Annotated in this window: 33 protein-coding genes (2 of these 33 running past the window's edge); 15 read left to right on the top strand and 18 right to left on the bottom strand. The window is 54.0% G+C overall.

Annotated elements, in window-relative coordinates; all coding sequences use genetic code 11:
* From CLV60_RS02765 to CLV60_RS02755, 3 genes are all read right to left on the bottom strand, one after another.
* Positions 1-570 carry the 5' portion of an alpha/beta fold hydrolase gene (locus CLV60_RS02765; protein ID WP_106593831.1) on the bottom strand. Its footprint begins 273 nt before the window's first position, so only the first 570 of its 843 coding nucleotides appear in the window; it begins with the start codon at positions 568-570; its stop codon lies off the left edge, out of view.
* Positions 571-576: 6 nt separating this feature from the next.
* A complete protein-coding gene (locus CLV60_RS02760) occupies positions 577-1110 on the bottom strand; it encodes a DinB family protein (RefSeq protein WP_106593830.1) in 534 nt (177 codons plus the stop codon).
* Between the two features lie 62 nt (positions 1111-1172).
* Positions 1173-2294: an alkene reductase gene (locus tag CLV60_RS02755; RefSeq protein ID WP_106593829.1), complete on the bottom strand. Its 1122-nt coding sequence runs from the start codon at positions 2292-2294 to the stop codon at positions 1173-1175.
* 86 nt (positions 2295-2380) lie between these two features.
* On the opposite strand from CLV60_RS02755, the gene CLV60_RS02750 reads away from it, so the two are divergent.
* Positions 2381-3247: an AraC family transcriptional regulator gene (locus CLV60_RS02750; protein WP_146151514.1), complete on the top strand. Its 867-nt coding sequence runs from the start codon at positions 2381-2383 to the stop codon at positions 3245-3247.
* Here the strand turns inward: CLV60_RS02750 and CLV60_RS02745 are convergent.
* The gene (locus CLV60_RS02745; RefSeq protein WP_106593827.1) at positions 3244-7221 is read right to left on the bottom strand and encodes a hybrid sensor histidine kinase/response regulator transcription factor; all 3978 of its coding nucleotides are present in this window, start codon (positions 7219-7221) and stop codon (positions 3244-3246) included. The genes CLV60_RS02750 and CLV60_RS02745 overlap by 4 nt on opposite strands.
* A gap of 161 nt (positions 7222-7382) precedes the next feature.
* On the opposite strand from CLV60_RS02745, the gene CLV60_RS02740 reads away from it, so the two are divergent.
* From CLV60_RS02740 to CLV60_RS02700, 9 genes are all read left to right on the top strand, one after another.
* Complete coding sequence (locus tag CLV60_RS02740; RefSeq protein WP_106593826.1) at positions 7383-11045, top strand: right-handed parallel beta-helix repeat-containing protein; 3663 nt, start codon at positions 7383-7385, stop codon at positions 11043-11045.
* A 151-nt stretch (positions 11046-11196) separates the two neighbouring features.
* Positions 11197-11832 (top strand): NUDIX hydrolase, encoded by a 636-nt coding sequence (locus tag CLV60_RS02735; protein ID WP_106593825.1) that lies wholly within the window; start codon positions 11197-11199, stop codon positions 11830-11832.
* Between the two features lie 193 nt (positions 11833-12025).
* Complete coding sequence (locus CLV60_RS02730; RefSeq protein ID WP_211302177.1) at positions 12026-13360, top strand: sugar porter family MFS transporter; 1335 nt, start codon at positions 12026-12028, stop codon at positions 13358-13360.
* A 24-nt stretch (positions 13361-13384) separates the two neighbouring features.
* A complete protein-coding gene (locus tag CLV60_RS02725; protein WP_106593824.1) occupies positions 13385-14299 on the top strand; it encodes a carbohydrate kinase family protein in 915 nt (304 codons plus the stop codon).
* 32 nt (positions 14300-14331) lie between these two features.
* Positions 14332-17493, top strand: coding sequence for a SusC/RagA family TonB-linked outer membrane protein (locus tag CLV60_RS02720; RefSeq protein ID WP_106593823.1), 3162 nt, complete (start codon positions 14332-14334; stop codon positions 17491-17493).
* 21 nt (positions 17494-17514) lie between these two features.
* The gene (locus tag CLV60_RS02715) at positions 17515-19227 is read left to right on the top strand and encodes a RagB/SusD family nutrient uptake outer membrane protein (RefSeq protein ID WP_106593822.1); all 1713 of its coding nucleotides are present in this window, start codon (positions 17515-17517) and stop codon (positions 19225-19227) included.
* Between the two features lie 123 nt (positions 19228-19350).
* Positions 19351-20856, top strand: coding sequence for a glycoside hydrolase family 32 protein (locus CLV60_RS02710; RefSeq protein WP_106593821.1), 1506 nt, complete (start codon positions 19351-19353; stop codon positions 20854-20856).
* Positions 20857-20936: 80 nt separating this feature from the next.
* Positions 20937-23657, top strand: coding sequence for a substrate-binding domain-containing protein (locus CLV60_RS02705; protein ID WP_106593820.1), 2721 nt, complete (start codon positions 20937-20939; stop codon positions 23655-23657).
* A 72-nt stretch (positions 23658-23729) separates the two neighbouring features.
* Positions 23730-24320, top strand: coding sequence for a hypothetical protein (locus CLV60_RS02700; RefSeq protein ID WP_106593819.1), 591 nt, complete (start codon positions 23730-23732; stop codon positions 24318-24320).
* Positions 24321-24390: 70 nt separating this feature from the next.
* On the opposite strand, the gene CLV60_RS02695 is transcribed toward CLV60_RS02700, so the two are convergent.
* On the bottom strand, positions 24391-25269 hold the full coding sequence (locus CLV60_RS02695; protein ID WP_106593818.1) for a helix-turn-helix domain-containing protein: 879 nt from the start codon (positions 25267-25269) through the stop codon (positions 24391-24393).
* 279 nt (positions 25270-25548) lie between these two features.
* Here CLV60_RS02695 and CLV60_RS02690 point away from each other — a divergent pair, with 279 nt between their 5' ends.
* The 5 genes from CLV60_RS02690 to CLV60_RS02670 are packed head-to-tail and all read left to right on the top strand — an operon-like array spanning position 25549 to position 30931.
* Positions 25549-26775, top strand: a complete 1227-nt coding sequence (locus CLV60_RS02690; RefSeq protein ID WP_106593817.1) for an enolase C-terminal domain-like protein — start codon at positions 25549-25551, stop codon at positions 26773-26775.
* Positions 26776-26794: 19 nt separating this feature from the next.
* Positions 26795-27559 (top strand): SDR family NAD(P)-dependent oxidoreductase, encoded by a 765-nt coding sequence (locus tag CLV60_RS02685; RefSeq protein WP_106593816.1) that lies wholly within the window; start codon positions 26795-26797, stop codon positions 27557-27559.
* A 1-nt stretch (position 27560) separates the two neighbouring features.
* Positions 27561-27917 (top strand): L-rhamnose mutarotase, encoded by a 357-nt coding sequence (locus CLV60_RS02680; protein WP_106593815.1) that lies wholly within the window; start codon positions 27561-27563, stop codon positions 27915-27917.
* The gene (fucP, locus tag CLV60_RS02675; RefSeq protein ID WP_106593814.1) at positions 27914-29173 is read left to right on the top strand and encodes an L-fucose:H+ symporter permease; all 1260 of its coding nucleotides are present in this window, start codon (positions 27914-27916) and stop codon (positions 29171-29173) included. Before CLV60_RS02680 ends, fucP begins: the two co-directional genes overlap by 4 nt.
* 24 nt (positions 29174-29197) lie before the next feature.
* Positions 29198-30931 (top strand): alpha-L-fucosidase, encoded by a 1734-nt coding sequence (locus tag CLV60_RS02670; RefSeq protein WP_106593813.1) that lies wholly within the window; start codon positions 29198-29200, stop codon positions 30929-30931.
* Positions 30932-31010: 79 nt separating this feature from the next.
* Here the strand turns inward: CLV60_RS02670 and CLV60_RS02665 are convergent, their stop codons facing one another.
* From CLV60_RS02665 to CLV60_RS02605, 13 genes are all read right to left on the bottom strand, one after another.
* Positions 31011-31952: a sugar phosphate isomerase/epimerase family protein gene (locus tag CLV60_RS02665; RefSeq protein WP_229210784.1), complete on the bottom strand. Its 942-nt coding sequence runs from the start codon at positions 31950-31952 to the stop codon at positions 31011-31013.
* 18 nt (positions 31953-31970) lie between these two features.
* Positions 31971-34859, bottom strand: a complete 2889-nt coding sequence (locus CLV60_RS02660) for a PQQ-dependent sugar dehydrogenase (RefSeq protein ID WP_229210783.1) — start codon at positions 34857-34859, stop codon at positions 31971-31973.
* 106 nt (positions 34860-34965) lie between these two features.
* Complete coding sequence (locus CLV60_RS02655; protein ID WP_106593812.1) at positions 34966-37911, bottom strand: TonB-dependent receptor domain-containing protein; 2946 nt, start codon at positions 37909-37911, stop codon at positions 34966-34968.
* 205 nt (positions 37912-38116) lie between these two features.
* Complete coding sequence (locus CLV60_RS02650; RefSeq protein WP_106593811.1) at positions 38117-39331, bottom strand: FecR family protein; 1215 nt, start codon at positions 39329-39331, stop codon at positions 38117-38119.
* A 175-nt stretch (positions 39332-39506) separates the two neighbouring features.
* Positions 39507-40067 carry an RNA polymerase sigma factor gene (locus tag CLV60_RS02645; RefSeq protein WP_106593810.1) on the bottom strand — a complete coding sequence of 187 codons (561 nt, stop codon included), beginning with the start codon at positions 40065-40067 and terminating at the stop codon, positions 39507-39509.
* Positions 40068-40276: 209 nt separating this feature from the next.
* On the bottom strand, positions 40277-40879 hold the full coding sequence (locus tag CLV60_RS02640) for a DinB family protein (protein WP_106593809.1): 603 nt from the start codon (positions 40877-40879) through the stop codon (positions 40277-40279).
* Positions 40880-41308: 429 nt separating this feature from the next.
* On the bottom strand, positions 41309-42622 hold the full coding sequence (locus CLV60_RS02635; protein WP_106593808.1) for a hypothetical protein: 1314 nt from the start codon (positions 42620-42622) through the stop codon (positions 41309-41311).
* A 53-nt stretch (positions 42623-42675) separates the two neighbouring features.
* Positions 42676-44619 (bottom strand): T9SS type A sorting domain-containing protein, encoded by a 1944-nt coding sequence (locus CLV60_RS02630; protein ID WP_106593807.1) that lies wholly within the window; start codon positions 44617-44619, stop codon positions 42676-42678.
* Between the two features lie 132 nt (positions 44620-44751).
* The gene (locus tag CLV60_RS02625) at positions 44752-46317 is read right to left on the bottom strand and encodes a glycoside hydrolase (RefSeq protein WP_106593806.1); all 1566 of its coding nucleotides are present in this window, start codon (positions 46315-46317) and stop codon (positions 44752-44754) included.
* A 70-nt stretch (positions 46318-46387) separates the two neighbouring features.
* A complete protein-coding gene (locus CLV60_RS02620; protein ID WP_170118701.1) occupies positions 46388-48067 on the bottom strand; it encodes a RagB/SusD family nutrient uptake outer membrane protein in 1680 nt (559 codons plus the stop codon).
* Positions 48068-48084: 17 nt separating this feature from the next.
* Positions 48085-51234, bottom strand: a complete 3150-nt coding sequence (locus tag CLV60_RS02615) for a SusC/RagA family TonB-linked outer membrane protein (RefSeq protein ID WP_229210782.1) — start codon at positions 51232-51234, stop codon at positions 48085-48087.
* Positions 51235-51482: 248 nt separating this feature from the next.
* Entirely contained in the window at positions 51483-55709 is a 4227-nt protein-coding gene (locus CLV60_RS02610) for a two-component regulator propeller domain-containing protein (protein ID WP_229210781.1), read from the bottom strand.
* 102 nt (positions 55710-55811) lie between these two features.
* Positions 55812-57671: the 3' portion of a right-handed parallel beta-helix repeat-containing protein gene (locus CLV60_RS02605; protein ID WP_106593803.1), read on the bottom strand. The gene runs 510 nt beyond the window's last position; the window shows 1860 of its 2370 coding nt (coding positions 511-2370); its start codon lies off the right edge, out of view; its stop codon occupies positions 55812-55814.

Genomic DNA, 57671 nt, shown 5'->3' with positions numbered 1-57671 from the left:
CTTTTTCTGGTTGCGCTTGACTGGGTCAGCAATTTGCTTTGTCAGGTCAGCGTCCCATTCCAGTATCTTTTTATACAGCCACGGGTCCAGCGCGGTAGAATCCGGCCAGAGGTTGGCACCGGTGGCCGCCAGTTTCCGTACCTTTTCGGGATGGCGTAAAGCGAGGAGCAATGCATTGATACCGCCGTCACTCCACCCTACCACATTGCAGGAATCGATTTTGAGCTGTTCCAGCAATGCATGCAGGTCATCGGCCATCATTTCGTACGACAGCGAGTCGCCCTTGTCCTCCGATCTTCCCTGCGCCCGGCTGTCGACGAGGATTACCTTGTAAGATTTCGCAAATGCATGAAGCTGATGTTTGAAATCACGCATGGAGCCCCCATTACCGTGGACGAAAAGGACCGGCTTGCCTGAGCCGTATATTTCGTAGTACAGCTTCACACCCCTCACGTCGGCGAAATGGCCCGCCTTCGGATTGCGTCCCAATAGCGCGGTGTCCGGCTTTATCTGTGCATATGCATTTGTGCATGCCAGCCAGCAGCAGCAGATCAGAAGGTTCAGTTTCATTTCAAATCAGGTTTGAGGCTCGTACTTACCAAATGTACGTTCCAAAAACGACTCTATCCTCCCTTTCTGCCGCAAATGATGCCTGAAATGCATTTCTGAAAACTGGAACCACTCCTCCGCGCATAGGTAATGCAGGCCCGGATGTTTCGCCTTGCCATGGAACAGGCTCTGGGCAATCAACAGGTCGGTTTCGGCGACGATGGTTTTCAGTTGCAGGAGCCGGTCGATGAGCGATTGCTTGCCGGCAGGCTGGCGGACAAATGCATTCGAAGGCGGCCCGTCGAGGATAGCATCGGGAAATGCGTTGTTGCGCAGCATGGTTTTCGCCTCCGAAGTACATTCCTCCATCGCATGGTCGTTCGACGCGAGGCAGACTTTGATCTGACTGAAATAAAATTCCGTCTCGTCCAGAATGTGCATATAAACCTGCCCCAGCGACCACGCGCCAGGGCCAGGCTGGGCCAGCAGCCGGGCAATATCGTAAGGTTCCAGCGATCGAAGCCAGATATCGATGGTGTGGTGATAGTCCTTGACTCTCATTTTTCAAGATGTGCTGATGATCTTACAAACCTAATCCGATCGCCGGTAAAAATGCGCGGGGTTTAACGACAATCAGCGGTGGTATTTGCGACAAATGCGCGGCTATGCACGGGATAATCGACATACCCCTCGTCGCCGCCCTGGTAGTAGGTCCCAGGGTCGCCCGTGGCGAGGGGGATATCCAGGCGGAAACGTTCCGTCAAATCGGGATTGGCAATATAGGGCTTACCGAAGGCAATGAGATCAGCGAGACCGGCATGCAAAGCAGCTTCGGCTGTTTCGGCAGAATAACCTCCCGCCAGGATTACCAGTCCATCGAAGCGCCGCCGCAGGTCACGGATGTACGCTTCCGGGATTCTGCCGTGCCCCACGGGCCCCTGATCGGACAAATGGATGTACAAAATGCCCATTTCCTGCAATGCATCCACCACATGTCGCTGCGTTTCGGCCTCTTCGGCATAATCGGGCAGGTCGTTGAGTTTCACAAAGGGTGAAAGGCGTATTCCGGTGCGCTCCTTCCCGATCGCCGCCACAGTCCCTGCCACGATTTCGAGCAGGAAACGGCTGCGGGCAGCAATGCTTCCGCCATAGGCGTCGGTACGGCGGTTGGTGTGCGGGTGCAGAAATTGCTCCGGCAGAAACCCATGCGCACCATGTATTTCAACCCCATCGAAACCTGCCGCGATCGCATTAACCGCTCCCTGAATATGCTCGTCGATGAGCCTTCGGACGTCCGCTGCGCTGGCCTCTGTCGGCTCGCTATTGGGCAAATGGATTTCCCCCGCCGTGCGTATCAGCCCTTCGGCCGTCACCGCCGACGGCGCGATCAGCGGCATTTGTCCATCATTATTAAGGTAATGCCCGATGCGCCCGGCGTGCACGAGCTGCATGAAAATCCGCCCGCCACGCGCATGCACCGCTTCGGTAACACGTTTCCAGCCTTCGATCTGCGCCTGGTTGTAAATTCCGGGGGTACCCATGTAACCGATGCCGTTCGGCGCCACGGCGGTATTGTCCGTAATGATCAGGCCCGCGCCTGCCCGTTGCCCGAAATACTCGGGCGCGGATGCACCGGGGACGCCGTTCAATGCCCTCCGGCGGTTCATAGGGGCCATTACGACGCGGTTACGCAATGCAAGCGTACCGGTTATAAGTGGTGTCAACAACTTTTGCTCTGTATTCATGATTGCTTTTTTTGAATACAAAACTATCTGCGCCAACAGCGGCCGAACAGTGATGTTGCGTGGTTTTTTCGGTATTTTTACAGGTTATGAAACAAAAGACACTGCATCAGCCCTTCGAAGTGTACGTGGCCGACATGGAATGCTGGAACGAGCGACCGCTGATCTACCACTTCTTCGAAATCGTCAGGATCATCGATGGGACCGGCACCCGCGAAACCAACCGCAACCGGTTTCAGTACCGTCCGGGCAGCATTTTCCTTTTCACCCCGCTGGATTGCCGGGGCTTCGACGTCGAAACGCCCACGCGGTTCTGCTCCATCCGGTTTTCGGAAGTGTTTTTGTCCGAATACAAAACCGAGCAGCACAAAGAGCGTGTAACTGAATGGCTGAAACAGCTGGAAACGATTTTTGCCCACCATAACCGCTTCGAAGAACTGCTGATCCAAAATGAGGGCGACTGCGGGATGATCGCCTCGCTGATCTCCCACCTGGTCACGGAATATGAACAACGGCAGCCGGGCCACGAAGAAAATCTCCGGCATTTGGTAACGCTGATCCTCAACGTAATTACCCGAAACGTCCATGACGGCCGCGCAGCCGACACCACAGGCACGAAGCAAGCGCTGATCAACCGCGTATTGCTGCATATCCAACGGCATATCGCCGATCCCGAAAAGCTGCGCGTCGAACACCTGGCCGGGCAATTCAACCTGTCGCCCAATTACGTGGGCGAATATTTCCGCAAATACACGGGCGAAAGTCTGCAAACCTACGTGGCCTCGTCACGCATGAAGCTCGTAGCACAACGCCTCCTGCAAAGCAACCTGACGATCAGCGAAATCGCGGACGAGCTGGGCTTTACCGACGAAAGCCACCTCAGCCGCCAGTTCCGCAAGCACTACGGCACCAGCCCGACCGCCTTCCGGAAAGGACTTGTCACAGCGGCAGCTTAAAGAATGCCATTCGCGGCAAATTCCCTCGGCGTCATATTGTACAAATCGCGGAAGCATTTCGCGAAATAGGAAAGGTTGTCAAAACCCACCGCATAAGCCGCTTCCGACACGGCAACACCCTCGGAAAGCAATGCGGCCGCCTTTTTCAGCCGGTAGTTACGGATCAACTCCACTGCCGAAAGGTCAGCCAGCGTTTTGAGCTTCCTGTTGAGGCTGCTGTTGCTCATACCAATCTCACGGATCAGCTCGGTTACCCCGAAATCGGGGTCGTCGAGACGGGTGTCGAGGATTTGGTATAACCTGTTCAGGAAAGGGTCTGTATCGCCTTCGGGAGCCGCGGGTAATGCTGCCGGTGCCGCAAAACTCGCCCGCAGGCGCTCGTACAGGCGCGCCTGCCTGTCGAGCAGGTTACGTACGCGCAGGCGCAGCTCGGGCAGGTGAAAAGGTTTGGTAATGTAATCGTCCGCACCGAGTTCGAGCCCTTCTACCCTGCTTTCCAGCGCCGATTTGGCCGTTAGCAACACCACCGGAATATGACTCGTTTCCAGGTTTGATTTAATGTGTTTACAAAAAGTATAGCCATCCATGACCGGCATCATCACATCGCTGATGATCAGGTCCGGCATCATTTCCGCGGCCATAGCCAGCCCTTCCTCACCATTCCGCGCATGGTAAAACCGGTAGTTTTCGGCCAGGCTATCCGACACAAACTCCGCTAACCCTGCATTGTCTTCTACTAACAGGATTTGGGCCAAATGCTCCTCCATATGCGATAACTGCCCGTTTCCGTTAAACATCGGAATCTCCGCCCCGGTCGAATGCTGCGCTTCTCCCTGCCGGTAAGGCATAGCCACAGTAAACACGGTATCAAAACCATCCGCGCCGCTTTTGACCGAAACATCCCCACCCTGCAATGCTACCAGCTCTTTCACAATGGCCAGCCCGATGCCGGTGCCTTCCTGGTAGGTATTTGCCTGATCGGCCTGGTAAAAACGATCGAAAATGCGGCCAAGCTGCGCATCGGGAATGCGGTTACCTGTATTCGCGACGGTTATTTCCACACCTTCCGGACCGGTCGCCTCCAATCCGACGAGTATCCGCCCGTCGGCATTCGCGAACTTCACGGCATTGGAAAGCAGGTTGGTAACAATCCTTTCCAGTTTTTCATGGTCAAACCAGTAAAACCGGCTTGGAAGGCGGTTTTCAAACTTCAAAACCACGTTTTTCGCCTCAGCAGCCATCTGAAAAGTACCTGCAAGCATTTCCATAAAATCCGGCAAATCGCCCCAGGCCGCGTCGATGTGCGTCGTTCCGGCTTCCAGTTTGGAAAGGTCGAGCAGTTGGTTGATGAGCCCCAGCAGTTGCCTTGCATTCCGGTCGATCAGGGAGAGGCGTTTGGTATCTTTTTCTTGACGCGTCTCTTCCAGCATTTGCGCGGCTGGCCCGAGTATCAGCGTCAGCGGTGTCCGGAATTCGTGGGTAATGTTGGAAAAAAACCGTGTCTTCATTCCGTCGAGCTCGCGCAGTTGCTCCGCCTCCCTGGCTTTCAGGTCTATTTCCTTTTGTTTAAAAACAATAGATTGCTGCATTCTCACGCGGTTGACATAAATCCTCAATAACCCATAAATCACTCCCAGAAAGATCGCAACATAGAGTAAATAGGCCCACCACGTTTGCCACCATGGCGGATTGATCCGGATATGCAGCTCCCTCACCTCGGGACTCCACACGCCTACCGTATTGGACGCATTCAACCGCAGCACATAATGCCCCGGCCGGAGGTCGGTGTACTTGGTAACAGGTGTTTCAGTTTCAATCCAATGCTCGTCCACGCCTTCAAGCTGGTACCGGTAACGAATCTTGTCGCTGCGGTTGAACTGCATCGCCGCAAATTCGACGGTGAGGAAATTCTGCCAATGCGCCAGGTCAAGACCTTGCATAGCAGTCACAGGCAGCTCCCCGGCCGACGGCCTCGGCTCCAACGGTGCATTGTTAATGGAAATACCCGTGATGTAAACCGGCGGCCGATAGCGATCCTCATTGAGCTGTTTGGAATCAAAGGCCGTAATTCCCTCCATGCCGCCCAGGAATATGCGGCCGTCGGGCAATGCGAGTGCATGGAAGCGGTTGAACTCGTCGGCCATCAGACCGTCCTCACGGGTGTAGGTACGCGTGCGCAGGGTTTTTCTGTTTAACTGGGCTAGCCCCTGGTTGGTCGCCACCCACACATTCCCCCGTCGGTCGGGGATGGCCGCATATACCACATTGTTAGGCAGGCCATTTTGCTTCGAAAGCCGCTCGCAATGCCCTGTGCGTTTATCGAACCGGCAAAGCCCGCCGCCGAATGTACCCACCCAGAGCAGGTTTTCGTCCAGCGGATCTGCAAAAAGGCAATACAAGTTGTCGCTGCTCAGCGAGCCGGGCCCCTGCCCGTAACGCCTGATTGCGCCCGAAGCCTTGTCGATACGGTATAGCCCCCGCACGGTCGTCGCGACCCAGAGGTACTGCTGGTCGGCCACGATCTGGTAAATACCCGATTCGACCCCTGGTTTTCCCGGCAACGATCGGATGGCATGCGGGAAACGCGTCCAGACGCCATTTTGATAGGAAAACAAAAGACTGTCGTGCATGGCCCACATCCTGCCGTCGGGATCCTTCGCCAGGCTGATTGCCAGCTCCGAACGTTTGATATCCCGGATCTCCACCGGAAACGGAATGCTTCGGACCGAACGGCTGTTCAAATCCAGCTCAAAAAGCGGTGTTCGCCCGGCGCTGAACCACATTTTCTGCGGACTGTCGAATGCATAGCGGAAATTGTAAGAAAAAAGATCGCCGGGCAGTTTCGCCATTTCGGCCTGCGGCACTTTCAGGAAGTCGCGCAGGAGGTCGGAAATAAAATCGGAGGAATAGGTTTTAGTATTGAAATAGCTGGCCCTCAGATTGTACTTCCGGATCCCCTGGCCGTTGGTACCCGCCCAAAGCACATCGGAGCGGTCGACGTAGAGGCTCTTGAATTCGCCCACATCCGCCTGAACGGGAAATTCGGCGATGCTATCGTTCTTACCCAACCGGTATAAATGGTTCATTCTGAAAAAATAGACATTACCCTTACTGTCGGCCACAATAGGGTGCCGGTACTGGGCTTGTGTATCCAGACCAAGCGTGCGGATCTGGCCCTGTCCTGTAATGGGGTCGAGCAGCGCCATTCCGGTTTTATAAAGCAGCAACAGGCGGCCGTCGCCCAGTTCCTTCCATGCATTTATTTTCTGATCAATACCATTGGTTAAAATGGCTGAATGGTATGCGTCAAAGTGATCGGCCCCTTGTTTTTGCACAAAAATACCCTGGTTGGTAAGCGCCCAGATGTTACCGGCCCGGTCTTCGTTCACAAACCGCACGTGAGCTTGTGCAATGGCGGTCGTGTCCCCATCGGCAGCGTAATAACGTCGGATTCTTTGTGTTTTTAAATGCACGCAGGCCAGCCCTCCGCCATCGGACATCAGCCAGAGCCTTTGCTGGCGGTCGGCGTACATATCCCGCAGAAAGCGCTTCCCAAACTGTTTCTGGTAAAAGGTCTGTTTTGAAAAATTGACAAAAGTCTCACGTACGGGGTCGAACAGATCGATCTGCCCCTGATCGGTCGTAATCCAGACTTTGCCGTCGGCGGTGAGCTGCAAGTTTTCAAGTCCTAATGAAGAAAGTGATGCTTCCTGCGTGCCCGACGGTTGAAATACCCTGAAACTACGACCGTCGGAGCGCCGACCGTCGTAACGGCAAAGCCCGTCGCGCGTGGCGAGCCATATGAAACCGCGGGCGTCCTGCACAATACCCGGCACAAAGCCCTGCGGAAGGCCCTGTTTGGCGGTGATGCTTTCGGGAACCGGGAAGCCCGTCGACTGTGCCTGCAATGTTACCGGCAGGCATCCACCGGCCATGAGCCAAGCCAGGAAGGCAACGACAAACAAGCGGAGCATGTAGAATTTCTTCAGTTGGTGTGCTTTGGAGCTAATTTACAATAAAACAGCCTTGTATGACGAAAAATGAACAGTATCTGATTAAAAATTGACAATCCCCGGGCATTCGCGCCGTCCATATTGCAGCCTTAAAATGATCACTCATCATTCCGGACCGCGCTATGAATACACAACTACTACGATCCCTTTTCACACTGTTTTGCGCACTGCTGATTGCAACCGTCGCCCATGCGGCGGTGATTTACAATCATAATTTCAACAACAAGAACTTCTCGGCACCCACCTCGATCAACTCCAACATGACAGCCGTGTGGAGCGGGATCGGCGATACCCCTTACAGCCGCAACGACGGCAGTGACCCGGGAATGGCGTTGAATGCGCATAACCACGTGTATGTCCTCACGATTACGTTGAAGGAGCGTTTCCAGGCGGAAATCACCAGCATTTCGTTCCGGCGCTTTTCGGGGGATAATGCCACGATGCAGATGAAGGTTAATGAAGAAAATTACGGCACGTCATTCTCGGCAACCACCTCCCTGACGCTCATAACCCGTTCCAAAACGGTATCCGAGCTGCGGAATAAAATCGTGATCAAGATCGCCGTCACGAACGGGAGCTATCCCAACTATTACTCGCACATCGACGATTTCACGATCAACGGTACCGTTTCCGGTTACGACCCTGCTGCCGAAGCGACGCCCGATGCCAACGGCATACTGTATGTCGACGGCAGCGTCGACACCCCCGGCGACGGCAGCAGCTGGGACAATGCGCTCCAGAGGATGCATTATGCAACCCGCGCGGCGGCCTTAAATCCCGCCATCAAGCAAGTGTGGGTGTCATCGGGCACCTACGAAAACGCCGCTGCGGATGAGCCCCTAGCCCTCACCGACGGCGTAGCCTATTATGGAGGTTTCTCCGGCAATGGAAGTGAGATCCGGGATCGGAACATTTCCCCCGCCTCAACCGTCCTTAAAGGACTTGGCGGAACCGTCATATCGGTATCGGGGGCCGGTGCATCCACACGGCTCGACGGCTTCATGGTCACTTCCGGCACTGGCTTTGCTGTCAACGGAGAGCGGCGGGGCGGCGCCCTGCACGTAACCAACTCCTCACTGGTGATCGCAAACTGTCTGTTCGCTGAGAATGCTACCGATCCTTCCGCAACCGGGGGCAAGGGCGGTGCGATTTACCTGCTCAATTCCAGCCCTTTGATCCTGCAATGCCTTTTTACGGCCAATTCGGCGAAAGGTACAACTGCCGGAAAAGGCGGGGCTGTTTTTATGGACAATTCATCACCTACCATCCGGAATTGCACTTTTTCGGTCAATGAAGTGGGTAATAATGCCGCGGCGGGCAACGGAGGTGCTTTGTATGCGCTCAGCGGCTCGTCGCCTGTGGTCGAAAACTGCATTATATGGAATAACGCCGATCCCGCGTCGCCCGGAAGCGTGAGCAGTATCGGCGGCTCGGGTACGCCGGTGGTTTCCTACTCGCTCATCCAGGGCGGCTTCCCCGGTGGTACCAATATCCTCGACACCGACCCGCAATTCACCGACGCGGCGCAAAACAATTTCGTTCAGCGCAAGGGAAGCCCCGTAACCAATGCGGGTAACCCCTCGACGGACATTTCGGCCTTCCCTAAAAATTCCGATGATATCTACGCCGCGTTCGACGGAAATCGAAGGCTCACCAGCCAGGCGATCGATCTCGGGATCTATGAAGTAACGCCAAGCGTAATCTGGTACGTGAGCGCGGCCGCCTCTGCACCCGATCCTTCCGGCGATAGCTGGGCCAATGCATTGCATGGCCTGGGTGATGCGCTTAACCTTGCTTCCGAGGGTGACCAGATTTGGGTGGCCCGCGGAGAATACGAAAACAGCGAGCAGCTGAAATTCATCCACGGGGTTAAAATCTACGGCAGTTTTGTAGGAACCGAAACCTCGCTCAGCCAACGACCACTGCCTATTATCCACGGCGATCCGGCCACAGCCACCGTTCTGACGTCGTCCGTAGGGCCGCTGATCGACAACTCCTATAACGACCTGACCCGGGAGGACATCTTCGACGGATTTACGATCACCGGGGTGTTTGGGAGCAATGGCGGGGCCATGCGGAACACCAGCGTTTCGCCTACCATCGCCAATTGTGCATTTTTGAATAACTATGCGTCCGATGGAGCGGGAATCTACAACGAAAACGCTTCACCATTGATCATCAACACGATATTCAGGGATAATGGCGCGAGTTTCGGCAGCGGCGGCGCGATTGCAAACGTGGATGGCTCCAACACGATTTTAATGAACTGCCTGATCACCCGCAACTCCGCCAGCCAATCGGCCGGGGCCATTTATAACAACGACGCCGAGGTGACGCTTCTTAACTGCACGGTGGCTGGCAACACGCAGACTTTCCCCGGCACCATTACCGGATATGGCAGAGCGATAACAGTCCGCAACAGCATCATTTACGGCAATGGCAGCGGCATTGCCAGCCAGGAAAGTACCGTTTCGGTCACGTACAGCCTGGTAGAAGGCATGAATGCGAGCGACACCGACCACAACCTGGCCGGTACCACCAATCCGCAGTTCGCCGGCGAAACCGACTGGACGCTCCTGCCCTGCTCACCCGCCATTAACCGCGGGACCAACGAAGCCCTTCCCGACCTACCCGCCAACCCGACCGACCTCGCCCACAACACCCGCACTTTTAATGTGCAGACCGACATGGGTGCCTACGAACTGCAAGCGATCACAGGCCCGGGCACATTACCCGCGAGCGGCGAGCAGGCTACGCTGCCCGTGTACGCGGGCGCGACCGCCATTACCAACGACTGCAAGACTTTCGGCCTCATCGAACCCGCCGGTACGCCGGGGTCGCTCGGCAATGTGACCGTGAAAGCATTTCTGGCGGCGGGTAACACCGTTTCGGAAGGGGAAAAGGTGTTTGTAAAAAGACACTACGACATTAGCCCCACCGGAGCCGACGGCCCTGCCAAAGTGACCCTGTTCTTTTCCAAACAGGATTTCGACACCTACAACCAGGCTTTCGGCAATGCCAACAACGCGTCGCTTCCTGCAAATCTGAAAGTGGTGCAATACCATGGCACTAGCCCGTACGGCTTCCCGGGCACCTATTCCGGCCCTACGCAGCTGATCACGGACGTAACCGTCACCGAGAGCGCAGACCACACCATGTACCTCGTCTCATTCCAGGTAACCGGATTCAGCGGGTTTTTCATTTCGGGCCAGTCGGAAGCGGCGTTACCCGTTACGCTCGTGTCCTTTCAGGCCAAAAAGCGCGAGCGGGAGGCATACCTGCAATGGCAGACCAGCTCGGAAACCAATAGCGACCGGTTCGAGATCGAACGGAGCACCGACGGCAAGCACTGGCTCCAATTGGGCGAGGTGGCAGCCAAAGGCAGCGAAACAACCATTACCGACTATTCCTATACCGACGCCCTTCCACTAGCCGGTACCAATATGTACCGGCTCAAAATGATTGATCACTCTAACGGTAGTACGGCAATGCGACCGTCCGAGCCATTTTCGTACAGCCGCATTGCCGTGCTGAATTTTGAAGGGGAAAAGATCGCTATTTATCCAAACCCTGCGACCGACGTCCAGGCCGTCCATTTGAAGGGCGTACAACCCGGGAACGTCCGGAACATCAGGCTGTTCGGCAAGGGTGGAACACTTTTATTACAATCGACAACGCAGCAGGGCGGCATCGATATCCGCAGGCTGCTGCCCGGGACCTACACGGTTGAAATCGAAACGACCAGCGGCGACCGGCAAAGCGTCCAATTTGCGGTGACGCGATAATCTGACAAACGGCAATACTCAACGTTCATAAGGCGGGGGCAAGCAGGATTGTATTCAGACAAATGTTTCAGATATTCGCCGGTGACTTATTTCACCGGCCATCTGACGCAGCTGGCACGGATCAATTCACGCTTGTCCCTTTTTCATTCCTATGTCCGCAAATCCCTGGCTGGCCGCTATCAAACGCATTCTGGCATTATCGCAAACCGGCCTGGCCTTTCAACCCGGCGAATACGACCGTGAACGTTACGATGAAATCCGCCAGATCAGCATGGAGCTACTGGCCAATATGAGTGACGCTCCGGTAGCACAAATCATCAGCCTCCTGCCCCGCGAAATCGGCTACGTGACACCGAAAGTCGATATCCGCGCCGTGATTTTCCGGGGAACCGACGAAATCCTGATGGTACAGGAAAAAATAGACAACGACCGCTGGACGTTGCCCGGCGGCTGGGCGGATGTGGGCTACACGCCTTTTGAAGTGGCCGTGAAAGAAGTTTCCGAGGAAACCGGGCTGCACGTGGATCCCGTGCGGTTGCTGGCGGTTTTTGATAAAAGCAAACACGACCACCCGGAAGAACCCTGGTACGTCTACAAATTTTTCATCCTGTGCCATATTACCGGCGGTGAAATACTCGAACAAACCACCGAAACTTCCGGCGTGAGCTGGGTGAAGTTCGATGAACTGCCTAACCTCGACCTGTCGGTCAACCGGGTTACTTATGCACAGATTGTCCAACTACTCCCCTTTGCCGCCGATCCCGGCCTACCTGTTTTATGTGACTGAGCGGTGATGAAACATTTCCTGAAAAGTTTGAAGCAAATTTGAAAACAGGCGCTTATTAAATTAATATAAAAACCTCAAAAACAGACAATTATAACCAAATCCATCCAATGTAAAATTTAAAAACATTTGGTACGGATCCGAAAATAGTTTGCCCGGAGAGCCGGTAGCTTCGTCAGAAATTAATTCAACAATCATGACAAGCAAAAAGGTAATCTTCTGGGCATTCACAGTCGCGCTGGGCGGTTTTTTATTCGGTTTTGATACGGCGGTCATTTCGGGCGCGGAGAAATCGATCCAGCAATTGTGGGGCCTCACCACGGTGCAGCACGGGTTCACAGTTTCCATCGCATTGATCGGCACCGTCCTCGGGTCGCTCACAGGCGCCATCCCCTCCGAGCGTTACGGGCGCAAGTACACGCTCTTCGCCATTGCTGTCCTTTACCTGCTGTCATCAATCGGCTCGGCCCTCGCCTCCGACTGGATTTCCTTCCTCATCTTCCGCTTCCTCGGCGGCATCGGCGTAGGCATTTCGTCGGTTACCGCTCCATTATATATATCCGAAATATCTCCCGCCAATTCCCGCGGCCGGCTGGTGGCCATGTTCCAGTTCAATGTAGTACTGGGCATCCTCATCGCTTACTTGTCCAACTTCCTGCTTGTGGGCGTAGGCGACAACGACTGGCGCTGGATGCTGGGCGTGCAGGCATTCCCGTCGCTGGTTTTCCTGGTAGCGATTCTGTTTGTACCCGAAAGCCCCCGCTGGCTGATCGTGAAGCGCGGCAGAGTGGATGAAGCCCGGCAGATATTATCAGTCGCGAATGGCGGAATGGACGTAAGCGGCATTGTTTCCGACATTCAGAACTCTGCGAATGCGGGCGCCCAGCCTAACAGCAGCGTTTCCATTTTTTCCTCCCAGTACAAGTTACCCCTGGTGCTGGCGCTGCTTTTTGCCTTTTTCAACCAGGTTTCAGGCATTAATGCGATCATTTATTACGCACCGCGCATTTTTGAAATGGCCGGTTTGGGTAAAAGTTCGGCCTTACTGTCCTCGGCCGGTGTGGGGCTGGTGAACTTCTGCTTCACCTTCATCGCCATTAACCTCATCGACCGTTTCGGTCGCCGTACGCTGATGTTCATAGGGTCGTTCGGGCTGATCGCCACGCTGGGATTGGTAGCGCAGGCATTTTACAGCGGCAACCTGGGCGGCTACGCCGTGCCGGTGTACCTGTTCATTTACATTGCCTTTTTCGCCTTGTCGCAGGGCGCGGTAATCTGGGTATTTATTTCAGAAATTTTCCCCAACCAGGTACGCGCCGCGGGGCAGTCGATGGGCAGCTTTATGCACTGGCTGCTCGCGGCAGTGATCGCATTCACATTCCCCTACATCGCCGAAACGCTCGGCGGCGGCAACACCTTCATGATCTTCTGCGGTATGATGGTGCTCCAACTGCTGTTCGTCTGGAAGCTCATGCCCGAAACCAAGGGCACTTCCCTCGAACAAATCGAAAAGACATTGATCCTTCACTAAAATCTCCACTTTAAACGATTACATATGACACCGAAACTGACTGTTTTTGGAGAAGTGCTCTGGGACGTGCTGCCCGACGCACGCCTGGCGGGCGGGGCTACCATGAACGTCGCCGCACACCTGCAGCGCTATGGCATGGATGTGGCCTTCATCAGCCGCGTAGGGCACGACGAGCTGGGCGCGGAGCTGCTCGCATTCATGGCTGAGCAAGGCCTCGATACCCAATGGGTGCAAACCGGCGAAACGCATTTGACCGGCATTGCCAAAGCCAATGTGTCGGACAGCAACGAGGTTACCTACAAGATCCTCCACCCGGTGGCCTGGGACTATATTCAGTTCGACGCCGCTGCCACTCAGCAGGTTGCGGAAAGCGACTTCTTCGTGTATGGCACGCTCGCCGCCCGTGACCGCACCTCGCGCGATACCCTCCTGCGCTACCTTGCGCATGCCCAGACCCGCGTATTCGATGTGAACCTGCGCCCGCCGCATTACTCGCGCGAGCAGGTGCTGGAACTCCTCGGCTTTGCCAGCATTGTCAAAATGAACGAGCATGAGCTCCGCGAGGTGACCGGCTGGCTCACGCCATTCGAGGACGAAAAGCAGGCCATGACCTACCTCACCGACCGCTTCAAACTGAATATGTTCGTGCTTACCTGCGGGGCGGATGGGGCAATGGTACTGACCGGCGCAGGCGAATACTACCGGCATCCCGGCTTTACCGTGGAAGTGGCCGACACCATCGGCAGCGGCGATGCATTCCTCGGCGCATTCCTTTATCAAACCGCCACCGGGCATCCGCTGGCCGAATCCCTCGAATTTGCCTGCGCCGCCGGTGCATTCGTAGCCGGGAAAGCCGGTGCATTGCCCATATTCTCGGAAACAGACATTCAAGATTTCATTCACGCACAACCGCAGCCAATACTACCTGTAATCCACTGATTTTCAATTCACGCTCTTTAATCGAAAACATTATGAGAAAAATTCTACTGCTGGTGGCCCTCGTGGTCGCCTGCGTGATGCAACTGCCCGCCCACGCGCAAAACAGGGCGCAAATCAAGGGCGTCGTCAAGAGTATCGACGGCGAGCCGCTTCCCGGTGTGAACGTCCTCGAAAAAGGGACATCCAATGGTGCCGTTACCGACGTTTCAGGAACTTATGCAATCTCTCCGGCGGCAGGTGCCACGTTGGTATTCTCCTACATTGGCATGCAGACGAAGGAAGTGGTGGCGGGCAACCAGACGACCATCAACGTTACCCTCGATTATGACCAGAAAAGCCTCAATGAAGTGGTGGTCGTGGGTTATACTTCTTCCAAAAAAGAAGACCTTACCGGAGCCATTGCCGTCGTGGACATGGCTCCTTTGAAGAATATCAGCTCCGGTAACCCGATGCAGGCCTTACAGGGACGCGTGCCCGGTTTGTATATTGAAAAAACCGGCTCGCCGAATGGTACCAACTCCCGTATCCTGATCCGCGGTGCCAACACCCTCGGCAATACCGACCCGCTGTACATCATCGACGGCGTTCCTACCAAGCGCCCGGAGGTGTTCCAGGGGCTGAACCCGAACTCGATCGAGTCGATCCAGGTACTGAAAGATGCCTCGGCGTCGTCTATTTACGGGTCGCGGGCTTCCAACGGGGTGATCATCATTACCACCAAAAACGGCGCCAACAGCAACGGCAAGATCAATATCGATTTCAATACGAGCATTTCGACGCAATCTGAAAAATATGCGCGGTTTAAAATGCTGAACGCGGTCGACCGCGGCCGGGCATTGTGGCAGGCTTCGGTGAACGACAAGGTCAATCCAGAGGACGGTTACGGCGCATTGTACCAGTTCGACTGGAATAAGGACTTCACCAATCCCATTTTAAATGGTGTAAAAGTACAACCGCTCGTGGGTGGTAATGCAAACATGCCCGCCGGTGATACCGACTGGCAGAAAGTAATGTACAAAACCGGCATCGTAACCAACAACGAGCTCACGATCTCGGGTGGTAACAGTACTTCTTCACTGCAAATCAACCTCGGTTACTACAAAAACACGGGTATGCTCCGCTACACCGATTATGACAAGTTCAGCGGGCGCATCAACGGGCTTACCAGCGCATTCGATGGCAAACTAAAAATCGGCGCGAACATGCAGCTTGCCTCTTCGAACGAAACACTCGCTTCGACCGATATTGGCGGTGCTGCCACACCCGGCCTGGCCGTTACCCTTGCACCTACCATTCCGGTGTATGCCAAAGACGGCTCCTGGGGAGGTGCCATCGGCTCGGGTTACTCCGACCGCAACAACCCACTGCACATGCAGGAAATCAACAAATGGGACAATGCGCACCGGCTTACGCTGTTCGGGAATGTATTTGTGGAAATTCAGCCACTTAAAAACTTCTTCCTGAAAACCAGCATCGGTGCCGACAATGCAGCCTACCGCTTCAAAAACATCGAACAATCCTTTGAAGAAGGCTCGTTCGGGCGGGCGAATAACAGCCTGACGATCGACAAAAATCGTTACCTGAGCATTACCTGGTCCAACACGGCCCGCTATAACCTCGACCTGGGCAACAACCATTTCAAGTTCCTGGCGGGTATCGAGGCCATTAAAAATGACTCCGATTTTGAAATAGCCCGGAAAGAAGGCTTTGCCGTGCAGACCAAGGAGTATTTCGTGCTCAATGCGGGCACCGGCAATACCAATGTCACCGGCTCCGGCTCTGGCAGCAGGCTGCTTTCCCAGTTCGCTCGCATCGACTACGGATTCTCGGACCGTTACCTGGCTGCGATCACCATCCGTCGTGACGGCTCGTCGCGCTTCGGCTCCGCGAATGCGTACGGTATTTTCCCGGCGGCATCGGTGGGCTGGCGCATCGATAAGGAGCAGTTTTTCAAGGGTGTAACTAAAATAAGCAATCTGAAACTGCGGGCCGGGGTCGGCAGGGTTGGTAACCAGGAGATCGGTGACCTCGCCCGCTTTGGATTGTACGATACGCGGTACGGCGCGCGGCAATCGCAGTTCCCGAATGGCCATAACAGCTTTTTCGACCAGTTCTACAACGTGGGTACGGCGTACGACCTCAATGGTGCCAACACCGGCAACCTCCCTTCCGGCTTCGTGTCGATCCAGGGCGCCAATCCTAATTTGAAGTGGGAAACCACCGATGAGGCCAACTTCGGGCTCGATTTCGGACTGTTCGACGGCATGATCCAGGGCTCGTTCGACTACTTTACCCGCAAAACCAGCGATATCCTGATCACCCCGCCGGTAGCTTCCGCCGTGGGCGAAGGGCAGCTGCGCGTACTGAATGGCGCAGCCAAGTCTAACAGAGGTTTTGAGTTCTCGGCAGGCTACTATGCCCGTCCGAAAGGCGATTTCACCTACAATGTCATGGCCGGTGTGAGCCGTTTCCGCGACAAGATCACCGCGCTCCCCGAAGAAGTGCGTGCGGCGTATCCCGGTAATGCGATCCAGACCATTCTCGGCCATTCCCAATTCGATTTGTTCGGTTATAAAACCAATGGCCTCTTCCAGAACCAGGCCGAAGTGGACGCCGCTCCCACACAAGTGGGCGCAGGCCCGGGCCGCATCCGCTACGTGGACACCAACGGCGACAACCGCATCGACGACCTCGACCGCGTGTTTTTCGGGACTACTTTACCCGCATTTGAATACAACCTGAAAGTGGAGGCATTCTACAAATCTTTCGACTTCTCGATCTTCGGCTCGGGTATTGCGGGACGGAAGGGTTTCGATATTTACACCTTCTATAACAACTTCATCCGCGGCCGCGAGAATGTGGGCCCCGGCGTGTTCGATGCCTGGTCGCCGACCAATACAGGTTCCAAAATCCCTGCATTGTCGCTGTCCGATGCCAACAACGAGACGCGTTCTTCGGATTATTTCAATGTAAATACTTCCTATTTCAAACTGCGCAACATTCAGCTGGGCTATGCGCTGAGTTCGGAGCTGATCCAGAAGATCAAACTGCAACGGGTACGGATGTACCTGATGGCCGAAAACCTGTTCCTGATCAAATCCAAGCAGTTCAGCGGACCCGATCCCGAGCGGACGGACATCAACGCCATCCCGATTCCACGGACTTTCACATTTGGTTTGAACATTTCTTTCTAATCCCTGAAAAAGCGCATTGTTATGAAAAGCAAATACATATTCGGTCTGATCGCCAGCGGCACGCTGCTGATCACCACTTCCTGTAACGATTTTCTCGACTACCAGCCGCAGGGGCTGCTGTCGTCGGAGAATATCAAGTCGGCCTCCGCGGCGGAATCGCTCGTGACGGCAGCCTATGCCGGCATCGGCAACGACGAAATGATCGGCCCCATGACGAGCATGTGGGTGTACGGCAGCGTACGCTCGGACGACGCCTACAAGGGCGGCGGCGGTGTGTCCGATGTGGCGGAAATCGATTTTTACGAACATTACAACCTCACCCGCCCCGACTTCGGCTGGATGCACCCCTACACCTGGGAGAACTTCTACAAAGCCATTTCCCGCGCCAATGCCGCGCTTACGAGCCTCAATGCGCTCACCGACGCGGAGTTCCCGCTCCGTGCCACCCGCATTGCCGAAATGCGTTTCCTCCGCGGCCACTCGCATTTTATGCTCAAAATGCTGTTCAAGAACGTGCCTTACATCGACGAAAAACTGTCGAGCGACGACATTCTGAAAGAATCGAACGTACGGTACAACAATGACGAGCTATGGAACAAAATCGGCGAAGATTTCCAGTTTGCCGTCGACAACCTGCCGCAGAAACAGGCGCAGATAGGCCGGGCCAGCAAGCTGTCGGCCTCCGCTTACCTGGCTAAACTGCGTCTTTTCCAGGCCTACGAGCAGGATGCGAACCACAAGGTGACGGGCATCAACAAAAACCGCTTGCAGGAAGTCGTGACCCTCACGCAACAGGTAATCGCCTCCGGCCAGTACAGCCTGCAACCCGATTTCGCCGAGAACTTCATCGCCGAAACGGAGAATGGCCCCGAGTCTATTTTCGCGATCCAGTATTCGATCAACGACGGTACCGCCGCAGGCCGCCTCAGCTACGTAACCGGCCTCAATTACCCGCACGGTGCGCCGCAATATGGCTGCTGCGGCTTCCACCAGCCGAGCCAGAACCTCGCCAATGCCTACCGCACCGACGCGAACGGCCTGCCTCTTTTTGAAACATTCAATGACAAAAACGTGGATTTCTCCACCGAAACCGTAGATCCGCGTGTGGACCATACCATCGGCATCGACGGCCATCCTTACAAGTACGACGCCACCAAGCCATTCAGCAACAGCTGGGTGCGCGACCCGGGCGTGTACGGCTTCTTCCACACGATGAAAGAGCAGCAGCTTGCTACCAGCCCCTCGTATCACAAGGAAGGGCCGTTTATCGGCAGCTCCAAGAATATCGACATCATCCGTTACGACGACGTGCTGCTCATGCAAGCCGAGGCGTACATCGAGCTCGGACAGCAAGCGCTCGCATTGCCGCTCATTAACCAGATCCGCAAACGTGCCGCCGCAAGCACCGGACGTTTGAAGAAAACCGACGGCAGCTTCGCATCGAAGTATAATGCCAAGGAGTATTCCGCTTCCGGCTGGACGCAGGATTATGCGAGAAAGGCGCTCCGCTGGGAAAGAAGGCTCGAATTCGCGACCGAAAGCCCGCGTTTCTTCGACCTCGTGCGCTGGGGCATCGCAGAGCAGACTTTGAATGCGTATATTGAAAAGGAAAAAGTACGCCGGCCGTTCCTGGCTACCGCGAAATTCACTGCCGGAAGGGATGAGTACCTGCCTATTCCTCAGCGGGAGATCAGCTTTACAAAGGGGCTTTATGTTCAGAATCCGGGGTATTAGTTATAATAATGGATTTATAATAATGCTGTGTGTGTCACGCTGAGCGAAGTCGAAGCGCGGTACAGTACCGCGCTTCGACTTCGCTCAGCGTGACACATTATCATAACAGATAAAAAACTATACATGAAAAAACACATCTCAATACTAGCGGCGCTCTTTTTCGCGCAATTCGCAAACGCCCAGGACGCCCCTGAAAAGTACCGCCCCCAGTTCCATTTCTCCCCGAAGGCGCATTGGATGAACGACCCGAACGGTATGCTGTTTCACAACGGCACCTACCATTTGTTCTACCAGTACTATCCCGAGGCGAAAATCTGGGGCCCGATGCACTGGGGCCACGCCACGAGCAAGGATATGGTGCATTGGAAGGAGCAGCCCATCGCCCTCTATCCCGACAGCCTTGGCTATATTTTCTCCGGAAGCGCCGTGGCCGACGTGAACAATACCTCCGGCTTCGGCAAGGATGGCAAAACACCGCTGGTAGCGATTTTCACGCACCACAACCCCGTTTTGGAAAAGCAGAAAACCGGCCGGCACGAGTACCAGAGCATTGCTTACAGCCTCGACGACGGCGCCACATGGACCAAATACAGCGGTAACCCCGTACTACCCAACCCCGGCATTACCGATTTCCGCGACCCAAAAGTGCGCTGGTATGAACCGCAGAAAAAGTGGATCATGACACTCGCCACCAAAGACCGCATTACCTTCTACTCCTCTCCCGACCTGAAAAGCTGGTCGAAGGAAAGCGAGTTCGGGGCCGACGCGGGCGAACACGGGGGGGTATGGGAATGCCCGGACCTGCTCCCGCTCACGCACGAGGGCAAACAGGTGTGGGTACTGATCGTCAACATTAACCCCGGCGGCCCCAACAAGGGCTCGGCAGGGCAGTACTTCCTCGGGGATTTCGACGGCAAGACATTCACAGCGTATTCCAAAGAAACCAAATGGCTCGACTGGGGTGCCGACAATTATGCCGCCGTCACCTTCTCCAACACGGGTAATCGTTCGCTGCTGATGGGGTGGATGAGCAACTGGCAATATGCCAACCAGGTGCCTACCGACCCGTGGCGCAGCGCCAACACCATTTCCCGCGAACTGGGCCTCCAAGCCGTGGGCAAAGAGCTGTACCTGACTTCCATACCGGCCAAAGAACTGGAAAGCATCCAAGGTGAGGGTTATTCCAAAAAGAACCTGACTGTGAAAGCGCCAGTCGACCTGGCACCCAAGGGCGGCAATGCGTCGGGCCTGTTCCGGCTGGACCTCAAAACGACTTCGACCAGCGATTTCGAGCTCGTACTGTCCAACAAGACCGGCAATGAGCTCCTGATCGGCTACGACAAGGCCAGTAACCAGTACTATATCGACCGCTCGAAATCGGGCAAGATCGATTTTGAAGCAGGTTTCGGGCAGAAACATACGGCTCCGAGGTTATCCAAAGACGGCAAGATTGCCTTGACGCTCGTTGCCGACGTGGCATCCGTGGAGCTTTTCGCAGACGGTGGATTGACCGTGATGACCGATATTTTCTTTGCCGACACACCGCTTTCGGAGTTGACCATCCAATCCGTGAAGGGCATTCAGCTGGAGCAGGTGCAGTACAACGCATTGAAGCCTTCGATCGAATAGCCCCAGGCAGTAAATAGCGCTGCCGTGGTATTACCCCCGGCAGCGCTATTTTGTATTATATTTGAAATACAATTTATCCTATGAGACTCGCGCTGATCGCTTTCCTGTTGCTGACGTTGTTTGCAGGCTGTGCCGAAAAACAGGGAGACGAATATGTCATCGGGTTCTCCCAATGTACCGGCGACGACGAATGGCGGCGTGCCATGCTCGACGGTATGCAGCGCGAGCTCGCATTTCACAACAATGCCAAGCTGCTTTTCAAGGATGCGCATGCGAACAGCGCGGTGCAGGTGAAGCAGATCGAGGAATTGCTCAAAAGCGGCATTCAACTGCTGATCGTGTCGCCCAACGAGTCGGACCCGCTGACGCCGGTAATTGAAAAAGCCTACAAGCAGGGCATTCCCGTGGTGGTGGTCGACAGGCGAACCTCTTCACCCTACTATACGGCTTACGTGGGCGGGGACAACTACCAGGTAGGCAAGACCGTGGGCGAATATGCCAATACGTTGCTGGGCGGCAAAGGCAAGATGATCGAGATCACCGGCCTGCCCCGCTCCTCGCCCGCCTCCGACCGCCACCGCGGCCTCGTGGACGCGCTCGCGAGCCGGCCCGGCATGCAGCGTGTGGCGACATTGAATGGGCAATGGGAGAAGGATATTGCTAAAAAAGAACTGCGCAAAGCCCTCCCGCACTTTCCCGATCTCGACCTCATTTTCGCCCAGAACGAAGTAATGGCCATGGGCGCGCGGGAGGTTTGTAACGAAATCTTCCCCGAACGCAAGATCCGGGTGATCGGCGTCGACGGCTTGCCGGGGCAATTCGGGGATATTCAAATGGTGTTCGACGGCCACATTACGGCCACGGCCCTGTACCCTACCGGCGGCGAGGAAGCGGCCCGGGTAGCGATGAATATCCTTCAAAAACAGCCTTACCAGAAAGAAAACCTGCTGCAAACCGCCATTATCGACTCGTCGAACGTACGGATGATCAAAATGCAAACCGACAAAATGATCTCCCAGCAGAACGATATCGAACGCCAGCAGGCGCGCATCGACGAACAGCTGGAAATTTACCACACCCAGCGCGGCTTGCTCTACGTTATGACCGGCCTCTTCATCGTTTCGATCATCCTCGGGTCGGTCGCATTGTATTCGCTGATCGAAAACAAGAAGATCAACAAAGAGCTGAATTCCAAAAACACCGAAATCCTGATCCAGCGCAACCGCATTCAGGACATCGCCGAAAAAGCACAGGAAGCGACGGAATCCAAATTCCGGTTTTTCACGAATATTTCCCACGAATTCAGGACGCCATTGACGCTCATTCTCGCGCCGGTGGAAGAGCTTTTGAGGCAAAAAAACGAGAGTCCGGCGGTTAAAAAGAACCTTTCGCTGGTACAAAAAAATGCAAAACGGCTGCTGTGGCTGGTGAACCAGCTCATGGATTTCCGCAAGATCGAAAGCGGCAAAATTCGCTTGCAGGTTACCCAAAACGATATCGTCGCATTCATCAGCGAGTTAATGCTGCCCTTTGAACAGGTTGCCAAAAAACGAAGGATTGATTTTCGGCTGATCACCACAATCAACCGGTTGAACGTCTGGTTTGACCGCGATATGATGGATAAAGTGTTATTCAACCTGCTTTCGAATGCATTCAAGTTCACCGCCGACTGGGGGCATATTTACATTCATATCAGTCAGGCGGCCGACGAAGTGAGTTTCAAAGTGCAGGATAACGGCTCGGGGCTCAGCGAAGCCGATATGGCGGGCGCATTTGAAATGTTTTACCAGGGCAAAAACTCCATCAAAGGCACCGGGCTCGGCTTACCGCTATCACGCGAGTTTGTAGAGCTGCACCAGGGTACCATCTCCGCCGACGGCAAAAAAGGCGAAGGGGCAACTTTCACCGTGACCTTACCGCTTGGAAACGCCCATTTCCAACCGGAAGATATTGCCGATCCAGCTGCCCACACCATGGAAAAATCGGTGGTCTGGACGGACACCGGCGCCGGAACGCCCACCCAAACCGACCTTACGGAGCGTAAAGACCTCCCGACTGTGGTTGTGATCGAGGATAATGAAGACTTGCTCGGTTTCATGACGGGACTTCTGCAAAACCAATACGAGATCATTACTGCCACCGACGGTAAAGCCGGGCTGGATCAATGTTTCGACACCGTCCCCGATCTGGTGATCTGCGACGTAATGCTGCCCGGCATGGACGGTTTGCAGATTACCTCCACCCTCAAAGCCGATATGCGCACCTCACACATTCCCGTGATCCTGCTCACCGCTAAAAATACCGCTGAACAGCAGGTCGAGGGCATGCAGGTGCGCGCAGACATGTACGTAACCAAGCCTTTCAGTCCCCAATTCTTACAAGAAAGCATGCGCAGCCTATTGACCAACAGACAGTTGCTCCTGTCCACACAAGTCGGCCGGAATATCGGCGATACCGACACCGGTCTATCCCGCCTTGACAAGAAGTTTGTGAACGAGCTCCGCGCGCTCATCGTCTCGCGCCTCGACGACCCTACTCTCACCGTGGAATCCATCGGCAAGGAAATGGGCTTGTCGCGCGTGCAATTATTCCGCAAAACCAAAGCCCTGCTTGGCGGCGGCACCAACGACCTCATCCTGAACCTCCGCCTCGAAAAAGCCTGCGCATTGCTCCGAAATCCCGATCTGACCGTCGCAGAAATCGCCGATCAGACCGGGTTTACCTCGCAGAGCTATTTCTCGACGGTTTTCAAAACCCGGTTTGGCGTGTCACCGAAAGACTGGCGGCTGGTTAAAAGCTGAACCGTGCGTGGTGGTATCGCAGATAAATACTATTTTGCCGCCCATTTAAACACATCTGTTATTAAAACCACTATGAAACGTTTCCTCTTTTCTCTCGCAGCCACATTATTTCTGTTTGCAGGAGCATCCAATGCCTTTGCACAAGGCCTTTCGGTTGAAAGCCTGCTCGACAAGGCAGTATCATTGACACAAAAAGGGGACAAAGCCGGCACTGCCGATGCGCTTACCCAAGGCGTTTCTGCTTTGGAAAAAGAGGCCAAATCCTCCGACGGCAGCCTGAAAGACAAGCTGCTGGGCAAGGCTGGCGACCTGAAAAGCATGATCCCGCTGGCTTCGTCGGGCAAGCTCTCGGGCGGCGCACTGGGCAAGGTGGTTAACGCCGTAAAAATGCTGATCGGCGCCAATCGTATCAGCGGATTGCTCGGAAAAGGCGAATCGGGCCTATTGGGTAATGCGGCAGGGCTCACCAGCAGCCTCGGGCTGATCAAGGCGGGAAGCTCTATTTTGGGCGGCTCCAACGAGACGAAACTGAACGGATTGCTGGGCGAAGCTACCAAAACCGTATCCGGGCTTGACAAGAAAGGTCCTGCGGCGAAGTTGGCTGCGGCGGCATCGTCGAAGCAACTGGGCAGCATCGTAAGCCTAGTTAGTTCAGCATTGTAAGTTCAACGCCGGAGCAGTCCGCCAATGTTGAATAACGTTTATAGCTACCCGTCAATCCCTGGCGGGTAGCTTAGTTTTTAGCCACACTCGCGCTCCGGTAAACCTTGGGCGACATCTTGTTGATCTTCTTGAAGCAGCGGTTGAAATAGGAAATATTGGTATAACCGCATTCCAGCGCAATTTGCGTCACGGGCAAATCCGATTGCTGCAACAGCTTGCAGGCAAATCCGATACGCACCTCATTGAGAAAGTCGGAGAAGGTGCGGTTGGTAAGCGTTTTGAAAAACCGGCAAAAAGAATGCAGCTGCAAACCGGCTACCGATGCCGCCTGCTGGAGAGTAATATCCTCCTTGAAATTCTGCTGGATGAAATGCATCAATTTAGGCACGCGACCGGACGTCTGGCTCGCGTAGCTGGTAATGGGATCCGGGACATTGAGCCACACCAGTTCCCCGGGGTCGAGCAGCTGATCGAGGATTTGCAGGAACGACGCCAGCATTCCCACATGGCGATGCTGCTGCGCATGCATTTGCTTCAGAATATGGATGATCAGGCCCCTTTTCTCTCCACAAATACGGATCCCCCGCTCCGATTCCCTGAAAAACTGCCGCAACTCCTGGGTATCGGTCAATGCGCTCAAATGCTCGCAAATAATTTCCGGATTAATATAAAGTGCCAGTGAAATGGCCTCGGAAGCCGGCTCGTCCGGTTTCGATTCGCTGTACCAGACGTGAGGCACGTTCGGGCCTACGAACGTGAGATCGCCTTCCTCGAACCGCTCGATCGAATGGCCGATGATGCGGGTACCCGAGCCGGAAAGCACATACACCAGCTGGCATTCCTTATGGAAATGAAAGTCGGTCGAAAAATATGGCCTGGCGATCTTCTTAACGACAAAGGGTTTCTGCGAGGGCGCAAATTCCGGTAGCAGGGTGTAGGTCGCTTTCATGGGGTCAGGGAGTTTCAAAAAGTTACGCAAACATAGTACTACAAGTTATCAATCCGCCATTAACTTACAGGACTTATCACTCATAATTTTGTACAAATTCAGCAACAAACCAAGTATGCAAAAAATTGACATCCAAATTTCCTGAGCCCTTTTTAACATTACATTAAAATATAACACTGATAAGCGCCTATTTTAAACACTATTACCAGCACTTACGATTTCACTCACCCCGACAATCCAGCCAAAATAATACTGGTATCATATTGACATCCCGATAACATGTACATTACCTCCATTGAAATAAGAGACCAGCGCTTCGACCTCCCCGACGGGGTCGGCTCAGACGCTACACACACCACCCCGAAATATGCCTACGCCGTTTGCTGCCTGCGCACCGACTCCCCCGTTACGGGTATTGGCCTGGCATTCACGCTCGGCGCAGGCACCGACCTCGTATGCAAAGCCATTGAATATATTTCGGTTGCATTAAAAGGCAGGGAAATCGAGGAACTGATGGCCGACTTCGGTAATGAGTACCGGCGCATGGCCGATTCCCCCTCCCTTCGCTGGCTGGGGCCGCACAAAGGCGTGATACACCTTGCATTGGCGGCCGTCGTGAATGCCTGTTACGATCTTTGGGCCAAATCGCGGCAGGTACCTTTGTGGCAGCTCCTGCTCGACCTCACGCCTGCACAGCTTGTGAATACGCTCGACCTCAGCTATTTCGAAGAAGTACTGACCCGCGACCAGGCCATTGCATTGCTCGAAAAGCATTTACCGACTCGAGAAGAGCGTACCGGCGTTCTTTCAACGGGTTACAAGGGGTATGATACCTCCGTGGGCTGGTTCAACTATCCCGATGAAAAGATCGTACTGAACACCCGCAAGGCGATGGATAACGGTTTCAATGCCATGAAACTCAAAGTGGGCTCCGACGATCCCGGGCGCGATATTCGCCGCGCGGCGCTGATCCGCCAGACAGCCGGCGACGCAGCCACCATCATGCTTGATGCCAACCAGAAATGGAACCTGCCGCAGGCATTGTATGTCTGCGAAAAACTGGGCGATATCAACCCATTCTGGATCGAAGAACCCACGCACCCCGACGACGTGATCGGCCACCAGGCCATTGCGCGTGCCATAGCGCCCTTCAAAGTGGCTACGGGCGAGCACATCCCTAACAAAGTAATATTCAAAAACTTTTTGCAAGCCAAAGCAATGGATTTCTGCCAGGTAGATGCGGTACGTGTCGGCGGCGTGTCGGAATTCCTCACGATCAGCCTGTTATCGCGCCAAATGGGCGTTCCCGTAGTGCCGCATGTAGGCGATATGGGGCAGATTCACCAGCACCTGGTGCTGTTCAATCACATCGGCATGGGTCACGAGCATCTGTTTTTGGAGCATATTCCGCATTTGCGGCCGTATTTTGTACATCCGGCAGAGATTACCGGTGGCTATTACCAGGTGCCCCAGGTACCGGGCAGCAGCAGCGATTTGAAAGACTGACGCAAACGGGAACAGCATTATGAATCTGACGAACAAAACGATATTCATCACCGGCGGCGCATCGGGCATCGGACGCGAATGCGTAACCGCCTACCTCCGCGCAGGCGCCCGCGTGAGCGTGCTCGACCGCGATGAAAATGCATTGAATGAGCTGCAAATGCAATTTGGCAATGAAGCACTGCTCACATGGCAAGGCGACGTAAGACAGAAGGAGGATATTCAGAACGCGATCGAACAAACAGTAGCGGCATTCGGCAGCCTGCACGTGATCCACAACAATGCAGGCATTGCCAGCCCCTCGAAACCGGTGCACGAAACCTCCGAAGACGAGTGGGACAGCCTTTTCGAAATCAACCTGAAAAGTGTTTACTACACCACGAAATACGGCCTGGAACACCTCAAACAAACCCGCGGCAACATCCTCAATACGAGCAGCATCGTGGGGACGATCGGCCAGGAGAACCATGCGGCCTATGTGGCTACCAAAGGCGGAATGAGCGCTTTGACGAAGGCTATGGCGCTGGATTATGCCCCGTTCGGCATCCGCGTGAATGCGGTATGCCCCGCGGGCGTGTGGACGCCCATGCTGCGTACATGGGCAGGCGAGCAGCCTAATACAAACGAAATTGAACAATACCTGGACGATATCCATCCGCTCGGCGATTGTCCCGAAGGCGACGTGATCGCCGACGTGGCCGTGTTCCTCGTTTCGGATGCGGCGCGGTTTGTAACAGGGTGCATTATGCCGGTGAGCGGCGGAGCGGAATTAGGTTACAGAAGATAATATGGCAACAAAAAGAACCTGCATGGCCCTGGACCTGATCGACAACGCCGAGCTGATCGCGTCGTACGAGCACCATCATGCACCCGGAAACATCTGGCCGGAAATCCCGGCCGGGATCCGCGACGCGGGCATTACCGATATGCAGATTTACCGCATCGGGCGGCATTTGTTCATGATCGTGGAGCACGACGAGGCGACCGATCTCAAAACCGCGTTCGACAAAATGACTACCCTGCCCCGACAAAGCGAATGGGCCGCATGGATGGACAGCTTCCAGCAAAAACTCCCCGAAGCCGTCCGCGGCGAGCACTGGGCCGTGATGAAACCTGTGTTTTTACTCAACGACCATCTGCAATGAAAAACAGCAAAACGGTAGTGGTACCGCTTCTGGTCGTGATGAGCCTGATGTTTATCTGGAACCTCAGCCGGAATATCAACGACGTACTGATCCCGCATTTGAAGCGGGCCTGCCAGCTTACCGACTTCCAATCGTCGCTCGTGCAATCGGCGTTTTTTGGCGGGTATTTCCTGCTGGCATTGCCCGTGGGGCAGTTTATCGGCCGGTTCGGCTACAAGGCGGGCATGGTTACCGGGCTACTCACAGCCGCGGCGGGCGCGTTCCTGTTCTTTCCCGCCGCCGACACCCGCTACTACCCGCTGTTCCTGGGCGCATTGTTCATCATGGCCGCCGGATTTACCTTCCTGGAAGTGACCGCCACACCTTACATTTCCGTCCTTGGCGATCCTGAGCGCGCTTCGAGCCGGCTGAGCCTTGCCTCGGCAGTGGGCTCGGTGGGTGCTACGCTCGGGCCTTTCATCGGCAGCCGCTTCTTGCTCCACGCCACGGAAGTGGCTCCCGAAACCGTCGCCGGGTTCGATGCCGCGCAGCTGAGCACGTACCTGAATGCCGAAGCCCAACTGGTCAAAACGCCCTATCTGAGCCTTGGCGGTTTGTTTCTGGCAATAGGCCTTTTACTATATTTTATTAAACTACCCAAAATAGCAGGCGAAGATGGCCATGCCGGCAGCATCCGCGACGTCCTGAAATTCCGCCATACAGTACTTGGGGCTTTGGGCGTGTTCTGCTACCTCGGCGCGGAAGTGGGCATTGTGAGTTTCCTGATCCGCTACGCAAAGGCATCGGGCATTCCGGGGCTTACCGAGCAACGCGCGGCATTGTTTATCACATTGTACATGGCATTGGTGCTCACCGGGCGACTGGCCGGGGCATATCTGCTCCGCAAGGCCAACCCGCCATTGATCCTGGCATTTTGCTCGGTGGCTGCATTGATATTGGTGGGCGTTTCCATGACGAGTACCGGTTATGTGTCGGTGTATGCATTGGCGCTGGTGGGGTTGTTCACCTCGGTCATGTACCCTATCCTGTTCACACTCAGCATTAAGAATTTGGGGGTTTACACCAAAACCGGCTCTTCGCTGATCATCATGAGCATTGTGGGCGGGGCTGTAATACCGCCCGTCATGGGACTGCTGTCCGATGGTTTTGGGATACAAAAAGCATTCATAATACCCGCATTATGCTACATCTACCTCGTGTATTACGCCCGGGCAGGTCATGTGATAGTACAGCGGGCAAGCACAACGCAGGTTTAAAGCATTGATTTGAATTTTAATATCATGAAAAAAAACATACTGACATTACTCCTGTCGGCGGCACTCACCCTGCCCGGATTCTCGCAAACCGAAATACCCAAAGCACAGCGCCTGAAATGGTGGCAGGATGCAAAAATGGGCCTTTTCATACACTGGGGACCGGTTTCCCGCATTGGGAAGGAAATCAGCTGGTCACGCGAGGGATATGGCAAAGCCCGATACGATTCGCTGTACCGCGATTTCAACCCTACCCGCTTCAATGCCAAAGAATGGGTAGCGCTTGCGCAGGCTTCGGGCATGAAATACATGGTACTCACCGCCAAGCACCACGACGGCTTCTCGCTTTTCGACACCAAAACCAACAATTACAACATCATGCACACGCCCTTCGGCCGCGACGTGTGCAAGGAGCTCGCCCAGGCTGCGCATGAAGCCAATATGCCCATCGGCTGGTATTTTTCCGTAGCCGACTGGAAGGACCCCGATTGCCGTAACCCGCAAACCAACGGCGTTTTCGCCGAGCGCGCGCTCGAACAGGTGCGCGAGCTGCTAACCAATTACGGCAAAATCAGCCTGCTATGGATCGACTATGAAGGCTGGCCGACGCCCGTCGAGCCTAAGAAAGTGTACGACCTCGCACGTAAGCTTCAACCGGAGATCATCATCAACAACCGCCTCGAACCTTTCACTCCGGACGAGTCGCACGCCTACGTGGGCCGGTACGCCGACTATGCAACACCCGAGGGTTTTGTGGCCGGCTACGGTAAAGTACCCTGGGAAACCTGCACCAACATGGGCCATCAATGGGCATGGCGGTTCGGCGACAAGCCCCGCGATTTGAAAGAATCGGTGCATACCCTGCTCCGCTGCGTAGGCGGCAATGGTAACCTGCTCTTCAACATCGGCCCCGACAGTACGGGCGTGTTCCCAGCTGATTTTGCCGCGAGGGCGCGTGAAATGGGCGACTGGATCGCGAAAAACCAAATGGCGATTTACAACACCAAAGGCGGCGTGTTCACCCCGGCGCCCGATTATGTAAGCTCCTATCGCGGCAAGCAGGTATTTGTCCATTTGCTGAATGCCGGAAAAACCACACTCGCATTACCGGCTATTCCAGCCAAAATATTGAGTGCGAAGCTGCTCGACGGCACTCCCGTTCAGTTTAACCAAAACAATAAAAGCATCAGCCTCAGCTACCCTTCCGGCAAAATCGACCCGGTCGCCACCATTGCCGTGCTGACGCTCGACAAAGATGCGTCGACCATCGCGCCGACTGCGCCATTGCCTACGTCCGGCTCCCTCGCTTACGCACACAAGGCCACGGCTTCCAGCGCGGTAGGCCAGTTTTATCACGATGCCTCGGCCGCATTTGACGACAATCCGAAAACAGCATGGAAAATCGGGCGCCGGAAGGATGTAGACTTTTCGAAATATTATGGCAAAAACCTGCATTACCAGTCGCCCGAAATCATGGCGCTGTACGAACCGACCGGCTGGCTGGAAGTGGATCTGGGCAAGCCCGAGACGGTAGGCCGCATCAAGCTCGGCGAGTCGAAATACGGACAATCGGAGATCAAAAAGTTCGAAGTATTGTATTTAAAAGGCAATGAGTGGGTTTCGCTGGCGCAGGACACGAAAATGGGCGATTGGGACAAGGCCGTCGCCCCCGTAAAAGCGCAGAAGTTCCGACTCGCCATCCAGGATTACCACGGCTATTTCGGGGTGAACGAGTTCCAGTTGTTTCCTCCGGCTCCCTGACCGAAACACACGGCCCTAATGCAAAAAAGCACACGCCAGATAAACTGACGTGTGCTTTGAAATCCTGGTCTTGAAACTATCAGGCCAGGATTTTTTGCAAGTTTTGATAGCAAGTCTCCACGGTTTCGATGCCCGGTGCCAGGTCGTACTCTACGAAGAAATGCTTCAACCCGGCGATTTGCGCGGCTTCAAAAATCCGTTTAAACTCCACCACGCCGGTTCCTACCGCGGTAATGGTCGACAAATCGGCCTTGATATCCTTCACGTGCCAAAGCGGGAAGCGGCCCGGATGCTCCTTGAATAATGCAACCGGATCTTTTTTGGCTTTGGTAGCCCAGGCGAGGTCGAGCTCCATTTTCACGAGGTCCTTATCGGTTTGTGATAGTACAAGTTCGTAAGGCGTTTTGCCGCCGTCCACCGGGTCGAACTCGGTAGCGTGGTTATGGTAAGCAAATTGGAGGCCCGCCTTTTTCGCGGCTTCCCCTGTTTTCTGGAAAACTTCAATAGAGCTCTTGATTTCGTCGGTCGTGGCTACGGGCGTGCTCGCGCATACGAGATAGCTCAGGCCTGCCGAGGCCGCATCGTCCACCAGCTCCTGATAGTTATCGCGGAGGTTTTTCATCGGCGGAATGGTGATGGGCTTGCCGTCGGAACCGGTGGGCAGCTTGCGGCCGGGAGGCATTTTAAACGGCGCTCCCAGCGCGTGGTGCGCTCGCCAGGTCATACCGAGGCTTTCCACCAATGCCTTGAACTCCTTCGGCTCGTAGCCATAATATTTCCCCCGCGTGCTGAATGCGGATTCGATTTCCTTGTACCCGATTTTGGCGATCTGCTCCAATGTGCCTTTGGGATCGGTATTCATTTTTTCAAAAACCGTGAAAAGCTGGATACCGGCCGGCTTGTCGGCGAGCATTACACCTGCCTGACGGGCTGCTTCGGCTAGTGAAGGCAGCATCAGCGTACCGGCAGCCATGGCACCCGCACGGGCGAGGAAGTTTCTTCTGTTTATGGTATTACTCATTATTTCCATGTTTTAAGGTTAATTTTTAAACTTGATTTTGGAGAAAGACATCAGCGGCTCGATCGGCTTGGCTTCTGCATTCCGGAATACGAGGTAAATATCCTGTTTACCGGTCGTGGGTTGCAGCGCTATGCGCACCGGAGGCTGGGCGAAACGGTTACGCGGTGCCGGGGCAGGTTTCGGTGCCGTTTGTGCGGGATTAGTCCCCGGCGAGCCCGTCGAAGCGGTGCCCGAACCAGCACCTTCTTTCTTGGCACCATTTTCCAATTCAGCCATCATTTTAGCCACATCCACCGGCTTCGCAACGGCCAGTTTTTGCTGTCCGATCAGTGTGCCTGTCGGCGAGCCGAGGCGGATTTCGATGGTTCCTCCCACACTGCCTTCACGTTGTTGGGCGGCCGCGTTGAGTTCGAGGGAATCAATGCCGGTGAGGTCGATGGACGGGAATGCGATGTAGCTGTTTTCAAATGCGACTACGGCAAAACCTTGTCCGGCCACACCCAATGCCTTGGTTTCGACGCCCTTGGTCACCGGCGCCTCGGCTGCATTGAGTTCTGGACTGCGGAGCACGATCATTTCCTCGGTGGTTTGGGCGGGTACTGCCTTGGTGGTGCCCACAGGACGGTCGGTGTAGGCTGCGCGAATGATGACCGAGCCTTTGCCATTATCGGCTTTCGGGATCTGCGGGGTGTATTGTCCTTCCAGCGGCAAAGTCGAAAGCGTCTTTTCGGTGCTGTTCAGAATATATTTCACAATCACTTCTGCATCTGCGACAGGCAATGCCGGGTGCGCGGCCATCGCCACTTCGCCCCACACGCCCGAGCCGCCTTCCAGTACCTTCTTCACAAGCTTGTCCAATGCGCCGGGATCGGCTTTGTACTTATTGGAAACGTCCGCAAATGAAGGCCCTACCGACTTGGTATTCGGCTGGTGGCACACTTTACAGTCACTTTTACCCATCAGTGTCTGCGCTACCGCAAATTGCGTGGTCGCATCGACGCTGCGCTGGCTCTGGGCGACTTCGGCGTAGTCGAAGCCTTCCGCGGTGTAGTCGATGCTCACAGCCACCTGGTTAGCCTTGATTTTGCCATCGGCGGTGCTGCCGTCTTCCTTATCCGAAATACTCACTGCGTAACCGACCGGCTTGTTCGGGAAGAAAAACGTGCTGTTACCGTCCAGTTTGATAGCTACCTTCGGCGGCTCGTTGCCCGCTATAATGCGCACCGACTGGCTGTTGCTAGCCCCTTTGGAATCAGTAACCGTGAGCGTGGCGGTGTAAACACCCGCCTTATCGAATTTCACCGTCGGGTTTTCGCTGGTAAATACCTTCGGTGCCACGCCGGGGCTGGTCACTTTCCAGCTGTATTTCAATGCATCGTTATCGAAGTCCTTCGTGCCTTTGGACGACAATACCGTCTCAAACGGCACAGTTCCGCCTTTTTTCTCTACCGAAGCTGCCACCACAGGTTTACGGTTGCCGCCGTTGTACTCGATACGCACCAGGCGTGAATTATCGCTTTTCCGGAACCAGTTGCTTCCGTATTCGAGAATATACAAATCACCGTCCGGCCCGAATTTGATATCAATCGGCTGCACCGGGTGATAGCTTGGCAATACGCGTTCCATCGATTCATAATCGCCCTGCGCATTCATGGTAATGGCCATGATCCAGCCGCGGGAGAAGTCGGCGGCGATCCATTTGTTTTCATAATAGGCCGGCCACGGACGTTTCGGCGCCTTGAAATCGGAGCGGTGGTAAACCGGGCCGCCCGTTGCGCTGCGCGAGCCTGAGCCCACGAGCGGGAATTTTTCGGAAACGCCGTAAGGATAGTAAATGAAGCTCGGCGCCGTTGGATACAACTCTTTCAAACCGGTATTGTTCGGCGAAGTGTTCACGAGATTTTTAGGGTCTTTCTTCTCTCCGGGTTTATTATTGGCATAATCGAACACCGGAAATGCCTGGTCATTGCCCACGAACCACGGCCAGCCGAAATTGCCCGGCTTACGCGCCTGGTTCAGCTCGTCATACCCCCTCGGTCCGATCTCGGAATCCTCGTTGGCATCGGGCCCCACTTCTCCCCAGTAAATGTAGCCCGTCTTGCTGTCCACCGAAATGCGCCACGGGTTGCGATGGCCCATCGAATAAATTTCCGGCCGGGTTTTGGCAGTGCCTTTCGGATAAAGGTTACCCTCGGGAATGGTGTAGGTACCGTCCGCCTCCGGGTGAATGCGCAGAATTTTGCCCCGCAAATCGTTGGTATTACCCGCATGTCCCTGGTCGTCCCAGCTTTCGCGGCCGGGGCGTTCGTCGGTTTGTGCGGCGCGGTCGTTGCCGGTATTGTTGCCGACGGTCAGGAAGAGGTTCCCGTCCTTGTCCCAGGTCATACCGCCGCCGGTATGGCAGCATACTTCGCGCTGAGTCGTCACTTCGAGCATCACTTTCTTCGTGCTTTCCACGAGTTGATCATCCACCAGGTCCCAACGGGCGAGAATGTGCTTTTTCTCGGTCGGGTGAGCGTAATAGAGGTAAATCCAATGATTTTTGGCAAAATTCGGATCAAGGGTAATGCCCATCAAACCTTCTTCCGCTTCACGCGAAACACCTTCCTTGCTCACATACTTGGTATTAACCGGAATGGTCGTGATGAGTTCGGTCGTTTTGGTCGACGGATTGTATTTTTTCAAAGTACCCTTCCGCTCGATGATGTAGGAGCTGCCGTCGGGCAACACTTCGAATGCCATCGGTTCATCGAGGTTGTCGGCCAGGACTACCGGCGTGAAACGGCTTTCGTCAGGTTTGGTGACAGTGTCCTGCATTGTGAATGCAGCGAGGGCGGCAACCGTGATCAGTTTGGCTGACCAGCGGACCGATGCGATGAGGCTTTTGCGCGGGATAGGTTTGAGCATAGGTATGTACATCAAAGTGAACCATTTAATATATGACTTTCATTGAATGCGCATCAAAAGCGGAAAGCAGGGGATTGCTCCCCCACCCTCCTTTCATCCATCAGTATTAAAACTCGTAAGACAACGAGAGCCAAAAACTCCTCGGGAGAATTGTGCGTCCCGGCATCATTGTTCCTTTTTCCACGGCGGCAAAGTTGCGGAACTGGTCACCGCGCACATCGCCTTCCGTCAACACCCTTGCATTGAGCAGGTTATCCACCCAGAAACGGGCATTGATCGCCTTGGTAAAGTTGTAACCTGCGCCACCTTTCATGAGCACATAGGCCGGCAGCTTGTAGCTGTCGCTCGGAGACGTAAACCGCGATCCGATGTAGTTTCCTGCCAGGTAAATATTGAATTTTTTGTAATCGTAAGTGGCCGACAATTCAGTATTGAAAACCGGGACACGCTCGGTACGCTTGCCTGTGAAGCTGTAAGTGGTATCGCCCAGGATCGCCATGATAGCCGAGTTGGTGTTCGTGTTCGCGGTATAATCGGTGTATTTCGAATCCTGCAAAGTACCGGTCCAGCGAAGGCTCAAAGCCTTGGTCAGCTTGTAAGAAGCCTCGAACTCAGCGCTGTAAGTGCGGGTTGAGCCGAATGCGACGAGTACCTGGTTACCTGAGGAAATGGTCGGCACGGTGATGGACAACGACACATTCTTGATCGCGGAATAGCTGGCAGAAGCAAACAGTGAAAAGTCGTTTTTTGCATACTTCACCCCCACTTCACCCAGGTACACAGGACGTTTCTTGATCTTCGCGGGATCGTACGCGGTAGCGTTGTAATCCGCGATCGTAGGCGCATTATAGGCACGGGTAGCACGCGCGAAGAGCGCCGCTTCGTTGTTGATTTTGTAGTTCAAACCTGCGGTGGCCGCCCAGTTGGTGATCGTTTCGGAGTAATCGGTATAACCCGCGATCGTCAGACCGGCACCTTTGGTATAATCCGGCGTGCCGTCGGCTTTGAATGCGTAGAACGGACGTTTTCCATCCACATTCTGGTTATCGATGCGCGCACCGAGGTCGAGGCGCCATTTGGGGTTCAAAGTAATCTCATCGGATGCATAGGCAGACAATGTACGCGTATCGCCGATGACCGTAGCCAGGTTGGTAGCCGTGATTTTCGCACCGGTTGGCGAGGTCAGCAGCCTTTTAGGATTTTCTTTAAACTCCTGCTGGTAAGAGAAATTATAGTTCGGGCCGTCGTTGCGGTTGAACTGGTGAATACCCACGCCGAAGCCTACATTATGGTTACTGATCGACTTCTTAAAATCCAGGTAATCCACGATCTGCACATCCTTACCCTGCTGGCCGATGCCGGTCACATTCACAATCCGGTCTCCCGCTTTCAAACCGGCCTCTGAGCCATCCAGGTAATAATAAGGTGTCGATCCGTTGTAGGTTATAATGCTTGCCGGAATACCCGCGGTCACCGTGCGGTTGGTGTGCTGGTAGCGGAAATTGTTATTCACTTCCCAGCCGTTATCGAGCAGGTAGTTGAACTGGAAACCGCCCGCGCCCTGCTTGGTGTGGATGCCGTCGGCGAAATCGTAGTTGCGCGTCACGCCATTGGCGTCGGTATAGCTGAACTTGGTATCCACCGTCGCCAGCGACTGGGTTACCATGTCGAAATTATCGGTTTTGGTAGGCTTGCCCGTTCCGTCGTAAGGATAAAAGCTCGTCAGCATCCATTGTACCTTGTCATTGAGATACTTACCATAAACCCGCACGAAGCCTTTCTGGTTTTTGAAATTGAAAGTCATATTGCCTTTCAACTGACCACCCTGGTTGGCTGTGTAGCCGGGAGGAACAATGCCCTTATCGGTGCGGAAGAAGCCGCCGATGTTGTAGCGGATCTGGTCGCTTACCTTGCCGCCGACGTTACCGTCGAGGCGGTAGAGGCCCTGTGAAAGGCCGGTAGTAGCCTTAAACTTGCCGTAAGTTTTATCCGCACCGGTGTAGCTCAGGTTATTGATCACCGCGCCGGGCGTATTAGCCATCACGATGGATGCATTACCACCGCGCACGGCTTCGATATTCTTAATGGTCAAATCGGTCTTATAATACTGATCGACAGAAGGAATGGAGTTGAAACCCGTCGGCAGTACCGGCAGACCATCTTCCATGATCCCGAGGAAAATATAGCCGCCCTGCTGGGGGAAACCGCGTACCCACACGTTACCGGGCCCGTCGCCTCCAGTACTTTCCACTGTCAGACCTGGGATCGCTTTCAGGAGGTCGGTACTGTTCAACGGCGCGCGGGTTTGAATGTCTTTATTATTGATAGTCGTGATCGCCACGCTGCTTTCGATTTTCTTCTTCGGATTACCACCCGTCACCACGATTTCCTGCAATTGCAGAATGTCGTCCTTCATTTCGATATTCAGCTGCACATCCTGGCCGGCCACCTGTATTTCCTTTTTAATCGCCGTAAAACCAATGCTGGTGACGTTCAGCGTGTAAGTACCATCGGGAATGTCGGAGAAGCTGTACGTTCCGTTAATGTCCGTCACTACGCCGAGATTGTTGTGGCTGAGTATCACCGTTACGCCGCTGAGCGTTTCGCCCGAGACGTCGGTGATCTTCCCCGACACGGTATACCCTGCCTCCCGGCTCCGAATGCTCGTCGCAGGCCCGCCCGCCGATTTGTCCGACCGGCTGATGATGATCAGGTTGTCGGTCACCCGGTAATGCAAGCCGAGCGGTTTCAATGTTTCATCCAGTACTTTATAGAGTGGTTTTTGCGCCGCCTTCACACTCACTTTCCGGTCGCTGCCAATCATTTTGGCGCTGTACACAAACTTTCCATTCACCTGCTTTTCCAGATTTCCCAGCACGTTTTCGATCCCCTGTTCCTGGATATCCACGGTCACTTTTTTGGACAAAAGCGCCTGCGCCTGGCCATCGGTCGCCTTGGCTGTACCAAGCGCCCACAATCCCACAAGTAAAAACTGGCACAGCGATATCCGCATGACTCTGAAAATAAATTGAAACTTAAAAGCTTCTTTCATACATTTGACTGTTTTATTGAGGTTAGATTTTGATAAAACAATCCCCGTTATCCTTCTTTGGACGGATAGTATTTGCGGTCGAAAACAAATATGGGGATTCATGAGGGTCGGGCATGTTGGTAGCATTGTCCGACTCTTTTTTTGTGGTTACTTTCTTCTATATACGCATTGGCATCCGGGGTTAGAATGGGTTGAAAAGGGTTTTCTAGCTTTTACAGCCTTTACTATAAATGACGACTTTGCCGTCGAGCACTTCATACCGCGCCTCGATCACCTCGCAGAGAATACTCAGCTTGCTGAACATCGGCTGTCCGGCCAGCGACGCCGTTACGGGGCATCCCTTCATGACATCACGGTCGAAAATGATGTCGATCTGGTAGGCCTCCTCGATGTCGGTCAGCACGGAGGACGCGGGCGCATTCACAAATTCAAATGTTTTCGGGTTATCGGAAGGCACGATTTCCGGGTTATCGCTGAGCGTGCGGCGCATTTCGCTGCTCGCATGCTCGAAGATCAGCTTCTGGTTCGGCGTGAGCACCATGCCGTTAGGCATTTTGGACTGCACATTCCTGCGCGCCGCAAATTCTTTCTGCTTGAACACCGACACTTTTCCTTCGCGTACTTCAACTAGGGTTTTATCCGAAGCATCACGGGCCCTGACAAAGAAGCTGGTACCGAGCACTTTGGTCACCAGGTCCGTGGTATGCACCAGGAATGGCCTTTTCGGATCTTTGGCGACCTGGAAATACGCATCGCCCGACAGGTACACAGTACGCTGGTCGGCCGGAAATGTTTCAGCGAAGCTCAACCGGGATTGCGGATAGAGCACTACCTGCGTGCCGTCGGTCAGTTTGATGACCTGCTGTTTCTCCGAGGTATTCACCCGCTCCACCAGCTCCTTCCCCGAAACCAGCCCGTTGTAGCCGCAATTGAAACAATAATACTGCCATCCAACCCATCCCAACCCGATCACCAACACCGCGCAAGCCGCCACCTTCACCCAAATACCCGCATGCCACGGCCGGCGAAGCGGCACTACCCGCCCCACTTCCTCAACAACACCTGACTCAATCTCAGACTCAATGACCACACCTGACTCACTGACAATACCTGGCTCCCATCTTCCATCCTCCCTTTCCTCCATTCTCCTTCCCCCCATCTGTCTTTTCTCCGCTCTCACGCGTTCCAGAAGCCCTTGTATTTCGAGGTCTATCTCCGCCTCGTCGATATCGGTGCGGTAATGCCTGTAAACGCGGTCGAGCAATTTGCGGGCGCTTTGAATATCCTCTGCCTGAGCAGGATTCTCATCGAGATATTGCTGCCAGAATACTGCGTCAGCAGCTCCCCGATGCCGCACCCAGCCCTGAAAGCGGGCGTCGAGGACGAAATCTTCAAGCGTGTATTCCTGGTACTGATCCATGTTATAATTGTTTTCTAATTATACATAGGCAGGGGGTGAATTGGAATAATCAAAAAAAATCGATTTTTTTTTAAAGAGCGAAAGAGAGGATAGAGAAATGCTGTCAGGCATGAAACATTGGTCCCATTTAATCTGCTACCAATATTACATCGCTACGCGATTTAGCAAGGTGCGGCTATAACCGGTCTTTTAACTCCTGAATAGTACGGTAAAGCAGGTTGGCAACCGCCGGTCGGGAGATCCCCATCACCTGGGCAATCGCCTCATTATCCATGCTTTCGAAAAAGCGAAGGTAGATTACCTCCTGCTGGCGGCGGGTAAGGAGGTTGATTTGCTGGTTGAGGGTTTTGAGCATCGCCTCGTTGGTTTCGATTTCGATGATATGCTCTTCGATGGACGCGTCGCCGATGGCCTGGGCGGAAAAATCGAGCTCTTCGCCCTCGCTGATCCATTGCTGGCGCTGGCTTTCCCGGTAAATTTTCCGGCGGAGCGATTTGAGGAGGTAAAATTTGACGAATGCCGTGTCCCCGATCGTCTCGCGCTTGGCCCAGAGTTCCATAAAAAGGTCCTGGATACAGTCTTTCACAAACTCACGGTCACGGGAGAACTTGGATCCATAGCTGAAAAGGCTTTTGTAGTAATGTCTGGCTATTTGCCCGAAAGCCTCATCATCCCCCGCACGAAACAACTTCCACAAGTCGGCGTCATCAGCATTGTTTTCGGGATGGGATTGCATTCAGGAGAGGTACGTCTGTTCTATCGGGACTACAATCCTACGCCTTTTTATATAATTAAACAATTTTATTTTTGGGAGAAAGAGAGAACGGAGGATGGAAGAAAGGGAGGAAAGGGAGGATGGAGGAAAGGGAAGAGGCTCCTTCCTCCCCTTCTTCCCTTTCCTCCCTTTCTTCCCCTTCCTCCCTTTCTTCCCCTTCCTCCCCCCACCTACCGCGGATACGACGCGTGGCTCTTCACCTTCGCGATCTGCCGCAAATGTCTGTCGGTGTGGCCCCATTGGTAAATCAGCACCTGGTGCATGTTACGTGGCTCGGGCGTAGCTGTAAATTCGAAAATGGCCCGCATATCGACCTCACTACTGCGTACGAAACCCAGGCTCTGATCCCGTCCGCGGAGGAAGAAAGTCAGGTTGTCCTTTCCTTTGATAAATCCGGTGGGCTTGGCAATTTCTGCTGCTTTGTGCGGATTCGGCTCCATGATAAAATCCTGGTAATAGCTGTCGGGCCGGGAGGTTTTCAATAGTTCCGGCTGCGGTTTGTTGCGGGTACCAATGCTGAGCTCCCTGAACCAGATGATTTCCCAGAGCGCCAAATGCTCCACCACTTGCGCAATGGACCAACGATCGGGCGACTCCCGGAATGCCCATTGTTCCGGCGTGAGGTTTTCGGTCTCCTTCACCACTGCGTCCCGTGTGCGGACCAGCTGGTCGATCGTGTACTGTTTGTCGGCCGCTGTCCAGAGTTTTTCCTGACCAAAGCATTGTACGGCCGCGCAGAGCCAAACCATTGTAAAAAGTGTCCTGATTTTCATAGCCTTTGTTTGGTAAAACCCTAATTCGGGCACAATGCTATTTCTTTTTACAGGGTATGGCAATTTTGATTATCCTACGGAGAGAATTAGGGGGTATTTACGGGGTTTTGATGATTTTACGGTTTGAAAGGGAGAAAGGAGGAAAGGGAGGAATGTCAGTCTGAGCGTACCGGGCCGCCGGGCGGTCGAAGGTTTCTTAACAAATGCCGTCAGGCATGTAATATTGGTAGCAAACGCCGCGCATGTATGGCCACCAAATGCCCTTGGGCATGTAACAACCGAGCATCGCCGCAGCTTTCGCCCGAGATGTTGTTGCATCCCTGACGGGATTTGATGTGGATTCTTGCATATACATTTGCTACCTATCTTGCATCGCTACGCGATTCTGATCCGAATATTTCCGACTCCTCCCTTCCTCCCTTTCCTCCTCTATTCACGACTCAAATAACTCGGCAGAATAGGCCTGATCGTCGGATTATCAAGCAGGCTTCGCAGACGGATCGAATCGGGATAAGGAATTTCGAACTGAGGCTGGACGAGCACCGACGGGTCGCCGGTTTTCAGGTATTTACGTACATTCGATTCCTGTTTCAGGGAATTGCCATACGATTCGTGTACATTTTTCATGTCGTGCTCGAAACGGGAAATGTGCCCCCAGACGAATACCACGAAAAACACCGCCCCGAGCCAGACAATGCGCCGGTTTTTAACCATAGCCTCCATGAAGCGCACCGCAAACCAGGCATTGCCGATCAATCCGATCGTGAACAGCTCGGTATAGCGCGACGATACGCTGCCCATCGACTGCCCCCGCCCGTACGCGATCGCGAGCGTCTGCGCGAGTGACCACATTACGCACCCGGCCATGAACAGGTCTGCACGGGATAGCGCACGCGTACGTAGGAGCCAGGGAACCATGGCCAAGCCGGGTATCCACAAAACAACCGCAGCGGGCCAGCTTTTTAATACCGGCCAGGCCAATATCAACTGCAAGGCATTCCACATGTCCGAAAGATTGCGGGCGCGGTAAATATGGTTCGCTTCAATCTGCGGGATAATGGAATATCCTGCCGCCGCGAGGCCTGCAAGCAAGACAGCCAGCAAGACTTGCTTCCTGTTGATTTGCCGTTTTTGAATGCTCTGTAACACATACACACCCGCCACGGCAATGGGAGTAATAATGCCCGAACCCATCGTCAGCACGCTCAGCCACGACAATACCGCCACACCAGCCATCGCTACCGGGCTATCCGGGTAAGTTGTGGCCAAAATGATGGCCAAAAGTGTGAAAATGATCAGGAAATAGAATTGGCTCTGGAAACCCACCAGCAGGTTTTCATAGGAGAAAGGCAATGAAAACTGGGCGATGATTACGATCAGTATCAGCCAGCGAGGGCCGTGCAATGCCTTTTGGCGCATTAAAAACAGCAGGATCATCGCTGGAATGCAGGAAGCCAAAAGGATATTCACCCGTGCCTCGATGAGGTTGTCCCAAACTCCTGTGAAATTGAAAATCAGGAGCGAAAATAGCCTCGTAGGGAAAATGCGGTGCTCATTGTGCGGCTGCCAAAGCTCCCGAAGTTTCAGCCGGCCTTCGATCCACGGCCTCAGGAGGAAGTCACCTTCGGCATCCCATTGGTCCCAGTAGGGCAATGAGACGCCAAAGGTTCCCACAAAATATAAACGGGCGGCTACGATCAGTAGCAGCGTCGCAAGCAAAGCAAGGATATTTCTTGTAGGCATAAGTTATTCGGGGGACTGCCTGCACTACCGGAAAATCCGTGCCAGCCAGCCGCTTATCTGCTAACGGTTATCTTCCGGGCAACCGATGTTCCGTCGGCATTCCGGATTTGAATAATGTAAGTTCCCGGCGCCAATTTGCCCACTGATATGCCCTCACCGTCGATTTTGACGGTTTCGTGCACGAGCTGGCCGGCAGTATTACGGATTTCAACGGCGGCAATCTGGTTGGAATCGGTTGTTTTGATGAAAATTTTCTCAGTTACCGGGTTAGGGAACGCGACCAGTTCTGCCCCATTCTCCCCCAACAAGTTACGGATGCTGCTGTACGCGAAAGTGCCGTCCTGATCCACCATTTTTAACCGGTAGTAAACATTGCCTGCCGCTAGCTGGCTATCCCAGTGCGTGTAGTGGAGCAGCGCATTGCTTTCCTTCGCCGCCTCACGCGTCCCAATCGCCGTCCAGTCCTTCGCATTCAGGCTTTTCTGTATCTCAAAATGGGAAGTGTTGGTTTCTGCCGAGGTCGTCCATTGCAGGAATGCCTGGTTTTCGACTTTGGAAACTTTAAAGCTGGCGAGGGTTACAGGGAGTGGTGGGTCTTGTTTAAAAACATAAACCGCACCGGGAAAGTCTACCGTAGTATTGTCAGAAGCTTCTTTGGCAGCACCGCTGGCTGAGCCGAACAGGTACCTTCCATTCATAGCCACTTGTCGGCCGAATTGTTCCGATGAAACGCGGTTGGACAACGAAAGTTTATGCAGCTGCCCCCAGTTATCCGCCCCATTCAAATTTCTGTCAAACAAGAAAATAGCTCCCGACTGATACAATGTATTCGCACCGTTGCCGTCCGTGTTATCGAGGCGGCAACCTACACCCGCGAAATCGCCGGAGATTGCCACTACAGCCCCGAATTGACTGCTGCTCAGGCGAAGACTGGCCGTCAACTTTTTCGTTTGTCCCCAGTTATCGGTCCCTCCGGTATTTCTGGAAAAAATATACGCGGCACCCGCGTCCGCGAGATTGTTGAGCTCGTTAGCATCCTCATCCTCCAACATGGCCCCGATGATCACATTGCCCCCTGAAATATCGACCGCACCACCAAAAAAATCGCTTGCAGCCCTGTTCACAGGGGTAATCTTCTTCACAAGTCCCCAGTTATTGACGCCCCCCTGATCTTTACGGAATACATAAGCGGCGCCCGCATGATCCAATTTGTTGAGCTCGGCACCGTCGTATTGCTCGGCATAAGCGCCAATGACAATATGATCACCATCAATGGCTGCCGATGTTCCAAAGTTCTGAGCGGCTCTCCTCACATTGGCGGTAATTTTCTTGACAAGTCCCCAGTTTTCCGTACCGCCAAAATCCTTTTCGTATATGAATGCCGCTCCTGCGTCGTCCAATGAATTATTGTCCTCCGAATCCAGATCGTCCCAACGCGTTGCCACAACGATGAAGTTCCCGCTGATATCCACTTGCGAGCCGAAGTTGTCGACGATATTCCTTACCCTCGCCCGGATTGTTTTCACAAATCCCCAGTTATTGGTACCGCCCTGATCCTTTTTATAAATGTGGACCGAACCTTTGGGGTTTCCATCCAGGCGCTCACCAGGTTCTCCAACCACTATATAGTCACCGCTTATCGAAACAGACAAACCAAACATGGCTGAATTGCTCCGCTGAGGTGCGACTACTTTTTTAACAGGCTTCCATTCGCCGGCATCATTATACAAAATGAATACGCTGCCCGCCCATTGTACAGGGTTCAGACCCGAAGCATCATAATAGTCGGAACTAGCCCCTACGACGGCGTAATTGCCCGAAATACTGACCGAATACCCGTAGTCCATCGAAGCACTCGCCGCTGAGGTTCCGTTACCGTTGCTTGCCAGCAGTTTGGTTACCTGCTTCCAATCCTGGGCTTTGCTCAATATTGGCAGGGCAAAAAAAATCGCGCAGGCGAGCAGGCCTGAGCGTAGAAAACGTAAAAAATCAATCATGTAACAAACTGAATAGAGTTGGATGAGTAGTATCACCAAAATTAGTTTGTAACTATTACATTACAAAAAGCGATATAAAAGAAAGCGGGTTGGCTCAATGAACCAACCCGCCCGTTACGTAATGCTGCTGGATTACATCTTGTTAACCACCGTTACAATGCTGCGGCCTTTTACCAAAAACTTCCCTTCCGAGCCGCTGAACTTCACAGGCTCCAAATCACTCTGCGCGGAAGTTTCATAGGCTTTTGCCGCGCCCGGCTTCAACCCCGACCCGATTGAAAGCTGAACTTCCCGCTCCTCGCTATCGCTGTTTACGATCACCGTTACCAGCTCATTATTGGTATTTTGATAGGAAGAAACCAGTAAGCCGTCGGTACCAAGGCTGCTGGAAGCCTCCACACGCCTCGCGCCGGGGCGTACGAAACGACTGAAATTGCCGAGCGCCCAGAGCATCTTGGACGACTGGAAATTGCCGTCGGTTTTGTTCATATCGATGTAAACCAAACCATCCTTGTAATCATAAGGAGAAACCGAAAGCCACCAATGCCAGGAAGTCGCATTGGCAATCGCGAGGTCGCTATGGATCACCCTTGCAATGAACAGTCCCGATGTGATGCCCAGATCGCGCCCTTCTCCCTTTATCTCGCCCTCATTATCGCCAAGAATGCAATATTCGGTCTGCCAGTATTCAAGTCCTGGTACCGCCGCCACACCATTGGCGAGTTGCTTCCGTTTCTCGACCGCGGTTTTATAGGGGGCATTTGTAAAATAGCTGTGCCCCGAGATCGCCGGGATCACATTAGACAGGTTACCAATGTAGTCGGCACTGTTTTTGTCAAAAAACGCGGAAATCTGGCTCGCGCGCCCCGGACGGTTATGCTCCGAATAGAGGTACTCGATTTGCCCGGCTTCCGCGATATTGATTTGGGTAGACAGGTTTTTCTTCAACAGCGCGGCGCTCAGCGAGCGGGTAATGGCTGCCAACTGGTTGTTGAAATAAGGTGTCCCCTCCTGCCCTCCGTCGCTCCAATCCCACTGCGGCTCGTTCGCCGGGCTTACATACTGGAATGTAATGCCTGTTTTCTTGCGGACGCCGTCGATCACGTCGGCCAGGTAACCCGCGAACTTATCAAATTGCTGCGAAGCGAGATTCGGCTGGCCGTTGGTCGCAAAGCCTTTCCCGTTGGTCGTGAACTGCACCGGCGGCGTATTCGGGAAAAGCAGGAATTCCTTGACGCCCCGTTCTTTGGCTGCGTTCAGAAACCACATTTGCCCGGCTTGTTTGTTCCAGTCATAGCCGCCGTCTGCCGCGAAAAAAGATTCCGCACGCCGCCATTCGTCGCGGATACCGCTGGCATCGCCCTGCTCGGCGGTACCTCCGCCCGCGTTAAACCGCCAGAGCGACAGCCCGATGCCCTTCAAATGCCCATCGGCCAGGGTATCGGTACTGAAAAGCAGATCGGCGATGCCGTTTTTCTTCGCTAATGGCCAATTGCCCGCAAACTGGCAGGCCCAGGCGTCGGAACCGCCGAAATTTCGGATGGTCTGATACTTTTTCGACGGGTCGATGCGGATCGTCACAGTCTGGCCGGTAGCCGGGACGACAGTTTCGGTAACAGGCTCGCCGCCGTTGCAGCCCATGGACGTGGCCATGAGGAGCCCAAGGAACAGTGTTCCCAGGTGTTGAGAGTTTTGCATGAAATGGTCTGTCAGGGAATGGATAGAAAAAGAACTCCCGGCGACTGAGGCACCGGGAGCGAAGAATGCATTAATAACCAGGATTTTGTTCGAGCTGGTTGTTCGAAGCCTGGATCTCGGTACGCGGGATCGGCAGCCAGTATTGCTTATCTGCAAATGCACGGCCGGTAAGCGCTTCCTTACGGGTATAGGTAAACGTGCTGCCGCTCTTGCCTACTTCCACGCCATAGGCAGGTGTATTTTCGACAGTGCCTGCAATTTTCCAGCGGCGCACATCGTAGAAGCGGTGCTCCTCGAATGCCAGCTCGACGCGGCGCTCATTACGGATACGTTCGCGCATCTGCGCCTGTGTGAGGCCCGCAGGCAACGCAGGCATCCCTACGCCCGTGCGCTGGCGGATCGCATTCACAGCCGCATACACGGTCGCGTCCGGGCCGGAAGCTTCGTTTTGTGCCTCGGCGTAGTTCAGCAATATCTCGGCGTAGCGGAAGTAAATCCAGGTTTGAGTACCCGCCACATCCCACGGGTTATCGATCGGCAGGTTATCATTCATGAATTTTTTCAGGTAATAACCGGTCTTGGAGGTATTCCAGTTGGAAGGGCCGTCTTTGCTGTCCTTCCCGCCCGGCGTGAACGTCTCCACGGTGCTGCCGCGGTAGGGCGCCCCATTGTACAAAATGGTAGCATAAAAACGCGGGTCGCGGTTTTTGTATGGATTTTTCGCGTCAAAGCTGGTGTTCGCGTCGCCAATGCGCGTACCGTCCATCATTTCGTAGTCGTCCACGAGGTTCTGCGTCGGCACGTTGCCGCCCCATGCATTGTAGCCGTTCGGGCCATTGGAGATTTCAAGACAAACGTGGCGTGCGCCCACCGCGTACAAGCGACCGAAAATGATCTCCTGGTTGTCGGTAGTCGTGAAAAGATTGCCGTAACCGCCCGTGTAGAGGCTGTATTTGTTCAAATCCATCACCGCTTTCGCTGCTGCGGCTGCCTGTTGCCAGGTACCGGCATTGTAAAGCGGGCTGGCAGCGTAAAGCGCCAGACGTGCCTTCAACGCCAACGCGGCGCCTTTGGTAGCACGGCCCAGCTTCCAGGTATTATTGTCGTTCGATGCAGGCAGCAATGCGGCCGCTTCGTCAAGCTGAGCGATGGCGTAGTCCAGCCCGGCTTTGATCTCCGCCCGCTGGAAAAGCTCGGGGCTTGTGAGGTCGTCGCTTACTTCATAAACTTTATCGCCCAACAGCACCACTTTACCATAGTTACGCAGCAAATCGTGGTAGCGGAACGCGCGGATGAACTGCAGTTCGCCTTTCAACCGGTTGCGTCGACCGGCGCTCATCGGCACGGCCTCGATATTCGCCAGAGCGTAATTGATTTCACGAATGCTCCGGTAGCTGCGGCCCCAGAAAGTACCGGCGATACCGGTATTCTCCGGCGCGATTTGTCCCCGCTGGATCAGCCAGGTATTGTCGTCGTTATTGTAAATGGATTCATCCGTAACCGACGACCACATCGCGTATTCGAACCCGCGGCCAAAGCCGGGCAATGTTCCTTCCGCTTCCTTGTCGGTCAGGCGAACACCCATGTAGCGGTTGGTAACGTACGCTTCAAAAAGCACGGAATCGGAGAGAATGGAGGCATCGGACACACGGTCGGTGGGCACGACGTCCAGGAAATTCTGGTCGCACGCAGACAGCGAAAGCATCATCGCCGCGGCCAGGGCTGGTAATGTGAAGCTCTTTATTTTCATGTTAATCATGATTTCCATTAAAATTTGATGTTGAGGCCCAGGTTCAGGATGCGCTGTTGCGGATAGAACTGGCCGCTTGGGTTGTTACCTTCCGGATCGTAATCTTTCACGCCGGTGATCGTAAACAGGTTGAATGCGCTCGCATAAACACGCAGCGAGGAAATTTTCAGCCTTGTCAAAGCGTCCTTAGGCAGTGTGTAGCCCAGTTCCACGTTTTTCAAGCGGACGAACGACGAATTGTTCAGCCAGAAATTATTGGCATACAAACCACCGTTGATCGATGACGAAGCACGGGTGTCCACGCGCGGGTAGGAGCCGTCAGGATTGCTTGGGCTCCAACGGTTGTCGGCCCAGCTGCTGTAAAAGTTTCCAACCTGGCCCGATTCAGGCAATACATACTGGCTCACCATGCCCTGTCCGGAGAATACCACTGCCAGGTCGAATGCATCGTAACCTGCGTTGAACGTCAAACCGTAGGTCAGCAAAGGCACGTTGCCGTATTTGCTGCGCACCTGGTCGTCGGCGGTGATCTTGCCGTCTTTGTTGTAATCTTCGAGGATCAGGTCGCCCGGCTGCGCACCTTGTACGTGCGGGTACGCATCGAGGTCGGCCTGCGAACGGAAAATCCCGAGGGTATTGTACAGCAGGTTGGTATAAAGCGGCCCGCCCGTCTGACGCTGGTAATCCAATGCGCCCGGCGCTTCGTCGATGAAAATCACCTTGCTTTTAGCATAGGTAATGTTTCCTGAAATGTTGTAGCGGAACTTGCCGTTGTGGTTGTAGCCCAATGTCGCTTCCACCCCGGTGTTGTTCACTTTTCCAAGGTTCTCGTCCGGTACCAGCGGCGTATTGTCGTTGGTTTTGTAAGGGTTTACGATACCCGAAGTATTGGGGATAGAGGCATTTCTCGCCGCGAGGATATCCGATCTTTTCTGATTGAAATAGATCACCTCGATATTGAAGTTTTTCAGGAACACCGCATTCAAACCAATATCCAATTTCTTGGAAGTTTCCCAGGTAATATTCGGGTTGGCGAGCTTGGTAAGATCGATACCCGACGATATCACATTGCTGCCCAGCACATACTGGTTCACGAACGAGTAGTTGTTGTAAAACTGGAACTGGCCCACGTTGTCGTTACCCAATGTTCCGTAGGAAGCACGGAATTTCAGGTCGTCGATGAAATTGACGCTGTTTTTGAACCAATCTTCTTCCGAAATGCGGTAACCGGCCGAAACCGATGGGAAGAAACCATATTGCTTGCCTTTCGGGAAAACCGACGAACCGTCCACACGCGCCTGCACCTCGGCCAGGTATTTCTCATTGTAGTTATATGCCAAACGACCGATGTAGCTGCGGCGGGTGAAGTTGTAGCTGCTACCCGAGTTGTTCTTGTCGGTTGCGGCCGCACCGCCTTGCGACAGTTCAGGTGTGGAAGAAGTCGGGAAATTGATCCGCGTCGCACCGAATTTGGCCTCGTTGCGCTTGTTCTGCTCGTAGGCCACAAATGCATTGATATTGTGTTTACCAAGCGTTTTGAGGTAGTTCAAACGAAGGTTTTGGGTGATGTTGGTGATATTGAGCTGCGACTGGTCAATCGAAGCCGCACCTGCCGAGCCGCCGGTAACAACGCCCGTGTAAGCGCCGGTGGTCTTGTTGTAGTTGTAAAGCGTGTAAGGCGTGCTGAACGACTTCGAGAAGTTGAACGATTTATCCACCGAATAAAAACCATCTACCGAAAGGCCGTCCACAAACGGCAGGTTGTAGCTCGCACGCAGGATACCGTTGAAAATGGAAGTCGGGTTACTCACGGTACCGCCCATATTGGTTCCCAGCACTACGGGGTTCTGGTTCTCAACGCCGGTCGAGTAATAGCCGTTGGGATATTGCGCGATCACCGTCGGATAAGCCCGGTAAATCGAGCGGAAGGTGTTTCCTGCCGAAGAAATCGGGAATGCGCGGTTTTCCTGACGGCCTGAAAGCCCGAGACTTACTTTGAAATCCTTGGTTACGTTGGCGTCGATGTTCGAACGGAAATTGTACTGCTTGTATTTAGTCGCACCATTTTTGTACAAACCATCCTGGTAAATCGTCCCCAGCGACACATAGTACTTCACGTTGTCCGTACCACCGTTGATCGCCAGATTATGCTGGTTCTGCAATGCGAAGTTTTTGAGCGCTTCCTTCTGCCAGTCGGTATTCGGGTAGTTCAAAGGATCGGAACCGTTGCGGAACTTCTCGATTTCATCCGCCGAATAATGCTGGTTCATCCCGCCCGACGGGTTGTTATAGTAATCGATCTCGTTCATGATCGTCGCATACGTAGGCGAATCAGCGAGCTTGGGCAGGCGTGTAGCCGACGAAAAGCCCTGGTTGAAGCTGTAAGAAATGACCGGCTTACCTGTGGTACCGCGTTTGGTCGTAACAAGGATTACCCCGTTAGCCGCGCGGCTTCCGTAAACTGCCGCCGAAGCGTCTTTCAGGATCGAAATGCTCTCGATATCATTGGGATCGAGGCGGTCGAGCCCTCCCACCTGTCCAGGGATACCGTCCACAACAATGAGTACGTCGTTATTACCCGTCGTCGCAAAACCGCGCACGGTGTAACTCGAACCGTCATAACCCGGCTCACCGCCACGGTTGTTGGCTACGAAGCCCGAAAAACGGCCCGCGAGGGAGTTGGAAAGGTTAGGCTGCGGGCTTTTCACAATGTCCGCCCCTTTCACTTCTGATACCGAGCCCGTCAATGTGGCTTTTTTCTGTGTACCATAACCCACCACCACGATCTCGTCCAGGGTTTTATCGTTTGGCGCGAGTTTCACGTCCAGCTGGGAACGGCTACCTACCACGATTTCCTGGTTCAGATAACCGATGTACGTAAACACCAGCGTACCGTTGCCGTCCGGCAGATTGAGCGAATACTTGCCGTCCACGTCGGTAGTAGTACCGGTGGAAGTGCCTTTCAGGATCACGCTCGCACCGGGCAGGCCTTCGCCCGTTTCGGAAGTGACCGTGCCTTTCACGTTAAAAGTGCCCTGCGCAAACGCTGAAAGGGAGGTTAAGGCGAAGAGCAGCAAAAAACACGTCACCTGGAAGGCGGCGCGGATGTCTACACGTGGGGCCATTCGAAACGCTGGCCCGTCACCTCTGTAAAAAGTTTTTTTCATACAGCTGTAAAAGTTGAATAATTGGAGCCGATCAATTCACAGAAGCAGCAGGGGCGCTCATCTTGATTTAGTCATAAACCGGAGCTGCCGCTCGCCGCTTTTATAAATTGATCAATCAAAAGTAGGACTATTTCAACCCGGCCATAGGGGGACATTTTCGCATTAAAGAGGGGGTGAATTCACAAAAAATGCCCGATTCTGTTGGAATCAGGCATGAAAAGCTGGGGATACTCCAATAAACCGGCCGCTTACACGGACTTTTTCCGGAAAAGGTCCTTATCAATCGTGCTGCGCTCGTGGAACGGCTTTCTGAATTTTTTCACATAATCCGAAGGCTTCATGCCGAACAGTTTCTGGAAATGCTCCCGGAAATACCGGATATCGTTGATGCCGACGCTGAATGCCGTTTCGCTGATCGTAATGTCGGTGGTGATGAGCAGCTGAGCCGCCTTGCGCAGGCGTATGAACCGCACAAAACTCGTCGCCGACTGGCCGGAAATCGATTTAATGCGGTTGTAGAGCGTAGAATGGCTCATTCCGATCTCCGCAGCGAGTACCTTCACATTAAAACCAGGATCGGTAATGTGGTTTTCTACAATGCGGATACACTCGGTCAGGAACTCCTTGTACTCGACTGAAATCTTGAAATCACTGGTTTGCAGGGTGATTTCATTGTAAAAATACCTTTGCAAATCGTTGCGGTTACGGAGAATCGACGCAACCCTTGCTACGAGAATGTCCTTATCGAACGGCTTGCTGATGTAATCGTCGGCCCCGCCCTCGATGCCTTTCAGGCGCACATCCTGCGAGGTGCTGGCCGTCAGCAGGATTACCGGGATGTGGCTTAACGCCATATCGAGCTTCATCTGGCGGCATAATTCAATGCCGGAAGTGCCGCCCATCATCACATCGCTGATCACAATATCGGGTAAATGCTTCCGAACGAGTTCCAGCCCCTCCTCCCCGCTTCCAGCATCAAACATTTTGTACTTTCCCGAGAAAATGGAACCGAGGTACAGCCTGATTTCCGGGTCGTCGTCGACCACCAGCATCGTATGGCTCTCGGTCGAAGGCTCCTTCATATCGAGCAGCTCGCTTTGCCAGTCGGGAAATGCAGGCGCTTTCACCGGCATTACCCCTTCGGAAAGCTCTTCGAGCAACACCGATCCCCGCGTTTCGCTTCCGCGGGCGTAAGAAACGAGCTCAGGATGCGCTTTCCAGAGTAAAACGTGAAAGGTAGTGCCCTCGTCCAGCTCCGATTCGTACCGCAACTGGCCGAAATGGTTCTCTACAAATGTTTTGGACAGATACAAACCAATCCCAAAGCCACCCTTGGCCGTAACCCGGCGGTCGGCATACTGATGAAAAACCTTGAAAATATCCTCGCCTGCGTCCCCCGGAATCCCCGGGCCGGTATCACTCACGGTAATTTCAATCTGATCGCCGAGGTCGAGGACTTTTACATGGACTGCCCCCTGCTCGGGCGTGAACTTCAAAGCATTGGAAATGAGGTTAAAGACAGCAATTTCCATCTTTTCCCAGTCACATACCACTTCCAGTTCGGTTTCAGGTAATGTCAGCTCGTAGTGAATGTGCTTTTGTTCCGCCTGGTGCAGAAAGCATTGGAATACCTCGGTAACCAGTTGCTGGAAGTTATGCGCGGCCGGTTTGAGCTGGTCGGTCTGCTGGTCTGCCTTACGGAAGAGCAGCAGCTGGTCGACGAGGCTGAGCAGGCGCTTGGCATTGCGGTAAATGATGTGCATGTTGGTGGTAGTCGCCGACGAAACACTTGGGGCCGTCGTCCCGACGGTGCCCCCCGATGCAGCCAACGTCTCGTTGGCGCCTTGCATCATCTCCCGTATTGGATTGATAATCAATGTAAGCGGTGTCCGGAACTCGTGCGACACGTTCGTGAAAAAGGACAGCTTCTTCTCATTGAGCTCCATTTGCTGACGCGTCTCCATGTGTGCGAGCTGCACCTCATACTTCATTTTTTCCTGCCCCAGTTTGTATTGCTGGTAGTAGTACAGCACGAGCCCGATCGTCAGGATGTAGAGCAAATAGGCCCACCAGCTCTGGTACCACGGCGGCATAACGCGGATCGGCAGCGAAGCATGGTCTTCAAACCAAATGCCGTCCTGATTGGCTACCTTCACCTTAAATTCATAGTTCCCCGACGGCAGGTAACGGTATGTCGCCGAGCGCTCATTTTCCACGTAGTTCCAGTCCTTGTCGAGTCCTTCGAGCATATACGCGTAGCGCGTAAGCTCCGGGTATGCGTAGTTCAATGCCGTGTAGTCGATCGAAAAAACGGGCTGGTCGGGTTTGATCGAAAACCGCCGCTGCTTACCGAGGTATTCAAACAGCGATATCACTTCATTTTCCTTGTCCTTACCAAATATCCTGATGCCGCTGATCATCACCTTCGGCTGGTAGCGCGACGCCCGCACCTGTTTCGGGTCGAAGAGGTTCCAGCCCTCTGTCCCGCCGAAGCTCATGAGGCCGCTTTCAGCATTCAATAATGCGGATCCCGGATTGAACTGCCCGCCTTGCAGTCCGTGACTGGTATCAAAATTCTCGATCGAACCCGTTTTTGCGTCGATCCGTGACAATCCTTTATTGGTGCTTATCCATATTTTATCCTGGCTCTCAGGCTGGATCGCGTTGATCACATTGCTGGCCAGACCACGCTTTTCATCAAAAAAACGTACTTTTTTCGCCCTTGTATCGAACAATAGCAGCCCGTTTCCCTCCGATCCGATCCACAGGCGGTCGAGGCTATCCATATATAAGGAGAAAACAATCCTGTTCGACAAATAGGGTTCTTTACCGGCCGCATTAAACCATGGAACAAACTGCATGGTGCGGGTATTGAGGTAATTGAGCCCGCCACCGTAAGTACCGATCCAGAGGTTACCATATTGATCCTCCGTAATGGCCCGGACGTCATTCGCATTGATCGAACTGTTGGATGGGATGAAATTGCGGAACTTGCCCGTCCGCTCATCGAGCAGGCTCAGTCCGCCGCCGTTCGTTCCTACCCAGATATTCCTGCGCCGGTCCTGGTAAATCACCCGCACATCGTTTTTACCCAACGAATGCGGGTCCGACGGATCCGCCGCGTAGCGCTTGAAGCCGTCCGTGGCGGGATCGTACCTGACCAGCCCTTTGGAATAGGTCCCAAACCATAACCGGTCCTGACGGTCGCGGTGCGCGGCAATAACGGCCCCGTCAGGCAACCGACCGGGCTGGGCGGAAGGAGCATAATGCTTCAATGCTTCGCCGGACGCGGTTGTTTTATAAATACCGTCTCCATCCGTACCGATCCAGAGATTACCGTCCTTGTCAGCGCACATTCCATAGTAACGCAAATAGCTTTCGGCGCGGGAATCAATGGTTTTCTGTTCAAACTTCCTGAATTTTTCGGGGATGGCGCTGATCAGGTACGTGCCCTCGCCGTAGGTGCCGAGCCACACATTGCGGTCCTTATCGATGTAAAGCGATTGCACGGAGCGCTGCGTAATGCCCTTATTGTCCTTGTCGCGCACTTGCTCAAAAACGAGCGCGTCGGGCGGGCGTACCGCCATTTGTGACAATGCGAGGCGGTAGACCCCGCCATCCTGCACACCGATCAGCAAGTTCTGCTGCCGGTCTTCAATGAGCGAAAGGTAGATGTCGCTGTGATGGAATGTATTGATATGCAAATCATAAAACCGGTTTTCGGCCCTTTTGAAGAGGATCAGTCCCCGGGAGGATGCGATCCACACATTCCGTAGATGGTCTTCGTAAATGGCATTGATGCGCGACTCCGGCACGTTGCCCGTGTCCATCCCAGCCTTCACCAATTTACCGGTAGCGTCGTATTTCCAAACCTCGATCCCGCTATCGCGCGAGCCGAGCCAGAGCATTCCCTGCGAATCCTCAAACACATTCAGGATCGCATTCGTAAAAAGCCCGGGCAGCGTTTGCTGGTTATGGGGTGTAAATTGGTGGGTTTTGGTGTTGAATGACGCAAAACCGGAGCCATTCAGGGCAAGCCAGAGGCGGTCGCCCTGTCCCTGGCTGATGTCGCTCACATCGTTTCCGACACCACTTTTATTTTGAAATGGCTTGTACCGGTTAAAATGTTGGCTGGCCGGCACAAATTCGGCGATCCCATCGCGGGAGGAAACCCAGATCGTGCCATTTTTATCCCGAACGATGGATTTGACATAATTCCCCGGTAAACTATGCGGGTCGTTACGGTCGTATTTGAAATTTTTGAACGCGGTACCGTCAAACCGGCTCACGCCGTCGCCCGTTGCGAACCACATCAGGCCGTCCTTATCCTGGGCAATGCTGTTCACCACGCCAAACGACAACCCTTCGCGGATCGAGTAGCGCAGCACCCGCCCCGCGGCATTGTCCACAGCATACCCTGCCAGGGTCGCGCAGCACAGGCAAAGTGTTAGTAGATTTGAAAATATGCGTTTCATCACCCGCATAACCCGCTTTTCTGACATATTTCCGAACGAAGAGGTCCATTACCGTCCCGTTTTTCACAGGCGGAACTTCAAATATAGCAGAATCGGCGGCGACTATTTAAAGGATACCTTCAACTTCTGCATAGCCTGGTTCCTGAAAAATGCCACCTCTCCTTCGCCCATCCAGTTGATCTCCTGAAAAACATCCATCAGCTCCGTCACATTGGCGATATCCCGGTGGTTCAGGACGCGGATCACATCTCCCGGCTTCATTCCTGCACGGGCGAGAATGCTGTTTTCCGGTGCCGCTTCCACCACCACGCCCTTTTCATCCGGTAACCCATATGCCGAGCGATCCCCCAGCCCGCTGACGTTCCGCAGCTTGCCGCCCAGCCATGCCGTTTCGGATGCCGTCTTGCCATCCGCGACATTTTTAATCACCGGCGATGGCACGTGCGCAGCCAGGCTTTTCAACTCAGGCGAAACGACGCCGAACTGGTCCATTGGAAAATTCACAAACCCGATTTTCAATGCTGGGCTGCCTGGTTTTACCCGGTAGTCTCCTTTTGCAGCATCCTCAAACATCGGATCACCGGCCAGGCTATGGGCATCGGTACCACTCTGACGGGCCTTTTCCAATGCCTGCTCGTCGGGGAAGAGGTTGTAATCCACTTCCTTGCCCCATTCATTCACACGGATGGGCGCGTAAGGCTTGGTCACGATGTTTTTCCGGAACACATCCCCGCTTTGGGCAAACCATACATGCGGATGGAAGGAGTTGTTGACCATAATATTGTTCTCCACCACCCGCTGGAAACCTTCACGCAGCTTCAAGCCGCCATTCAGGCATAAATTATTGTAAATGTGATAATTGGAACTTCCGTCATCGAGGTCGATATCCCAGCCGTGATCGCAGCGAAAGCGGTTATTGCGGATAATAATCGCCTTACCGGCGTCGAGCAGGATCAGCTCGGGATGCGCAGCCGCCAGGCTATCCATCTTTTCGCGCACCGGATGCCAGAAACGGTCGCGGCCCCAGGAGTTGAACGATCCGTGATCACCCGTTTCGAGCACGGTATCAAATACGTCATTGAATTCGATCACATGCCCGCCCCACGTGCCCTCGCTCACATTAATGCCCGCACGCGGGATGTTATAAATCGTGTTATGGCTCACGGTAATATCCATACTCATCGAAATCTCCACACCCGCAATCTGCTTCTCCACACGCCCCAGGCCGTGCATCAGGTTGTCGTAAACCCTGCATTGAGCCGGGTAATTGGTAGTTTTCGGGCCGGGCGTCTTGTCCATCCGGTCGTAAGGCACCGATTGGTTGTATTCAAAACTCGGCGAACGTACTGCGGCAGGATCGCCCACAAAGCAAACCGCGCTGGCGCCGGTTTCGTCGAAATGGCAGCCCGACACTTCACCGCCCCGGTTGTAATTGCTGAAAAAGACGCCATTACCGCCTGTTGCGTTGAAATGGCATTTCCGGATGGCGCAGTTTTCAGTGCCCTCCAATATGACCGCCCCTCCACGGTAAATAGCCCAGTCGCTGCGGAGCAGCGGCTCCCGCGTCTCCATGAAAGTCCGAAGCGTATGCGTGAGTTCGAGCCCTTCGATATGGATATTCCGCACCGGTTTTTCCGCCGAACCGCGGAATTCGAACAAGTGCCTGATCTGCGGCGTGAGCACCACGGGCGCATCCGGCGCGTATGCATAAAGCGTACGCGAGCCGGCATCATAATACCATTCGTCGGGTGCGTCGAGTTCTTCCAGCACGTTTTCGATGAAGCGGTATTTATCATGCATGCCCATTTGGCGGTTATTCTGGTAGCCTCCTTCGAGTGCCAGGGTGGTATCGGTGCTTTTACCCGTCACGCGGTAATGGTAATCGCCCCATTCGTGCTTGTGCATTGCATGAATGAAAGCGCCCTCCGGTTTCTTCCAGGAGTTGATCTTGGCCGCAGACAG

It is taken from the genome of Dyadobacter jiangsuensis (assembly GCF_003014695.1).
In the GTDB taxonomy this organism is placed as follows: domain Bacteria; phylum Bacteroidota; class Bacteroidia; order Cytophagales; family Spirosomataceae; genus Dyadobacter; species Dyadobacter jiangsuensis.
The sequence above is the reverse complement of the archived record's forward strand: the minus strand, read 5'-3'. Positions and strand labels throughout refer to the sequence as shown.

Coding starts and splice junctions, on each gene's coding strand:
- CLV60_RS02760 (WP_106593830.1), bottom strand. CDS start 1,110: ATGAGAGTCAAGGACTATCACCACACCATCGATATCTGGCTTCGATCG.
- CLV60_RS02755 (WP_106593829.1), bottom strand. CDS start 2,294: ATGAATACAGAGCAAAAGTTGTTGACACCACTTATAACCGGTACGCTT.
- CLV60_RS02750 (WP_146151514.1), top strand. CDS start 2,381: ATGAAACAAAAGACACTGCATCAGCCCTTCGAAGTGTACGTGGCCGAC.
- CLV60_RS02745 (WP_106593827.1), bottom strand. CDS start 7,221: ATGCTCCGCTTGTTTGTCGTTGCCTTCCTGGCTTGGCTCATGGCCGGT.
- CLV60_RS02740 (WP_106593826.1), top strand. CDS start 7,383: ATGAATACACAACTACTACGATCCCTTTTCACACTGTTTTGCGCACTG.
- CLV60_RS02735 (WP_106593825.1), top strand. CDS start 11,197: ATGTCCGCAAATCCCTGGCTGGCCGCTATCAAACGCATTCTGGCATTA.
- CLV60_RS02730 (WP_211302177.1), top strand. CDS start 12,026: ATGACAAGCAAAAAGGTAATCTTCTGGGCATTCACAGTCGCGCTGGGC.
- CLV60_RS02725 (WP_106593824.1), top strand. CDS start 13,385: ATGACACCGAAACTGACTGTTTTTGGAGAAGTGCTCTGGGACGTGCTG.
- CLV60_RS02720 (WP_106593823.1), top strand. CDS start 14,332: ATGAGAAAAATTCTACTGCTGGTGGCCCTCGTGGTCGCCTGCGTGATG.
- CLV60_RS02715 (WP_106593822.1), top strand. CDS start 17,515: ATGAAAAGCAAATACATATTCGGTCTGATCGCCAGCGGCACGCTGCTG.
- CLV60_RS02710 (WP_106593821.1), top strand. CDS start 19,351: ATGAAAAAACACATCTCAATACTAGCGGCGCTCTTTTTCGCGCAATTC.
- CLV60_RS02705 (WP_106593820.1), top strand. CDS start 20,937: ATGAGACTCGCGCTGATCGCTTTCCTGTTGCTGACGTTGTTTGCAGGC.
- CLV60_RS02700 (WP_106593819.1), top strand. CDS start 23,730: ATGAAACGTTTCCTCTTTTCTCTCGCAGCCACATTATTTCTGTTTGCA.
- CLV60_RS02695 (WP_106593818.1), bottom strand. CDS start 25,269: ATGAAAGCGACCTACACCCTGCTACCGGAATTTGCGCCCTCGCAGAAA.
- CLV60_RS02690 (WP_106593817.1), top strand. CDS start 25,549: ATGTACATTACCTCCATTGAAATAAGAGACCAGCGCTTCGACCTCCCC.
- CLV60_RS02685 (WP_106593816.1), top strand. CDS start 26,795: ATGAATCTGACGAACAAAACGATATTCATCACCGGCGGCGCATCGGGC.
- CLV60_RS02680 (WP_106593815.1), top strand. CDS start 27,561: ATGGCAACAAAAAGAACCTGCATGGCCCTGGACCTGATCGACAACGCC.
- fucP (WP_106593814.1), top strand. CDS start 27,914: ATGAAAAACAGCAAAACGGTAGTGGTACCGCTTCTGGTCGTGATGAGC.
- CLV60_RS02670 (WP_106593813.1), top strand. CDS start 29,198: ATGAAAAAAAACATACTGACATTACTCCTGTCGGCGGCACTCACCCTG.
- CLV60_RS02665 (WP_229210784.1), bottom strand. CDS start 31,952: ATGAGTAATACCATAAACAGAAGAAACTTCCTCGCCCGTGCGGGTGCC.
- CLV60_RS02660 (WP_229210783.1), bottom strand. CDS start 34,859: ATGCTCAAACCTATCCCGCGCAAAAGCCTCATCGCATCGGTCCGCTGG.
- CLV60_RS02655 (WP_106593812.1), bottom strand. CDS start 37,911: ATGAAAGAAGCTTTTAAGTTTCAATTTATTTTCAGAGTCATGCGGATA.
- CLV60_RS02650 (WP_106593811.1), bottom strand. CDS start 39,331: ATGGATCAGTACCAGGAATACACGCTTGAAGATTTCGTCCTCGACGCC.
- CLV60_RS02645 (WP_106593810.1), bottom strand. CDS start 40,067: ATGCAATCCCATCCCGAAAACAATGCTGATGACGCCGACTTGTGGAAG.
- CLV60_RS02640 (WP_106593809.1), bottom strand. CDS start 40,879: ATGAAAATCAGGACACTTTTTACAATGGTTTGGCTCTGCGCGGCCGTA.
- CLV60_RS02635 (WP_106593808.1), bottom strand. CDS start 42,622: ATGCCTACAAGAAATATCCTTGCTTTGCTTGCGACGCTGCTACTGATC.
- CLV60_RS02630 (WP_106593807.1), bottom strand. CDS start 44,619: ATGATTGATTTTTTACGTTTTCTACGCTCAGGCCTGCTCGCCTGCGCG.
- CLV60_RS02625 (WP_106593806.1), bottom strand. CDS start 46,317: ATGCAAAACTCTCAACACCTGGGAACACTGTTCCTTGGGCTCCTCATG.
- CLV60_RS02620 (WP_170118701.1), bottom strand. CDS start 48,067: ATGAAAATAAAGAGCTTCACATTACCAGCCCTGGCCGCGGCGATGATG.
- CLV60_RS02615 (WP_229210782.1), bottom strand. CDS start 51,234: ATGAAAAAAACTTTTTACAGAGGTGACGGGCCAGCGTTTCGAATGGCC.
- CLV60_RS02610 (WP_229210781.1), bottom strand. CDS start 55,709: ATGAAACGCATATTTTCAAATCTACTAACACTTTGCCTGTGCTGCGCG.